The organism is Comamonas sp. AG1104 (genome assembly GCF_003350425.1).
Classification (GTDB): Bacteria; Pseudomonadota; Gammaproteobacteria; order Burkholderiales; family Burkholderiaceae_C; genus Comamonas; species Comamonas testosteroni.
The window spans coordinates 1-52,662 of the sequence record NZ_QQAS01000013.1 but is presented as its reverse complement, the minus strand read 5'-3'; the positions used below and the strand labels follow the sequence as shown (position 1 = coordinate 52,662).

Here is a 52,662-nt window from a genome sequence, read left to right as displayed (position 1 = left end):
AGGAGGTGACGACCTCGCCCTTCACCGTCACCGTCGCCAAGGACGAGGCCGCGACCAAGGCCAATATGCAGGGCTTCATCGATGCCTACAACAGCCTCGTCAAGGCCATCGACAAGCTGACGGCGGCGGGCTCCGCAGAAGGCAGTGTGGCGGCTGGGGCCCTTAATGGGGACTCCGGCGTGCGCGGTCTGCGCAACCAGCTCAACAGCCTGCTGCGCAGCACTGTGAACGGCGTCAGTCTGACGGACTTCGGCATCTCCGCACAGCGCGACGGAACGATCGCGCTGGACTCTGACCGGTTCGCCAAGAAGGTGGCAGCCAATCCCGATGCGCTGACCAGCCTGTTGGGCAAGACCGACACTCTGGAGTACAAGCGCACCGGCGTGCTGGGCAGCCTGCAGACCTATGTGGGCAGCTGGACCAATAGCTCCACCGGTTATCTGAAAACTCGTCAGGACGGCTTGCAAAAGCAGTTGACGCAGTACACCAAAGACCAGTCGACCATCGAGCGGCTGTATGCACAGGCATATCAGCGCTATCTGACGCAATTTACGACCCTGGCGAATCTGGAAGCCACGATGAGCAATACCTCGAACTATCTGAGCTCGATGTTCGCGCCGTCGTCCAAGAGCTAGCCGGGCGCAGGACCCATAACCCAAGACCCATGAACGACAACCTTTGGAACGACGGATACGGCGACTATCGCGCCGCCAATACGGTGGCACAGACCGCCCAGGCATCTCCGGTGGAGCTGGTGCTGATGCTGGTGGACGGCCTGCTCGAAGAGATGGCGCGCCTGCGCATGCATATCGCCCAGCAGCGCTTTGAGGAAAAGGCGCGCTCGATTGCCAAGTGCGCCGACATCCTGACCGGGCTGGGCAGCGCGCTGGAGGCCGAAGCCGGCAATGAAGTCGTGGAGAACCTCTCGCGCCTGTACGACTTCTGCGCCCAGCGCCTGAATCAGGCGGGTTTCGACATGGATGTCGCCAAGGTGGATGAGGTCCATGGCATCGTGCAGACGCTGCGCTCCGGCTGGCAAGGGATGGCGGATGCCCGTCTCTGATCGAGAGCGTTTGCTGGCGCTGGCCCGGCAACTGCAGGTGGTGAGTGCGGCTAAGGACTGGGAGTGCCTGGCGCAACTGGACCGGTTGGCGGCCGACTGGGCGAGCCGGTCGCCGGCCCTGTTGCCAGCAGATGAGGACATGCGCGTGGCATGGCAGGAGCTTGCCGCAGCTCACGCTGCCGCCCATGAGGCCTGCAAGCAGGCATTGCACGAAGCCGGGGCGCGCCTGCGCGATCTACAGCATCACAACGAAGCCCATAAAGCCTATGCCTGGCAGGAGCAATTTTCATGAACGCCATGCCGACGACCTCCGTGCCTGCATCCTCTGCGGCCCTTGCCGCCGCAGGCAGTGTGACTGGCACACCCGCCATCGCCAGCAATGGGCTGGAGCAGTCCAGTGCATTGCCGGCCGTACCACCGCCCGTCATGTTCGCCGAGCTGGCCGGTTTTTTGGGGGCGGCCGCGCTGTCGGCTCAGATCGGCGCCCCGCCGGAGGCCGCCGATGGCGAGCAGACCGATCCCTCCGCCCAGGAGTCGACAGATCTTGCAGCGGCAGATGCTCTGCCTCTGCTGGCTAGCTTTGCGCCGACCTGGCAGTCCGAGGTGCAGGCCCATATCGGCTCGGTGTCTACCGGGTCCAGCGCAGCGCAGAAGCCATCCTTCAGCGTGGCTGTCGCCGCGCTCAGTCCGGCAGCGGTCCAGGCACAACGTGATGGCAAAGAGTCTGTGGTGGCGACCAAGCTCGCTGAGCAGGCGCCGACGCATGCTGCCGCTGCGGCGCGTCTGGTGACCGCGCTGGCCGCAGAGGGCGGGACCTTGCCCGCTGCTGCACCCCAAGGTGCAGAAGCGGTGGCGCTGCAGTCGCCAGCGTTGTCAGCTGCAGAGCCTGTGGCTTCGGTGACCTCTGCTGCACGCACGGCAGCGGCAGCCACGCCCAGTACCGCGCGGGCCGCGCAGCCGCTGATGCAGGCCTTGTCGCAGCGCATTCAGCTGCAACAGGCTCAAGGTGTGGATGTGGCCACGGTGCGGCTGGATCCGCCGCAATGGGGCAGCGTGGAGCTGCGCATCCAGCACGATGCAGGCGGGGTGCAGGTGTTCATTCAGGCCTCTCACGCCGAGGTGGGCCGCCAGCTGGCAGGTCTGGCCGAAGGCTTGCGCCAGGAGCTGCAGGCGCGCAGCAGCGGCGAAGCCAGCGTGGTCGTGGCCCAGGGGCGGCACAGCGGCGGTGCCGCAGGTCAGGGCGGAGGCGCCCGTGACGAGGCCCTGCCCTGGCTGGCGGCCGCGGAAGACGATGTGATCGGCCAGGCCCTGCAGGTCTGGCAGCAGCAGGCATAAAGGCCTGGGTGCAGATAAAGGCTGAAGGACTATGAAAAAAGTAGTGATAGGAGTCGTGGTTGCCGTCTTGCTGTGCCTGGGCGCTGCAGGCGGCGTCTGGTGGTGGGGGCAGAAGCAGGCGGCGGCGGTTGCGGAGCCGGCAGAGGTCAGCGGCCCGAGTCTGGACCCGCGCCATGCCAGCTATGTGTCCTTGGACAAGATCGTGGTCATGCTCAAGACCGACCTGGGCGAGCGCATGGGCAACAGCTATATGTCGCTGGACCTGGTGCTGCGCACCGACAAGTCACACGAAAAAGCCCTGAAGGCGGAGCTGCCCATGCTCAAGGGAGTTGCCGTGCGCACGCTGTCCCAGGTGGAGCTGATGCAGGCCAGGGGCATGAGCATTGATCAGTGGACCGAGCTGCTGAGTGCCGATCTGGTTGCGGCCTATGCCAGTCATCCTGACCTGCGCTTGTTCGACAAGGTCATGGTCTCGCGCCTGATCATCGAGTAAGTCGGGACGCCCATCCTATGCTGCAGCACGAATGCGCAAGCTATGGCGATGCCTCCGCTTTGGCCGGGTATGCGTGGACGCAGGCCGGCGCTGCCTATGGCACGGTGCAGGTGACGCCGCAGCAGGAGCAGGATGTGCTGCAGGCCTACCTGCCCATGGTCAAGCGCGTGGTGCGCCAGCTGGCCTCCCAGGCCATGGATGTCATGGACCAGAGCGACATGACTCAGGTGGGGCTGATGGGGCTGCTCGAAGCCCTGCGCCGCTACGGCCCGGTGGACGAGGCGTTTGCAGGCTATGCCCGCCAGCGCGTGCGCGGCGCCATTCTCGATGAACTGCGCCGCCAGGATTGGCGTCCACGAACCGTTCGTCAGAGCGCGCACAAGGCGCGCGATGCCGTGCGGGTGTTGCGTCGCCAGCTCGGCGCTGAGCCTACGCCGCTGCAGATTCAGCAGGCTCTGGGCATGGATGATGAGGCCTATCTGGCCTACGAGCAGGCTGAATCGGCCGAAGCCATGGCCAGCCTGGACGAGCTGGTGGGCCAGGGCATGGACATGGCCAGCTCGGCTGCCGATCCGCAGCACGCCGTGCTGCAGCGCCACCTGCTGGAACAGGTGCTGGCGCAACTGAACGAGCGCGAGCAGCGCGTCATTCAGCTGTACTACGAATACGACCTCAATCTCAAGGAAATTGCAGCGGTGCTGGAGTTGTCCGAGGCCCGGGTCTGTCAGATCAACAAGGAAGCGCTGCGCAAGATGCGCGCCGCGCTCGAGGTGGCCTGAGCCACCTGCCGCTACCAAGGGAAATACAGAGCATGTTGCAACTACTGGGCATCTTCATTGTGCTGGCCACCATCTTTGGCGGATTCCTGCTCAGCGGCGGCAAGCTGGCAGTGATCTGGGAGCCTATGGAGCTGATGATCATTGCCGGAGCCGGCCTCGGAGCCCTGGTGCTGGGCAACCCCAAGCATATTCTGGCCGAGCTTTGGCTGCAGCTGCGCCAGGTGCTGTCGCGCACCAAGCAGACCGTGGAGTTCCAGCGCCAGTTGCTGCTGCTGATGTATGAGCTGCTGCTCACGGCGGCCAATGGCCTCAAGGCACTCGATGCCCATGTGGAAAAGCCGGCCGAAAGTACCCTCTTTCAGCGCTATCCCCTGGTGCTGGAAGACACCAAACTGCTGCATTTCATCGTGGACAACTTCCGTCTGATGGCCATGGGCAAGATCAGCAGCCATGAGCTCGAAGGCGTGCTGGACCAGGAGCTGGAGGCCATTCACGAAGAGCTGCTGCAACCGGCCAAGTCGCTGGGCAAGATCGCCGAAGCCATGCCTGGCTTCGGCATTCTGGCGGCGGTGCTGGGCATTGTGATGGCCATGAGCTATGTGGCCGACGGCGCCACGGCCGGTGAGATCGCCGTCAAGGTGGGCGCGGCCATGGTCGGCACCTTTATCGGCATTTTCCTCTGCTATGGCGTGCTGGATCCGCTGTGCAACTTCATGAAGCAGCGCGTGATGGAGCATCTGTCGGCCATGGAGTGCGTCAAGGTGGTGCTGGTTGCCCATGTGGCGGGCAAGCCGCCTTTGCTGGCCATCGACGCGGGCCGCCGCCTGGTGCCCTTGAATAGCAAGCCCGGCTTTGCGCTGCTGGAGACCTGGATCAACGACATGAACAGTCGCGACAGCGGAGCGGCTCGTGGCTAAGCGGCCCGGACAGGAGCATGGCGAGGTCGTCGTCAAAAAAGGCGGCGGCAAGCACCAGCACGACGAACATGGCGGCGCCTGGAAAGTCGCGTTCGCAGATTTCTGTCTGGCGCTGATGTGCCTGTTTCTGGTGATGTGGGTACTTGCGGCGCGCGACAAGGAAGAGCTGCAGATGGCCATGGCCGGTGGTGGCGCGCAGAAGATGAGCTACGAGGGTCAGGGCGAACGCATGATCGGCGAGTACCAGCCCGGCGAGCTGATCCCGCGCCAGCCCGTGACCGAAAGAGTCCAGGAGCGCTCGGGTGGTCAGGTGGAGGTGAAGAAGCTGCTGGAGTCGCCCGCAGAACTCGCTGCGCTTTCGAAGCGTGTACGCGAAGTGGGCTCGCTGGTGGGATTGGGCGAGAACCTGGCCATGCTGGTCACGGCCGAAGGCCTGCGCATCATGGTGCACGACACCGAAAAATCCGGCATGTTCAAGCTTGGCAGTGCCGAGCCCACGCCACAATTCATCAGCCTGCTGCGCCGCATCGGTCCCATGTTCCGCGAGATCGACAACCAGCTGGTGATCGCCGGGCACACCGATGCCCTGCAGTTCAGCAGCCACAACGCGTTTGCGGCCTCCAACTGGACGCTGTCCATGCAGCGTGCCCTGGCCGCGCGCGCCCATATGCTGGTGGGCGGGATGCCCGAGCGCAGCGTGCTGCAAGTCATAGGGATGGCCGAAGTGGCGCCGCTGGACGCAGAGCACCCCCAAGCTCCGGTGAACCGCCGCGTGGAGCTGCTCGTCACCACCCGGGCCCATGCTCGCAGCATCTATCAGACCTTTGGCAAGCTGCCGGCGAGCGAGCCGCTGACGCGTGAGCTCGAGAGCACACCGGCCGATACCCCCATGCTGGAGACGCTGCGTAATCTACTGCTGCAGCCCGTGAAGGCTAACGCGCAGAGCGCGCCATAAAACTGTCATCATGCAAAGCAGCAAACTCAGAGGCTCGAGAATGAAACTCTCCCCCATGACACCGGCGGCCGGTGCAGTGGCCGTGCAGGGCGATACGGTGCAGGGCGCGGCCGCCCCTTTGCCCGCGGCGGCTGCCGTGGCTGCTCCCGAAGTGCAGCTGGGCGGCCAGGCCGCGCGCATGCAGCGCGCACAGGCCGCATTGGCCGCCATGCCTGAGGTGGATGCAGCCAGAGTGGCCGAAATCAAGGATGCACTGGCACGCGGCGACATCAGCTTCAATCCCGGAAAGCTGGCGCAGCTGATTGCGCGCCACCACGGAGGCCAGGCATGAGCATGCAGTCCGAAGCGGGCTCCGGTTTGACGGAGCGCCAGCGCTGGGCCGACATCGCCCGAGGTATGCAGCAGGACCTGGCCGCCTATGCTGGATTGCGTGACCTGCTGCAGACCCAGTTCCACGCAGCGTTGCGGCATGACGCGGCTGCCATGGAAGAAGTGGCACGGCAGATTGCGGCCCAGGTGCAGCAGCTGGACGGTACGCGCCAGCAGCGTAGCTTGCATGCCCGGGCTCTGTTGCCCGCCGGCGCGGCGCTGTCGATGACGGCGCTGTTTTCCCTGCTGCAACCGCCTTTGCAGCAGCAGCTGCAGGCGCTATGGGCGCAGTTGCAGGTGCGGGTGCAGGAGTGCAAGGCCTGCAATCTGCGTAATTGCCAACTCATCATGGAGCAGGCCGAGGTGATGCGCAGCGTGATTGCGGGCAGCAGCCAGCCGGATATCTATGTTCCATTCTGAGCGCATGACGCAGCCGGGTCTGCCGGCGCTGCCCGCTTTCCCGCAGTCGCCAGCCGTGGCTGCTGCGTCCATGGGCGGCGTGCCAGGAATGCCTCAGGCTCCGGGCGCTGCGGTTTACACCCCGCTGGGCCAGGATGTGCTGCGTGAGGTGCAGCAGTTCATCAACCAGGGCGGTGGCGCTGCCAGTGCCCTGGCCTCTCCCCAGGCCAGCTGGCTGGCGCTACAGGCCGCGCGCCAGGCTGCACGCAAGGATGGCCCCGAGCGCTCGAGCGCCGTAGGAGGCGCGCAGGACGCGCAGCCCGGCCCGCCTCTGCGCGCGGAGCAGTTGGCATTTCTGGAGCGCATTGGCCCCTGGGCTCGCCAGGCGGCGCAACGTCTGGGAGTGTCGCCGCGTTCGGTGATGGCGCATGCCGCGCTGGAGAGTGGCTGGGGCCAGCGCCCGGTGCGCGATGCGCAGGGGCGGGACAGCCTGAACCTGTTCGGCATCAAGGCCCTGAGCGGCTGGCAGGGCGAGCGCGTTCAGGCGCAGACCACCGAATACGAAAACGGCCAGGCTGTGTCGCAGTCCCAACCGTTTCGGCAGTACGCCGATCTCGACGCCACCTTTTCCGACTATGTGCGCCTGCTGGCCCACAGCCCGCGCTATGAGGCGGCGCTGCGCTCGGGTGACGATGTGCAGGCCTTTGCCGGTGCGCTGGCCCAGGGCGGCTACGCCACCGACCCGCAGTATGCGCAAAAGCTGGTGCGCATCAGTCGCCAGATTCCGCAGTGACCTGAACGCCGCCGTTGGGAGCCTGGCTGCCCGCCAGCAGCACCCCGGGGGCAATCAGCGTACCTTTGACGGGGCGGCCGCTATGGGCGTTGCGCACCACCGCCGTCTCGCCGAGCTTGCCGCTGGCGGTGGCAATGCCGGCCACGCTGACCTGCACGCCATCGTCCTGGGCGCGAATTTCCACTTTGTCGCCTCTCCGCACCACCACCGGTCGCGCTATGTCGCGTGGCTCAAGCATCTGGCCGCTCCGGCCGTCGGCGCGCAGCTGCACGCCCAGCAGGGCGGACTCGGGCAGCAGCGCCTCCAGCTGGGTCAGCTCGCGTAGCTGCAGCTGCAAATCCTCGGCGCGCAGGGCCCGTCCGGCGGGCACATCGGTGCGCAGCGTCCACACCGGTGCGCGGGCCTGTACCTGCGCCACCACGCTGCCGCGCTGGCTTTCGCAGCGCAGCGGCACGGTCACCCGGGCCAGATACCGAAGGTTGAGTGGGCCCATTTCCCAGCCGCCGGGGCAGGGCTGGTGTGCCGCGCCGCGTGCTGCGCCGAACCCTATCTGCACCTGGGCGCCCTCGCGCTGTGCTGCGGGCAGGGCCTGCAACAAGGCCGCATGCACCTGCCGATAGACCGCGCTGCGCACGGCCTCGGGCAGCTCTGGCGGTGGCGTGGCGGGCGCCGCAGCCAGGGCCGGGGTGCCGGCCAGCAGAAAGGCGGCGCAGGCCGTGATCATGGTTTTTTCAATTGCAAACAAGATATTTAATTTGCTATTTTTATAAAAGCTGCAAACCTATTTACTGAAAGTGTGTGAGTGCAAACATCTCGATTATTTACGCTGAAAATCATACGATTGGCACACATTTTGCTGAAACAAGAGCATCTTTCATATGCTTATCAATGTTTTAAAGATATTTTTATATTGAAATCAATCTATAGAAGGAGGATGTTGCTATGAAAAAAATCAAATTCGACAGTTATGTATCAGATTGCATTGAAAAGTAGCACTCTGAAACATTCGCATAGTATGATTTAAAGGGCGCAAGAAATATCTCTTGCGCAAATATCGTAACCACTGGGTCGCGTCGCCTGCAGGGGCGCGGCTTCGCGAAATGGCACTGAATTTCGACTCCGCGCTTTCCGTGCATGCGCAGGCGCTGCGCGTGCGCTCGGAGCGCACGCAATGGCTGGCCTCCAATCTGGCCAACGCCAGCACGCCGGGCTACCAGGCCCGTGACATTGACTTTGCGGCCACCATGGCCCGTACCGCCGACACGGCCGGCCAAGCCGGGCTGGGTTGGGGCGGCGATGGGGAAGCGCTCTTTCGCATACCCAACCACCCCGCGCAGGACGGCAACACCGTGGAAGTGGGCGTGGAGCAGGCGCTGTTCTCGCAGAACACCTCCGACTTTCAGACCAGCCTGACGTTCTTGAACATGAAGCTGCGCGGGCTGCATTCCGCCATCAAAGGGGAATAGGCATGGGATTTCGTGAAATTGCTCAGATCGCAGGCTCGGCCATGACGGCCCAGAGCACGCGCCTGAACACCGTGGCCAGCAATCTGGCCAATGCCGGGGCGGCGGCCTCGTCGGACACAGAGGCCTACAAGGCACGCAAGCCGGTGTTCGCCGCCGTGATGGGCCAGAGCACGCTGGACAGCTACGCCGCGCGCGTCCAGGTGCTTGATGTGCTGGAGAGCACCGAGCCCGTGCGCAAGGTGCACGAGCCCGAGAACCCGGTGGCCGATGAAGCGGGCTTTGTCTATTACTCGAACGTGAACACGGTGGCCGAGATGACGGACATGATGTCCGCGTCGCGCGCCTTTGAAAGCAATGTGGAAGTGCTGGGCCGTGTGCGCTCCATGCAGGAGTCCTTGTTGCGCCTGGGAGAGCAAGCATGAGTCTGATCAACGCAACCACTGACACCGGCACCAAGGCCGGCAATGCGCCGGATGCCATCACCCAGGCCCTGGGCGGCACGGAACTTGGCCAGATGTTCACCAAGCTGCTGGTGGCGCAGGTGCAATACCAGGACCCTCTGGAGCCCGCAGATTCGAGCACCTTCATCACCCAGCTCACGCAGCTGAGCCAGACCGAATCGCTGCAGTCGCTGCAGTCGCAACTGAGCATGCAGTCCTCGATTCTGGACAGCCTGCAGACCTTGCAACTGGGCAGCCAGGTGGGCTCTACCGTGATGGTCTCGGCCAAGAGCCTGCAACTGGGTGAAGCCCCCGTGAAGGCGGCGGTGAACCTGCCGGCCACGGCCGATTTGAGGCTGGAGCTGACCGGCGCCAACGGCAAGGTGACCACGGTGAGCCTCGGCTCGCGCGCCGTGGGCGATGCCGATTTTTCCATCGACCCCGCAGCGCTGGGTCTGCCGCCTGGGCGCTACGACATCGCTGTCAAGGATGCAGGCGGCACCAGCTACCCCGTGGAGGTGGCCGGCATCCTGCAGGCCGTGCGCCTGACGGCGGCCGGCGCTGTGGCCTTGCAGGTTGAGGGGCTGGGCGATGTCTCGCCAGCCAGCATCACGCGTTTTGTGGGTCAGCAGGCCTGAGTGCCCTGACGTTCTCTTTCTTCATTCACCAGGCCTGAATTCATGAGCTACCAGATTGCCCTGTCGGCGCTGCAAGCGATCAACTCCCAGCTCGACACGATTTCCCAGAACATTGCCAACACCGGCACCACGGGCTACAAGTCGAGCCGAACCAATTTCTCGGCCATGTACTCGAGCTCGGCGCCCAACGGCGTGCGCGCATCGTCCACGACCCAGACCCTGGACATGTCCGGCGGCCTGCTGAGCACGGGCCGCAACCTGGACGTGGCCATCGCCGGCAAGGGCTACTTCATGGTCAAGGACAGCACCGGGGTGACGAACTACACCCGCGTGGGCGTGTTCGATGTGGACAAGCAAGGCTATGTGGTGGATCACATGGGCCGCCAGGTGCAGGGTTATGCCCAGCAGCTCGGCAGCACCACGCTGGGCGCTTTGGGCGAGCTCAAGGTGCCTACGGGTCAGATTCCGGCCAAGGCCAGCAGCTCGGTGGACTTTGTCGGCAATCTGTCGGCGGACTGGGTCGCCCCCGCCGTGGCTTTTGATCCCAAGGACTCAAGCAGCTACAACAGCTCCACCGTCTCGGTGGTCTATGACTCGCTGGGCCGCCAGCACACGGTCACCCAGTATTTCGTCAAGACGGCGAACAACGAGGTGAAGGTGCACTATCAGAATGAAAACAATGCCGTGGGCACCAGCACGCTACGCTTCACCAGCGCAGGCCAGCTGGATATGACGGCTCCGCCAGCGGGGTCGGTAATCAACCCCGTGGCTCTGGCCCCGGCCGGTGCCAATCCCCTGTCGGTGGCCTTCAACTACGCCGGCACCACCCAGTTTGCCGGCGATACCGCCACCACCACCAATGCCTCGGACGGTTACGCCTCGGGCACGATGGTAAATGTGCTGGTCGCGGCCGATGGCTCGGTCAACGCGCAGTACAGCAACGGCATGGTGCAAAGTGTGGGCAAGATCGCGCTGGCCACGTTTGCCAGCGAAAGCGGTCTGGCCAATGTGGATGGCACCAGCTGGCAGGCCACGGCCAAATCCGGCACGGCCTTGATCGGTACGCCGGGTACGGGCCAGCTGGGCGAGCTGGCCAGCCAGCAGCTGGAGCAGTCGAATGTGGAAGTGGCCAACGAGCTGGTGGGTCTGATGGGCGCCCAGCGCAACTATCAGGCCAACACCAAGGTGATCAGCACGCAGAACGAAATCATGCAGTCGCTGATGCAGGTGCTATAAGGCGAGTGAGGTCATGGACAAGTTGATCTTTACTGTCATGACGGGCGCGGAGCGGGCGTTTCACGCCCAGCAGGTGCACGCCAACAATCTGGCCAATGCCGATACTGCGGGCTTTCGTGCCGACTACGAGGTCGCAGGCAGCCAGGTCGTGCCCGGCTATGGCTTTGACAGCCGTCACCAGAGCAAGGCTGCCACTGATGTGGTGGCGTTGCGCGAGGGCACGGTGCGTGAGACAGGGCGCGATCTGGATATCGCCGTGTTGGGCCAGGGTCTGATTGCCGTGGCCGACGGTGAGGGCGAGGCCTACACCCGCGCCGGTGCCATGCTGGTGGATGCTGAAGGCAATCTCTCCATCAACGGCCGCCCAGTGCTGGGCGACGGCGGCCCGGTTGTGCTGCCGCCGTTTCGCGCGGTGTCGGTGACGGCCGACGGCACGCTGTCGGTGTTGCCGGAAAACGGCACCGAGATGCAGGACGTCAACCGCCTGAAACTGGTGGATGGCACCCAGCCCATGATCAAGAACATCTCTGGCTTGCTGGTGGCGCGCGACGGCCAGGCCTTGCCGGCCAGCGAGACCGTGCGCGTGCGCGGCGGAGCGCTCGAATCGTCGAACGTGCGAGCGGTGGAGGAAATGGTGGCCGTGATGGATATCAGCCGCCAGTTCGAAATCCAGATGAAGCTCTACCAGGCCGCAGACGGCATGGCCGAGGCCGGCAACCGCCTGCTGCGCGGTTAAGACAATGCACGCCACCCCGGCGGGTGGCACCGAACTCCAGGAAAAGACCAAACCATGAATCCCGCTTTGCTCGTCAGCAAGACCGGCCTGCAGGCCCAGGAGGCCAAGCTGCAGGTGATCGCGCACAACCTGGCCAACGTGAATACCGTGGGCTTCAAGCGCAACAGTGCTGCTTTTGAGGATCAGTTCTACGAAGTCGCGCGCCGCCCCGGCAGCAACAGTCAGGGCGACAACCGCGTGCCTGCCGGCGTGCAGCTGGGGACCGGCGTGCGCCTGGTGTCCACGCACAAGCAGTTCACCGACGGCAGCATGCAAAACACCAGCCAGCAGCTGGATGTGGCCATCGTGGGCAACGGATTTCTGCAGGTGCTGTTGTCGAATGGCGAAACCGCCTATACCCGAGCCGGTCAGCTGCAGGTGGACAATGAAGGTCGCCTCGTCAATGCCAACGGCCTGGTGGTGCAGCCGGAGATCACTTTCCCGGCAGAGACCAAATCCGTGAGCATCAGCGCCACGGGCCGGGTTTCTGCCATGGTTGGTGCCGAATCTACGCCTCAGGAGCTGGGCGCGCTGCAGCTGGCGTCGTTCGTGAATCCGGCCGGTCTGGTGGCCCAGGGCGAGAACCTGTATCTGGTCTCGCAGGCCAGCGGTGATGCCGTGCTGGGCGAACCCGGTGAAGCCGGCTTTGGAACGCTGCGCCAGTTCGCGCTGGAGAGCTCCAATGTTCAGGCCGTGGAGGAAATGGTGGACATGATCTCGGCCCAGCGCAGCTATGAGATGAACACCAAGGTGCTGTCCGCGGCCGACGACATGATGCGCAATCTGGCCCAGGCCTCATGAGGGCCATGGCTGCATGGCGCGCCGCCGCCGCGCTGCTGGCCGGCCTGGTGCTGGCCGGCTGCGCGACACGTCCGCCCGAGGTTTCGCAGTCGCCCGAGCCTGCTCCCGATTTCCTGTCCGTCCCCCAGGCCAGGCCCCAGGGGGGCGGCTTGTTCGTGCCCCATGCATCCACGGGGCTGCTGGCCGATCAGCGCGCCCACCGTGCCGGCGATGTGCTGACCGTGATGCTCGAAGAAGTGACTCAGGCCAGCAAAAAGGCTGACACCCAGACCAACAAGGGCAGCAGTGCCAGCATCGCGCCGCCCGTCTTTGGAGGCAAGAGCATCAAGGCCGATATCGGGCTGGAGGGCAGCAGCAAGTTCAAAGGTGGTGGCAGCAGCACACAGCAAAACGCGTTGACCGGCTCCATGACCGTGATCGTGCAGCAAGTCATGCCCAACGGTCTGCTCTACATCAAGGGGGACCGGGCGCTGTCGCTGAACCAGGGCGATGAGGTGCTGCGCCTGAGCGGCTATGTGCGCGCTACCGATGTCGACCTGTACAACCGCGTGTCTTCGCTGCGGGTGGCCAATGCGCGCATCAGCTATTCGGGCCACGGCGCCCTGTCCGATGCCAGCCAGGCCGGTTGGCTCACCCGTGTTTTCCAAAGCCCGCTTTTTCCTTTCTGATTCACGATGTTGTCTGCCTTCCTGATTCGCGGCCCTGGCCGCAGCGCGCTGGCCTTGCTGCTGGCCGGCATGGCCTTGCACGCAGCGGCGCAGCCCGCCCCCCGTTTCGCGCGGGCCGGGGTGGACAGCTCTGCCAAAGCCAGCATGCGTGCGTTGCGCCATCTCGTGCATGTCGAGGGCGTGCGTGAGAACCAGTTGATCGGCTACGGCCTGGTGGTGGGCCTGAATGGTTCTGGTGACAGCACCCAGGTGAAGTTTGCCGGGCAGTCGGTGAACAATATGCTCACGCAGTTTGGCGTCAAGCTGCCCGAAAAAAGCAGTACCAAGCTCAAGAACGTGGCCACGGTGATGGTGAGTGCGGTATTTCCGCCTGGCTACCGCAAAGGCCAGACCATCGACGTTACCGTGTCCTCGCTGGGCGACGCCAAGAACCTGCGTGGTGGCATGTTGCTGATGGCTCCGCTGCGCGGTGTGGACAACGAGGTCTATGCCATCGCTCAGGGCCAGCTGGTCGTGGGCGGCCTGAGTGCGGCTGGCGCCAGCGGCTCCAGCGTGACGGTGAACACCCCGACCTCGGGGCGCATTCCCAATGGCGCGACGGTGGAGCGCGAGATCCCCACGGATTTTGAAAACGGCGACACTGTGCTGCTGTCGCTGCGCCACCCCAGCTTTCGCACGGCGCGCAACATCGTGCAGACCATCAATGCGCGCTACGGCGACATCGCCACCACGCGCGACGGCACCAGCATCGAGGTGCGTGCGCCGAGCGTGCCCACACAGCGCGTGGGCTTTGTCGCCGATCTGCAGGACCTGCAGGTGGCCATGGGCCAGGAGCTGCCGCGCGTGGTCTTCAACTCGCGCACCGGTACGGTGGTGATTGCAGAGGGCGTGACGGTCAAGGCCGCAGCGGTCTCGCACGGCGCGCTGCGCGTGGTGATCCGCGAGCAGTCCAATGTCAGCCAGCCCGCACCGTTCAGCCAGGGGCGCACGGCGGTGACGCCCGAATCCGATGTGCTGGTCAAGGAAGGCAACGGCCAGATGTTTGAATGGCCGGCCGGCGCCAAGCTGCAGACCATCATCGACACCATCAACCGCACCGGTGCCTCGCCGGACGACATCATGTCCATCCTGCAGGCCCTGGACCAGGCTGGCGCCCTGCAGGGCGAGCTGATCGTGATCTGAGGTCTGACCACATGGATATTGCACGCACTTTGGTCCAGAAGGCCGCAGGAACCAACCAAGCCCAGGAAGCCATCGCCCCTGCCGCCACGGCTCCGGACGCAGATACCGTGCAGCGCCTGACGGCGGCTGCAGTGAAGTTCGAGAGCTTTTTTGTCGCCCAGATGATGAAGCAGATGCGCCAGGCCACGGCGGCTCTTGCCGATCCCGGCAGCGCCATCAACCAACGCGTCAACGACAGCACGCTGGCGCTGGCCGAACAGGCCGTGGCCGACGGACTGGCCGGACAGCGGGCGTTTGGCATTGCCGATGTGCTGGTGCGCCAGATGCTGCCCGCAGCACCGGCATCGACGGGCTCTGCCGCAACCAGGAAACTTTCATGAGCATGCTTTTCAACGGTCTCACGGGCGTGCAGGCCTCTCAGGTCGCCCTCAACACCGTCAGCCAGAATCTGGCCAATGCCCTGACGCCCAATTACACACGCCAGGGCGTGATGTTGACGGCCAAGGCCTCGGCCAACAGTGCGCTGGCAGCTGGCGATGGCGTGGCCGTGACCTCGCTGATCCGCTATGCCGACACGTACAAGACACAGCAGATGTGGCGCGCGGCCAGCACCCAGGGCCAGTACGAGGCGGCACAAACTTATCTGCTGCAGCTCGAGCAGGTGATGGGCGATGCCGATGGCGGCATCAATATGGCGCTGGACGGATTCTTCAGCGCCCTGAGCGCCGCCAGCGTGGAGCCCACATCCACTCCGTTGCGCCAGCAGATCATCGAGTCGGCCAAGGCTCTGGGGCAGACCGTCAACAACATCAGCCAGATCGTGGCCAATCAGGCGCTGGCCGTGCGCCAGCAGCGCAGCGTGGCTGTTGACCAGGTCAATTCGTATATCAACGAGATTGCCGCGCTCAACGACAAGATTGCACAAAGCTCGGGGGCGGGCCTGAATACCTCGTCCCTGCAGGATCAGCGTGATGCCAAGATCGACCAGCTGTCCAAGCTGGTGGGCGTGCAGAGCACGCTGCAGCCCGATGGCTCGGTCAACCTCTCGCTCAAGGGCGGCCAGCCGCTGGTAGTGGGCAATCGCGCAGCCACAGTGCAACTGGATCCCGGCTCGCAGTCGCTGAGCGTGGTTTTCGGCACCGAGACCTTCCAGCTGGGTGCCGACAACTGGGGCGGCACGCTGGGCGGCCTGGCAGCGCTGGAGCGCGATGTGCTCGCCCCCATGGATGCCTCGGTGCGCGGCCTGGCAGGGGTCGTTGCGCAGGAAGTCAATCAGGTGCTACAGGCCGGATACGGTCTTGACGGTCAGGCCGGTGGCCCGCTGTTTGTGTTTGATGCCACCTCCAGCTCGGCCCTGCTGACGGTTGACGGCGGCCTGACGCCGGAGCGCCTGGGTCTGTCGGGTGATCCTGCCAAGGTGGGCGACAGCGCCCAGCTGCAGGCGCTGATCGCCCTGCAAAGCAAGGCCGTGAACATTTATGGCGCGGGCAACACCGGCATGGTGGGCTCTTCGGTGCTGCTCGGTGACGTCTACACCCAACTGGTGGGCAAGCTGGGCATGTACAGCCAGCAAAACAACGCCTCCTACGAGACGGCCCAGACCGTGCGCAACCAGTCTGAGGCCAACTGGCGCTCCACCAGCGCGGTCAACACGGATGAAGAGGCCGTCAACCTGATGCAGTACCAGCAGATGTACCAGGCCAATATGAAGGTCATCACCGTGGCCAACGAGCTGTTCGACAGCCTGCTGCAGATGCGCTGAGGCGCGTTGCGTTCACATTCACGAATCGGGAAATCACGCCATGCGAGTCTCCAGCAACCAGTACCACATCACCGTCAACGCCTCGTTGCAGAACTCCAATGCCCAGTTGGAAAAGCTCATCGGGCAGATGGCCTCGGGCAACCGCCTGACCCGTCCCAGCGACGACCCCATCGCCCATGTGCGCATTGCGCGGCTGCAACGCGAGGAAGCCAGCATTGCGCAGTACAAGGACAATATTGGTGCCTTGTCCAGCCGAATGACGCAAAGCGAGACCGTGCTCAGCAGCATCAACAGCGATATGCTGAGTGCACGCGACCTGTTGGTCTGGGCGCTGGACGGAGGCAATACCGCAGAAGATCTGAGCGCCATGGCCACAAGCCTGGAAGCCCTGCGTGACGGGTTGTATGCGAGTACCCTGACCAAGGACCAGGAAGGCACCTACCTGTTTTCCGGCACGCTGAGCAGGACGCCGACGCTGGGCCTGGATCAGACCGCTGCCGCCGGCAGCCGCTACAGCGCCGACGGCAACGCCGAGCAGCAGATGGTGGTGGTCGGAAACGGCATCACCCAGCCCGCAAACGTGACCCTGGGTGATGAAATGGCCGGCGTGCTCAATGCGCTGGACGCCGCCATCGGTGTCATCCGCGGTGGCAACACCACGGCCAATGATCCGGCGACGCGAGCCACGCTGCAGGCTGCCCTCGAAGGCGTGGACCAATCCATGGACCAGGTCTCCACCAAGATTTCAAAGCTCGGTGGTGCCCAGAACATCATTGCGACGCTCAACACCAATTGGAGCAATCTCAGCACGGCCAACCAGACCTCGGTGCTCGAGTATTCGCAACTCAATTACTCAACTGCGGCGGTGCAGCTCAAAAGCCTGATTTCAGCCGTGGAGGCTACCCAGGCCGCCTATGGCAAGGTCAGCCAACTGAGCCTGTTTGACGCCCTGTGAGCAGCACGCGGATTGCCGGCGGGGCGCCGGCGCGTGCGGGCAGCGTGGGAGGGTCGCAGCCTGGTATAGCCGCGGCGCCGGTTGCTGCTGTCGCGGCGCAACTGCTGCCCCAGGTTCGTTACCAGAGTACCTGGCCCAAGGGCTGGATGGCTGCGGCGGTTCCGCAGCATGTGCGCGAGTTTCAGGTGCAGGTCAGCAAGGCGCAGATGACGCTGGATTTTCTGATCGCGCTGGGGCAGGCGCTGGGTCTGCTGGGGCAGGCCGCTCGTCACCAGCGTAAACTGCCCTCGGAAGCCGCTCTGGCACGCATGCGCATTGCGCTGCAGCAGGTGCAGGAGCTATGGGCGCAGCGCCCCTCGCGCACGCTCGACAGTCTTGATGAATGTCTGCAGTGGTCGCCGGTGCGCGCTGCGCGCAAGCAATTCCTGCTGGCAGGCTGGAGCTGGGAGAGCCTGCAGGCCCTGAGCGCTCAGGACAAGGAGCTGGTGAGCTTTTGCCTGCTGGGGCAGGATGGAACCCATGGTGCCTGGCAGGTTAGCCAGGCGCGCTCGGCCGGTGCCAGCCGCCATGCGCTCGCTGCAGCCCTGGCACCACTGGGCATGCAACTTGGCTCCCTGGAGCAGCCGCTGCAGCTTTCGGTCGATGAGCGCTGCTGGCCCCTGGTGCAGCAGCGCTTCATGGTCAAGGGCAATGGTCAGCGTTTTCCTGCGGGCCAATGGGTGGCGCCCAAGCTGCAGTCGGTGGCTGAGGCTCTGTCAGTCGGGGGCTGGAGTGTGACGGACACTGAGCGTGCCCAAGAGCTGCAGCTCACACTGCCGGTGGTGCGCGAGAGAGTGAGTCAGGCGCTGGCTACCGTGCAGGCCTTCCAGGCCAGCGCGGGCCTCAGCCTGCAAGACCAGGCTGCACAGACTGCGGCCATGCAGAAATTTGCCATCGCGTTCGCCAGTGCTGCTCAGGTGCCTGCCTATGATTGGGTGCTGGCCGTGGTGCCTGCGGTGCGAGCCATCTCCCGTCGGCGCGTGGCGCGTTTGCTGCAAAGCCGTGGAGTGCTGGGGTAAAGACCGCTACCGGTCTTTGTCCATCGACAATATGGTGTCTACCAAGCTGCCACAAGCTTATGCCGTACCTGCCATGATTGATTCGTCGTACTACCGCCTGGACAGCCCGGGTGCTTTGCTGCAGGTGTTCGAGACCCTGCAGCGCCAGCAAAGCGTGATGACCTTGCGGGCTGAGGTGCACGATGCCTCCTGCCTGGACGATACCGGCGGCCGTCCCTGCGGCATGGGGCTGTTGAGCCGTATTGATGCGGACCGGCAGCAGCTGGCACTCGATGTCTCCGGCGCGCTGCAACCCCTGCCGACGCAGGTGCTGGCCGTGGCGCATTTGCCGGGGGGCATGCTTACCCAGTGGGTGATGCAGGCGCAGTGGACGCAGCAGGCTGGCGGGGGCTGGCTGCTGGAGGCGCCCTGGCCGGCACAGGTGCTGCAGCACCAGCGTCGGCGCTATCCGCGTGTGCCGCTGCCGCTGGGGCAGGACGGAGAAGCCCGCTTTATGTTTGGTCAGCGCCCTTGCGTGCTGCATGTGGAAGATCTAAGCGCTGGGGGGGTGGCCTTGCGCGGCTCGCGCAGCGAAACCGCCATGTTGTTCATGGGCCGAAAAATTCCCAAGGTGGTGCTCAATCTCGGCGATGGTGTGCAGATCCAGGTGGACCTTACGGTGCGCTCGCGCCGCAGCTACCGCTCGTTTCTGCTTGGCGAAGTAGTCGTTGTGGGCTGCAGCCTGGAAGGCCTGACTCAGGAGCTGCAGGCCACGCTGGCACGCATCATGGCCGAGCGCCTGAACTAGCCGCAACAGCCTTGAAAAAAGCAGATGCAAAAGCAAAAAAGCCAACCGGGAGGTTGGCTTTTTTGTGGGCCAAAGAGGCTTGCGCCTCCCGCACGGCTGTGCAATTACTGCAGCAACGAAGCCACCATCTGGCTCATGCTCGAGGACTGCTTGAGCATGGAAGTCGACGCTTGCATCAGCATCTGCTTGTTGGTCATGTTGGCAGTTTCGCTCGCGTAGTCCACGTCCAGGATGCGGCCCTTGGCGGCTTCGGTGTTCTGGATCATGTTGCCCAGATTGTTGTAGACATGTTCCAGGCGGTTGGAAGCTGCGCCCAGATCCGAGCGATAGGTGCCGATGGAGTCAATGGCAGTGCTTAGTTTTGTGAGCAGTGCGTTGGCGCTTGTTGCGCTAGAGATCTCTGTGCCTGCAGTGCCAGGAGTCGCGTAATTGGAAGAGATGGCAGCAAGAGCGGTTGCCAGCTTGCCCAAGTCAGTTTTTGTATCGGCCGTGACTGTGTCGCTGCCGGTAGAGCCGGTTTGGAAAGTCAGTGTGGCGCTATCGAGAGTGCCGCCAGTACCATCGGTTTTTGTGCCGTCACTGAACAGCTTGGCGCCGCCAAAAGAGGTGTTCTTGACAATGCTGCCAATTTCTGTGGCCAGCGCATCGAACTCGGCCTGAAGCGCTGCCCGGTCGTCTGCAGATGTGGACGCAGTAGCCGATTCCGTGGCCAGGTCCTTCATGCGCAGCACCATGTTGCTGACCTCCGACAAAGCGCCTTCGGCTGTTTGCAGCATGGAGATGCCGTTTTGCGTGTTCTTCTGTGCCACGGACATGCCACGTGCCTGGGCATTCAGGCGGGTGGCGATCTGCAGGCCGGCTGCATCGTCCATGGCGGAGTTGACACGGTAGCCCGTGCCCAGCTTGGTCATGGAAGAAGACAGGGCCTTGTTGGTCGAGGCCAAGGAGTTTTGTGTGCTCAGGGAAGCGGCGTTGGTGTGCAGGCTCAGCATGGAGTGCTCCTAAAAACAGAGTCGTTATGACAGACCGAACGCCACTGCGGCGCTCTTGTTCTTGCAAGGCGACTGCCAGGGAAAGTTTCTTAAATGAAAAAACCGCCCGAAGGCGGTTTTGAGCAAGAGGGACGGTGCTTATTGCAGCAACGAAGCCACCATCTGGCTCATGCTCGAGGACTGCTTGAGCATGGAGGTGGAGGCTTGCATCAGCATCTGCTTGTTGGTCATGTTGGCGGTTTCGCTGGCGTAGTCCACGTCCAGGATACGGCCCTTGGCAGCTTCGGTGTTCTGGATCATATTGCCCAGATTGTTGTAGACATGCTCCAGACGGTTGGCACCCGCGCCAATGGACGAACGCAGCGTTCCCACCGCATTGATGGCTGTATTGAGGTCATCAATGCTCGTGGCCTTGGTTGGCACTGTGATAGCGGCCAGTTGGGTATTGACATCAACGGTAACCTTGTCCGCTCCTGTCGCTCCGGTCTGGAAGTCCATGGCAGCGGCCAGCTTGCCACCGGTCAGCAGCTTTTCTCCGCCGAAAGTGGTGTTGCCCATGATGCTGGTGATTTCGGTGCTCAGCGCCGTCATTTCCTCTTCGAGTGCGGTCTTGTCTGAGGCGCTGGTTGTGGCATTGGTCATTTCGGTGGCCAGATCCTTCATGCGCAGCATCATGTTGCTGACCTCCGACAAAGCGCCTTCGGCGGTTTGCAGCATGGAGATGCCGTTCTGGGTGTTCTTCTGTGCCACGGACATGCCGCGTGCCTGGGCATTCAGGCGGGTGGCGATCTGCAGGCCGGCTGCATCGTCCATGGCGGAGTTGACACGGTAGCCCGTGCCCAGCTTGGTCATGGAGGAAGACAAGGCCTTGTTGGTCGAGGCCAGGGAATTTTGCGTGCTCAGGGAAGCGGCGTTGGTGTGCAGGCTCAGCATGGAGTGCTCCTAAAAACAGAGTCGTTATGACAGACCGAACGCCACCGTGGCGCTCTTACTCTGTACTAAGCGGCTCTGTCACGCAGCAACTTAAATCGAGGTGCAGAAAAAATTACCGTGTTCTCGAGGCGCTAAAGGCGCGCGATGCACGGCCTCAGCAGATATCGGCCTTGAGGTAGTGCGCCCCTGGCAGCGGGTTGTGATAGTAGGGGGCGATGGATTCAAAGCCCAGCTCGACATAGAGTGCGCGGGCGGCTTCCATGTCGTCGAGCGTGTCCAGCAGCACATGGTCGTAGCCGGCCTGGCGTGCCTTGTCGAGCATGGCCTCTGCCAGTTGGCGCCCCAGGCCAAAGCCACGAAACGCCTTGCGCACGAACAGGCGCTTCATCTCGGCGGCATTGGGATAGTCGGAGTCATCCAGGGGGCGCAGTGCACAGCAGCCTGCAATGCTGCCGTCTACACGAGCGAGCAGAATATGCCCGCGGGGTTCGGCATAGTCGCCGGGAAGCTCGGCGAGTTCGGTTTCGAATCCTTGAAATTCCAGGTCGATGTTCAGGCTGTCCGCATACTCCTGGAAGATCTGACGCACAGCGTCCATCTCCTCGAGTGTGGGCGTCAGCAAGTCCACGGCAGGCTTGTCCACGGCAGCTAGGCAATGATGAAAGAAGGGTCAGTGTAGCGGCAAGCGCGCTGCATGGTTAAAGCAGCTGCTTGCAGCGTCAGAACTCAGAAAGCAGCACTCTGCCCCAGTTGATGGACCCACCAGGAAAGAGAGCTTGCCACCACGGCCAGCAGTGCGGCCAGAGCCCGGGTACTGGCGGTGTCGCGGCTCGCAGCAACGGGTTCCTTCAGCAATTTGTCGCCCGTGACCATCGCTGGGATCAGTTTGTCGCCCTTGATGCTGTAGCCGATGAGGGCCAGAAGATGCAGTGCGACCAGTGCGTAAATCAGGTACTGGCCCCAGTGGGCGTGGTAGTCGGTGGCCTTGGAGATCAGCTCGCCGGACACAAAACGCGTCAACGGTCCGCTGAAGGCAATTTCGTCATCGCTCATCAGCCCGGTTGCGATCTGCGCTATCAGAACGATCAGCATCGCAATGACCGACAGCGAGCCCAGCGGGTTGTGGCCTGCGCGATCCTGCGTGGTCGACGCGCCACTGAGATAGCGTCTCATGGCCGCCGCGGAAGGGATGAAGCTGCCAAAGCGCGACCAGTACCCACCCACCAGGCCCCAGAGAATGCGAAAGATCAGCAAGGCCAGCACCACCTGTCCCAGCAGCAGATGCCAGTTCATGGCATTGCCGCCCATCTTGGCGGTGACCACCAGGGCCACGATGCAGATCGCCAGCAGCCAGTGAAACAGGCGGGTGGGCAGGTCCCAGATCCGAGTTCTGTGGATTTCCGTGGCGGCTTGTGTGGCGGACTCTGTCATGGCTTTTTCATGGCTGATGGACCCGGACATTGTGCCCTGGCAAGGCTGCAAGCCCAAATCGTTGCCTTTGGGTGACTCTGCCATACTGGTCAGGCAGCCGCCTGCGGCAGGCTGCGGAACCAAGAAAGGATACCCCGATGAAAGCTTTTTCCACTCTGGCATTCGCTGCTGTGGTTGCCACCGTGGCCCTGCCTGCCTCGGCCCAGTTCGCCAAGGCTGAAGATGCCATCAAATATCGCCAGAGCGCGCTGAGTGTGCTGGGCACGCATTTCAGCCGTCTGGGCGCCATGGCCAACGGCAAGATGCCCTTCGATGCCAAGAGCGCGCAGGAAAGCGCCGAGGTCGTGGCCTTCATGTCCAAGCTGCCCTGGGCCGGTTTCGGCGCCGGCACCGAAGGCGGCAAGGCCAAGCCTGAAGTGTGGAAGGAGCAGGCCAAGTTCCATGACCTGTCGGGCAAGATGGAAGCCGAAGTCGTCAAGCTCAACGCTGCCGCCAAGACCGGCAATCTGGACAATCTCAAGACGGCTTTCGGCCCGGCCGCCAATAGCTGCAAGAGCTGTCACGACAGCTTCCGCAATAAGTAAGCCAAGACTGTCCTGCATCAAGCAGACGCAAAAAAACCGGCATTGCCGGTTTTTTTATGAGCGCCTTGCGCTTGTCTGTAGCTGATTTCAGCTTTATTTCATCTTGAAATCGAACAACAGCGTGCGCTAGCAGCTATGTTTTTGAATGAGCTCAGGCGTTTGCCGGCTCGGCCAGCAGCTTCTCGATCAGCTTGTGCAGCTGCTCAAAGTCGGGGGCGCCGATATAGCTCTTCACGATCTCGCCGCGCTTGTTGACGATGAAGGTGGTGGGGGTGAGTTGTACATCGCCCCAGGCCTTGGCCACGTTGCCGGTGTTGTCCAGCGCGACCTGGAAGGGCAGCTTGCGCGATTCGACAAAGTTCACGACATAGCTGGGCGGGTCGTAGCTCATGGCCACGGCCAGGGTGTCAAAGCCCTTGCCCTGGTACTTCTGGTAGGTGCTGATGATCTGGGGCATCTCTGCCACACAGGTGGTGCAGCTGGTGGCCCAGAAGTTCACCAGCGTCACCTTGCCCTTGAGGTCAGCGGTGGTTTTCTGGCTGCCGTCCAGCAGCACAAAGGTGGATTGCGGCGCCGCAGTCTGTCCTGCGCCCGAATACACCCAGGCTCCGACGCCGATGACGGCCGCCGCCACAATGCCTGCGATCCAATGTTTGCTTGCCATAGTGATTGATTGTGCACAAATCTTCAGCACCTTGCTGATCTGTGGTTTGGTGTACCAAACACGCCGAAAGTTCAGTTCTTACTGCTTGACCCACGGGTCAACCCTAGGCTTGCGTGACAGGCCGGGCCCATGCCGCTGCCGATAATGGGCCATGAAGAAAACCGGACTCTGGGCTGCGACGCTGCTGGTCAGCTGCGCACTGCTGGCCGCCTGCAGCCCGGCGCTCAATTGGCGCACCATCCAGCTCAAGGATGCGCCGCTGCAAGCGCTGCTGCCCTGTGATGCGCAGGCGGCCAGCCGCCCTGTCGAGCTGGGCCTGGGCCAGGTGCCGCTGTCGGTGGTGGGCTGCGAGGCCCAGGGCGCGACCTATGCGGTGTCGCATTTCGCCGTGGCCGAACCTGCTCGTGCTGCCGAGGCACTGACGTTGTGGCAGCAGGCAGTGCTGGCGCAACTGAAGTCGGCAGACGGTGCCGCCGCGAGGCTTGATGCCAGGGGCGATGGCCCGTGGGTGCCCAAGGGGGCGCTGAATCTGCCGCAGTCCCTGCGCATCACATTCGAGGGCCTGGGCCCCAGGGGGCAGAAGGTGGTGGGGCATGGCCTGTGGTTTGCTCGCCTGGAGGGCAGTGGCGCCAGGGTCTATCACGCCGTGATCTACGCCGACAAGCCCAGGTCTGCCGAGGCCGAGATGTTTTTTTCGGGCCTGCAGTTGCAATAAGCCCGCATCCAGATCATGACCCTTGCGCTTCATCCACCTCGTTGCCCTTGTTGACGGCTGCAACAGGCCATAATTTGCTATCAAGAACTGTGACTACATGACCACGCGCATTCTTTTGCTCACTCACGCTCCTCTGGCCGCTGCATTGCGCGAATGCGCGCTGCATGTGTTTGCCGATAGCGCTGACGACTTGCTGGCCCTGGACGTGCCTTCCGATGAGGCGCCCGAGGCCACGCTGGAGCGTGCCCTGGCCATGCTGGTGGCGCATGGCGGGCTGGATGCGCCGACACTGGTGCTGACCGATCTGTTTGGCGCCACCCCATGCAATGTGGCCCAGCGTCTCACGGGCCTGTTGCAGGCCAGGCTGGTGGCGGGGGTGAACCTGCCCATGCTTTTGCGCTCCATCGGCTATCGGCATGAGTCGCTGGACGCCCTGGTTTCGCGGGCCATGGTGGGCGGCAGCCAGGGGGTGATGCAGGTGGCCGGCAGTTCCCGACAAAATCAAAGCGCACGACCTTCCAATGATCAAGACCAATATCACCATCAGCAATAAACTGGGCCTGCATGCCCGTGCATCGGCCAAGCTCACCAAGCTCGCGGGCAGCTTCCCCTGCGAGGTCTGGCTGACCAAGGGGGAGCGCCGCGTCAATGCCAAGAGCATCATGGGCGTGATGATGCTGGCGGCGGGCATAGGCTCCGAGCTGGAGATGGAAACCGATGGCGCGCAGGAGCAGGAAGCCATGGATGCGCTGGTGGCCCTGATCAACGACAAGTTTGGTGAAGGCCAGTAACAGCGGCGCAGCCTGCGTCGTCGCTTGACTGTGTGCAGGCGGCTGGGGCGCTGGCTCCTTTGATAGCAAGGAGCGCCTTGCTGGCAATGAGATAAAGCGTTTTTTCGTGCTGCGGCGCAGAGATGAACTGCGCTGACTGCTGCAAAAACAAGAGCAAGAAGCAAGCAAAAAGCAATCGCGAAATTCGCGAAAGGGCATTCGCTATGACATTTGCCATCCACGGCCTGGCCGTCTCCCGAGGGATTGCCATTGGGCGCGCGGTCGTTGTGGCCTCCAGTCGCATGGAGGTGGTGCATTACTTCATTCGTCCCGATCAGGTGGAGTCGGAGATCCAGCGTGCCCGCACGGCACGCAATGCGGTGATTGACGAGCTGCGCCGGCTTCAGGAAGAAATGCCCAAGGATGCGCCTGGCGAGCTGGATGCGCTGCTCGATGTGCATCTGATGCTGCTGCAGGACCAGGCACTGGCCGAGGCCATCCGCAACTGGATCTCCGAGCGTCTGTACAACGCCGAATGGGCGCTGACCACTCAGCTGGAGATCGTCTCGCGTCAGTTCGACGAGATGGACGACGAGTACCTGCGCGAGCGCAAGGCCGACCTGGAGCAGGTGGTGGAACGCATTCTGCGCCACATGAAGGGCGCGGCCAGCCCGATTGCGCAGGCCGCACCGCCGCTGGCACCGACAGGTGCCACACCGGGGGCCAGCGGCCAGCAGCTGCAGCTCGAAGGCGCCACGGAAACCCCGCTGGTGCTGGTGGCGCAGGATCTGTCGCCGGCGGACATGCTGCAGTTCAAGAGCAAGGTCTTTGCCGGCTTCATCACCGCCGTGGGCGGCAAGACCAGCCACACCGCCATCGTCGCGCGCAGCATGGACATTCCGGCCGTGGTCGGTGCGCGGGCCGCAAGCCAGCTGATCCGCCAGGACGACTGGGTCATCATCGACGGCAACGAGGGCGTGGTCATCGTGGACCCCACGCCCATCATCCTGGCGGAGTACGGCTTTCGCCAGCGCCAGACCGAGCTGGAGCGAGAGCGCCTGACCCGTCTGCGCTACACGCCTTCGCTGACCATGGATGGGCAGAAGGTGGAGCTGTTGGCCAATATCGAGCAACCCAGCGACGGGGCGGCGGCCGTGCGGGCTGGCGCTGTCGGCGTGGGGTTGTTTCGTACCGAGTTCCTGTTCATGGGCCGCAGCGGTAATCTACCCGGGGAAGAAGAGCAGTACCGCGCCTATCGCGAGGCCATCGACGGCATGCAGGGCATGCCGGTCACCATCCGCACACTGGACGTGGGGGCCGACAAGCCGCTGGACAAGGCCCAGCCCAAGGACTACTACCTCAACCCCGCACTGGGCCTGCGCGCCATCCGCTGGAGTCTGGCCGACCCCGTCATGTTCCGCACCCAGCTGCGCGCCATCTTGCGCGCGGCGGCGCACGGGCAGATCAAGCTGCTGTTTCCCATGCTGGCACATCGCAGCGAGATCGAGCAGACCCTGGCCCAGTTGCGCCAGGCGCAGCATGAGCTTGATGTGCGCGGCGTCGCCTACGGGCCGGTCAAGCTGGGCGCCATGATTGAGATCCCGGCGGCCGCCCTGACGGTGCGCAGCTTTTTGCAGTATTTCGACTTCCTGTCCATCGGCACCAACGACCTGATCCAGTACACGCTGGCCATCGACCGGGCCGACGAAACCGTGGCCCATCTCTACGACCCCATGCATCCTGCTGTGCTGCGTCTGGTGGCCGAGGTGATCGCAGCGGCCAATGCTGCAGGCAAGGAAGTCTGCGTCTGCGGCGAAATGGCGGGCGATCTGAGCATGACCCGGCTGCTGCTGGGCCTGGGCCTGCGCAGCTTTTCCATGCACCCCGCGCAGATTCTGGCCGTCAAGCAGGAGGTGCTGCGTTCGGACTGCAGCAAGCTTGCACCCTGGGCCGGGGAGGTGCTGATGAGCGAATGCCCGGCGCAGATGCTGGCCCCCTGAAGAACCCAGAGAACGGCCTCGAGGCAGGCAGAAAAGGGATGGATGAATTACGCAAATTCGCAGGAAATCGCCCGTGCGCTTGAGCCGGTGCTGGGCGATGCAGCGCTTGCGCAGCAACTGGCTGCGCAAGCCAGGGCGGCTGTGTGGCTGCAGACCACTGCGGTGGAGGATGAAGCGGAGATTGCGTCCGGCAGCACCAAATTGGGCGGCTGCCCCGACCTGCCTGCCGGTGTGGCCTGGCCCGAGCGAGGACGCTATCCGGACCATGAGCAGCGGGTGAAGCCTCATCGCGAAGACAGCGTTGCTCCCGACAGCCGCTGGCGATGGGCCAAGCCAGAACAGGCACAGAAAATTCGCGAAGAAGCGCTGCTGCATATCGAGCGTCTGGAGAACCCTTTTCCGCTGAACTTTCTCGCGCAGGTCAACTTTGCTGATGTGCATGCAACTGGTGCGGCGGATGAAGACTTTCCGCGCAGCGGAGTTCTCTCGGTCTTTTATGACGCGGTGGAATGCCCTTGGGGCTATGACCCGGCAGATAGCTGTGCGCTGACGGTGTTGTTTCATGAAGATGCAGCTGCTTTGCAGCGTCGAGCGTTACCGCAAAAACTGCGAATGCTGGGCGCGGACTGGCAGTTCAGTCCTGTGGCTTGCGAATTGCACGCTTGCAGCACGCCGTTGCCCATGGAGACCGCGCAATGGGACAGTCTGAACATTGAGCTCACTGATGCGCAGTCAGACACATTTGCGGATTGGTGGCTGGATGATCCGGGCAACGCCGCCAGCAACGATGGAGAAGATGCCTGCTGCCATCGCGTGGGTGGCTGGCCCACACCAGTGCAGGGCAATATGCAGGTGGAGTGCGCGTTAGTGGCGGCAGGGCATTACTGTGGCAGCGGCAACGCTTACTCAAACCCCCAACTGCAGTCTGTGCGAGACACGGCCACTGACTGGGTGTTGCTGCTGCAAATGGGCAGCGACGATAAAGCGGGCATGAGCTGGGGTGACAGTGGCCAGCTTTACCTGTGGATTCGCCGGGATGATCTTCGCGCGCGCCGCTTTGATAACGCATGGATGGTTTTGCAGTGCTATTGATGGCTGCGGCGCTGCTGTACAAGCTGGTTGGCCTGTCATTCATGCGGGAAGTGAAGATGCTTGAAATTTTCTACTAACATTAATTGATATTGATTCTCATTTAATGTTAATATCCATCCCAGCTTGCAGCACAGGACTCTGGTGGGGTATCAAGTGCTGCATGGCTCAGTTTCATCGTGGGGCGACTCGTCGGGCCTGTTCAGCCTGCAGTCGTTTTTGCCAGCCAGCGGTTTGCCGGTTAGCCAGGCGTTTTTTCGATGCAAACGGTGGGTTATTCAAATTTCATAGCTTGCATCTCATGATTTGCAACGATCCTGATATGAATTGGCTATGTAAGCTTTACCAGAAAAGCGCACCAAGCTCCTTATTCAGGAGCTTTATTTTTTGGCAGATCCTGGGGCAGTGCAACACTGCCCGTTGCGTGCGGCCATGAAAAAAGCAGCCCTTGGGCTGCTTGTGGGTGAGCACCTTCTTCGGTGATCAGACGCCGGCGGCATGTGCCTGCTGGTCAGCGTGGTAGCTGGAGCGCACCATTGCGCCCACGGCAGCGTGGGTGAAGCCCATCTTGTAGGCCTCCTGCTCGAACATCTTGAAGGTGTCGGGGTGCACGTAGCGGCGCACGGGCAGGTGGCTGTTGGTGGGCGCCAGATACTGGCCGATGGTCAGCATGTCGATGTTGTGGGCGCGCATATCGCGCATCACCTGCAGGATTTCCTCGTCCGTCTCGCCCAGGCCCACCATGATGCCGCTCTTGGTCGGCACATCGGGGTGCAGTTCCTTGAACTTCTTGAGCAGGTTCAGGCTGAACTGATAGTCGGAGCCGGGGCGCGCTTCCTTGTACAAGCGTGGCGCGGTTTCCAGATTGTGGTTCATCACATCGGGCGGAGCCGACTTGAGGATTTCCAGTGCGCGGTCGTCACGGCCGCGGAAGTCGGGAACCAGGATCTCGATCTGCGTCTCGGGCGAGAGCTCGCGGATGTTCTTGATGCATTCCACAAAGTGGCCAGAGCCGCCGTCGCGCAGGTCGTCGCGGTCCACGCTGGTGATCACCACGTACTTCAGGCGCAGCGCGGCAATGGTGCGCGCCAGATTCAGCGGCTCGTTCACATCCAGCGGATCGGGGCGGCCATGGCCCACGTCGCAGAAAGGGCAGCGGCGCGTGCACTTGTCGCCCATGATCATGAAGGTGGCCGTGCCCTTGCCAAAGCATTCGCCGATATTCGGGCAGCTGGCTTCTTCGCAGACCGTGTGCAGATTGTTCTTGCGCAGAATGTCCTTGATCTCGTAAAAGCGCGTGCTGGGGCTGCCGGCCTTGACGCGAATCCACTCGGGCTTCTTGAGGACTTCGGCCTGCTCCACCTTCACGGGGATGCGTGCCAGCTTGGCGGCAGCCTTCTGCTTGGCCAGCGGGTTGTAGTTTGCGGCGGACTGCGCTTCGCGCACGACTTCATTGGTGCTCATGATCTTGCCTTCAGGGAGAGAGACGCGCCTTCAGCTGGCGGCCCAGCACGGCTGCGGCCTCGTCCCAGGTTGTCTGTACGCCGATTGTAGAAAGGTCCACCGTCCTCAGCCCTGCGTATCCGCAAGGGTTGATTCGCAAATAAGGTTCCAAATCCATATCGACATTGAGGGCCACTCCGTGGTAGGTGCTGTGGCGGCTGACCTTGATGCCCAGGGCGGCAATCTTGCCCAGACCCTCGAAATGCGGCTCGGGCGCCGGGCTGCCCGCTTCGCGGTGCTGCGGGCGCTGCTCCAGCATGGCGTGGCTGCGCGGGTCGTCCAGGCGCACATAGATACCGGGGGCGCCTGCCACGCGGTGGCCGGTAACGCCGAAATGATCCAGCGTGCGGATCACCGCATCTTCCAGCCGATACACATACTCTTTGACGAAGTAGCCCATGCGTTGCAGATCCAGCAGCGGATAAGCCACCACCTGGCCGGGGCCGTGATAGGTCACCTGGCCACCGCGATTGGTAGCCACCACGGGAATATCGCCGGGGTTCAGCACATTGTCGGCTTTGCCGGCCAGTCCCTGGGTGAAATGAGGTGAGTGCTCGCACACCCAGACTTCGTCCCGTGTGGCCGAGTTGCGTGTGCGCGTGAACTCCTGCATCGCGACCACCGTTGCTTCATAGCCGGTGCGCCCCAGAAAGCGCAGGTCCATGGCTTCGGGGGGCTGCAAGGCGGAAGCAATCGGGTTGTGGCTCACAGCACGACCTTCACCAGGGGGTGAGAGGTCAGTGCGCGGTAGGTATCGTCCAGCTGCTCGCGGCTGGTGGCCGTGATGGTGATGGTCACGCCCAGGTAGTTGCCGCCAGAGCTGGGGCGCAGCTCGACCGTGCTGGCATCGAAGCTGGGGTCGAATTGTTCAGCGATCTTGGTGATCTCGTGCACCAGATGCTCATTCTTGACGCCCATTACCTTGATGGGGAACTGGCTCGGATACTCGATCAGCGAATCCTTGCGCGGGTCTTCTTGCTGGCCGTTCTCGTTGGCGGCAGATGGGTTGGGCGTGTCGCTCATGAAGAGTCCTTGGCTGGAATGAAAAATTGCCGTTGGTGAAACAGCCTGTCAATGAGTAAGAAAGATTGTGCGCCACGCAGGGCAGTCCTGCGCGCGTGGGCCTAATCCAGGGTTTGGCGAGGCTTGCAAACCGGCAAAGCCCCTGGCAGGTGGCAGACAATTCAGGGTAATCAGGTATTTCAACTAGGGCACACTCGCGCCGCACCAAAGCTGAGGGAGGCAGATGTTGTCACTCGGCGACAACCCTCAGGTCTTGTCAAAGACGTTTTGCGCATGACAGTATCAACCCCTATCTAACGACGGGGGTTTTTACTTATAATCAGAGGCTTTGTAAAAAGTCTTGTCCGGCTCTTGCTTGGTCAGCGGTGTGAAAGAAAACATGACAAACATGCCCGCTGATTTTCAGGATGAGGACGAAGTCGAAGACTTCAAGCCCCTGACTGCACAAGAAGCCTCTGCATGGCGTTCGCGCTTTCCGCAGGTTTCGGTCTGGCGCATCGTCATCGTTCAGACGCTGGTCGGCGTTATCGTGGCTTTGCTGTCGTGGTTGATTACGGGGCGTGCAGCCGCAGGCTGGTCGGCAGCGTATGGAGCGCTGGCGGTCGTGTTGCCTGCAGCGCTGTTTGCAAGAGGTGTGGTTCGTCAGCGGGCGGGAGGTGCCGGGGCGGCCATGGCGGGAATTTTCGGTTGGGAGCTGGTGAAGCTGGTGCTGTGCATCGCCATGTTGGCGGCTGCACCCAAGCTGGTACCTGACCTGAGCTGGCTGGCGCTGCTGGTCGGCTTGATTGTTGTGATGAAAACGTATTGGGTTGCGCTTCTGGTGCGATCCAGTGTCCAAAAACCGATTGATATTTGAGAGAAGTTGACCGATGGCCGCAGAAGCGCACGCACCAACTGCAAGTGAATACATCGTTCACCACTTGCAACACCTCCAGAACATCAAGCAGAAGTCCATCATCGACTTCTCCGTGTTCAATCTGGATTCGATTGCCGTGAGTGTGACTCTGGGCGCTTTGTGCCTGTTCGTCCTCTGGCTGGCTGCCCGCAAGGCGACTTCCGGCGTTCCCGGTCGTTTCCAGGCTGCGGTGGAAATGCTGGTCGAGATGGTGGACAACCAGGCCAAGGCCAATATTCACAACGCTGAATCTCGCAAGTTCATCGCTCCTCTGGCACTGACCGTGTTCGTCTGGATCTTCGCGATGAACGCAATGGACATGCTGCCTGTGGATCTGCTGCCCGTGCTGTGGCAGACCGCCCAGGGCGACTCCCATGCCTACCTGCGTGTCGTGCCTACCGCCGACCTGTCCACCACTCTGGGCCTGTCGACCGGCGTGCTGGTGCTGTGCCTGATCTACTCGGTGAAGATCAAGGGCATGGGCGGCTGGGCTCACGAACTGGTGACCGCTCCGTTCGGTACCTCTAAGAATCCCGTGTTTGCTGTGATCCTGGGTGTTGTGAACCTGGCCATGCAAATCATTGAATACATTGCCAAGACGGTTTCGCACGGTATGCGACTGTTCGGCAATATGTACGCTGGTGAGTTGGTGTTCTGTCTGATCGCCTTGATGGGCGGTGCGGCTGCCATGTCGCTTTCCGGTGTGTTGCTCCCCGTGGGGCACATCATTGCAGGTTCGATCTGGGCGATCTTCCACATCCTGATCATTACCCTGCAAGCCTTCATTTTCATGATGCTGACGCTGATTTACCTCGGCCAGGCACATGAAGCTCACTGAAATCCTTTCTTTCACTCAACCTTTCTTTAATCCCTAGGAGTCATCATGGAAAACGTTCTCGGTCTCGTCGCTCTGGCTTGTGGTCTGATTGTTGGTCTGGGCGCTATCGGCGCTTCGATCGGTATCGCTCTGATGGGTGGCAAGTTCCTGGAATCCTCGGCACGTCAGCCTGAGCTGATCAACGAACTGCAAACCAAGATGTTCATCTTGGCTGGTCTGATCGACGCCGCCTTCCTGATCGGTGTGGCTATCGCTCTGCTGTTCGCCTTCGCCAACCCCTTCCAACTGGTTGCCTAAGCTCCGTTCAACGCCCTAAATAGAAAGGTGTTGCCGTGAGTATTAACGCGACCCTGTTCGTTCAGCTTGGTGTTTTCCTGGTTCTGGCGCTGTTCACGATGAAGTTCGTGTGGCCCCCGATCGCGAAGGCACTGGATGAGCGAGCCCAGAAAATCGCCGATGGCCTCGCTGCTGCCGACAAGGCCAAGACCGAACTGACCGCTGTTAACAAGCGCGTCGAGCAGGAATTGGCCCAGACGCGCAACGAAACAGCTTCGCGGCTTGCGGACGCCGAACGCCGCGCCCAGGCCATCATCGAAGAAGCCAAGGCCCGCGCGACAGAAGAAGGCAACAAGATTGTTGCTGCGGCCCGCGCTGAAGCTGACCAGCAAGCCATTGCTGCCCGTGAAGCCCTGCGTGAGCAAGTGGCAGCGCTGGCCGTCAAGGGTGCCGAGCAGATCCTGAAGAAGGAAGTCAATGCCGGTATCCACGCTGATCTGCTGAACCGCCTGAAGACAGAGCTGTAAGGAAAGCAAAAAATGGCAGAACTCGCCACCATTGCCCGCCCTTACGCCGAAGCATTGTTCAAAGCCTGCGCCGACAAGGCTGCAGATTTGAACAGCACTGTCGCTTGGGTGGAGGAATTGGCGGCGATTGCCGCCAATCCGCAATTGCGCCAACTGGCCGACAACCCGAACGTGAGCGACGCGCAAGTGTTCGATCTCATCACGGGTGTGGCCAAGTCGGCATTGCCCGAGTCCGCACGCAACTTCCTGCGTGTGGTCCTCGAAAACGGCCGTCTGGACGTGCTGCCTGAAGTGGCAGCCCAGTTCCGCAGCCTCGTGAACAGCAAGAGCGGCTCTTCGGATGCCGTGGTGTACAGCGCTTTCCCGATTGAGGATGCAGCGCTGGCCGAGCTTGGCGCCACGCTGGAAAAGCGCTTTGGCCGCAAGCTGAATCTCACCGTGAAGCTCGATGAATCGCTGATCGGTGGCGTTCGCGTCGTGGTGGGCGACGAGGTGCTGGACACCTCCGTCAAGGCCCGTCTGGAACAAATGAAAGCGGCCCTCACCGCGTAATGCGCTTGAGGTCTCGGCTAACACACAAGAAAGAAGGAAAGAGTCATGCAACTCAATCCCGCAGAAATTTCTGAACTGATCAAGAGCCGCATCGAAGGGCTGGCTGCTAGCACTGACGTCCGTAACCAAGGCACCGTGGTGTCGGTGACTGACGGTATCGTGCGCGTGCACGGCCTGTCGGACGTGATGGCTGGCGAAATGCTGGAATTCCCCGCAGGCGCCGACGGTCAACCCACTTACGGTCTGGCTCTGAACCTGGAGCGCGACTCCGTGGGCGCCGTGATTCTGGGTGCTTACGAGCACATCGCAGAAGGCAACACCGTCAAGTGCACCGGCCGTATTCTGGAAGTGCCCGTGGGCCCCGAGCTGGTCGGCCGCGTGGTGAACGCCCTGGGTCAGCCGATCGACGGCAAGGGCCCCATCAACGCCAAGATGACGGACGTGATCGAGAAGGTCGCTCCTGGCGTGATCGCACGTCAATCCGTGGATCAGCCCCTGCAAACCGGTATCAAGTCCATCGACTCCATGGTTCCCGTGGGCCGTGGTCAGCGTGAACTGATCATTGGTGACCGTCAGACTGGTAAGACGGCTGTCGCTATCGACGCCATCATCAACCAGAAGGGCCAGGGCGTTATCTGCGTGTACGTTGCCATTGGTCAGAAGGCTTCTTCGATCAAGAACGTGGTGCGCGCGCTGGAACAAGCTGGCGCGATGGAATACACCATCGTCGTGGCTGCTACCGCCTCCGAATCCGCTGCCATGCAGTACGTGTCGGCCTACTCCGGCTGCACGATGGGCGAATACTTCCGCGACCGCGGCGAAGACGCTCTGATCGTTTATGACGATCTGTCCAAGCAAGCTGTGGCCTACCGTCAGGTTTCGCTGCTGCTGCGTCGTCCTCCCGGACGTGAAGCCTTCCCCGGCGACGTGTTTTATCTCCACAGCCGTCTGCTGGAGCGTGCCGCTCGCGTGAATGCCGACTACGTCGAAGCATTCACCAAGGGTGAAGTCAAGGGCAAGACCGGTTCTCTGACCGCTCTGCCTATCATCGAGACACAGGCTGGCGACGTGTCCGCTTTCGTTCCCACGAACGTGATTTCGATTACTGACGGCCAGATCTTCCTGGAAACCAGCCTGTTCAACGCTGGCGTGCGCCCCGCTATCAACGCCGGTATTTCGGTGTCCCGCGTGGGTGGTGCTGCTCAGACCAAGGTTGTGAAGGGCCTGTCCGGCGGTATCCGTACCGACCTGGCTCAGTACCGTGAACTGGCTGCCTTCGCGCAGTTCGCTTCCGATCTGGACGATGCAACCCGCAAGCAGCTGGACCGCGGTGCCCGCGTGACCGAACTGCTCAAGCAGGCTCAGTACTCGCCCCTGTCGACCGCTCTGATGGCTTCTTCGCTGTTCGCAGTGAACAAGGGCTTCATGGACGACATCGAAGTCAAGCAAGTGCTGCCCTTCGAATCTGGTCTGCACCAGTTCCTGAAGACCAGCCACGGCGCTTTGCTCGACCGTCTGAACGAAAAGCGTGCTTTCGACAAGGAAGGCAAGGACGAAGCTGAACTGACTGCAGCCATTACTGCATTCAAGAAGTCCTTCGCTTAATACCGGCGAGGAGTCATCATGGCAGCAGGTAAGGAAATACGCGGCAAGATCAAATCGGTGGAAAACACCAAGAAGATCACCAAAGCCATGGAGATGGTGGCTGCATCCAAAATGCGCAAGGCGCAGGACCGGATGCTGGCTGCCCGTCCATATAGCGAAAAAATCCGCAACATTGCAGCCCATCTTGGCGAAGCTAACCCTGAATATGTGCATCCGTTCATGCAAGTGAACGATGCCAAGAAGGTCGGCGTCATCGTGGTGACGACCGACAAGGGTTTGTGCGGCGGCATGAACACCAACGTGTTGCGTGTCGTCACCAACAAGTTGCGCGAACTGCAGGATGCGGGTGTTGCGACAGATGCAGTGGCCATTGGCGGCAAGGGACTGGGTTTCCTGAACCGTGTCGGTGCCAAGGTGGTCTCTCACGCTACAGGCTTGGGCGACACGCCTCACCTCGACAAGCTCATCGGGCCTGTCAAGGTGTTGCTGGACCAATATGCTGAAGGCAAGCTGAGCGCGGTGTACCTGGCGTACACCAAGTTCATCAACACCATGAAGCAGGAGTCGGTGGTGGAGCAACTGCTCCCCCTGTCGTCCGAAAAATTGCAAGCCGAGAAGACGGGTGCATCCTGGGAATACATCTACGAACCTGACGCTCAGAGCGTCATCGACGAACTGCTGGTTCGTTACGTGGAGTCCCTCGTGTATCAGGCAGTTGCGGAAAACATGGCGTCCGAGCAATCGGCGCGCATGGTGGCCATGAAGGCCGCTACCGACAACGCCGGCAACGTCATCAGCGAGTTGAAGCTGGTCTACAACAAGACGCGTCAGGCAGCGATTACGACTGAGCTGTCGGAAATCGTGGCAGGCGCAGCCGCTGTGTAAACGGCTTTAACGAACAAACAGATTGGAGCAAAAAATGGCTCAAGTACAAGGCAAGATTGTTCAATGTATCGGCGCCGTGGTGGACGTGGAGTTTGCCCACGGCCAGGTGCCCAAGGTGTATGACGCCTTGAAGCTGGAAGGCTCGGCCCTGACCCTGGAAGTTCAGCAGCAGCTGGGCGACGGCGTGGTGCGTACCATTGCCCTGGGTTCTTCGGACGGTCTGAAGCGTGGCCTGATGGTCACCAACACCGGCAACCCCATCACCGTTCCCGTGGGTAAGGCTACCCTGGGCCGCATCATGGACGTGCTGGGCAACCCCATCGACGAACGTGGTCCCGTGGACCAGACCCTGACCGCAGCCATCCACCGCAAGGCTCCTGCATACGACGAACTGTCGCCTTCGCAGGAACTGCTGGAAACCGGTATCAAGGTGATCGACTTGGTCTGCCCCTTCGCCAAGGGCGGCAAGGTGGGCCTGTTCGGTGGTGCCGGTGTGGGCAAGACCGTGAACATGATGGAACTCATCAACAACATCGCCAAGGCCCACAGCGGTCTGTCGGTGTTCGCTGGTGTGGGTGAGCGTACCCGTGAAGGTAACGACTTCTATCACGAAATGTCCGACGCTGGCGTTGTGAACCAAGAGAACCTGGGCGAGTCCAAGGTTGCCATGGTTTACGGTCAGATGAACGAGCCCCCAGGAAACCGTCTGCGCGTGGCGCTGACCGGCCTGACCATGGCTGAGTCGTTCCGTGACGAAGGCAAGGACGTGCTGTTCTTCGTGGACAACATCTACCGCTACACACTGGCCGGTACCGAAGTGTCCGCTCTGCTGGGCCGTATGCCTTCCGCCGTGGGCTACCAGCCTACCCTGGCTGAAGAAATGGGTAAGCTGCAAGAGCGTATTACCTCCACCAAGGTCGGCTCGATCACTTCCATCCAGGCCGTTTACGTGCCAGCGGATGACTTGACCGACCCCTCGCCCGCCACGACTTTTGCTCACTTGGACTCCACCGTGGTGCTGTCCCGTGACATCGCTTCGCTGGGTATCTACCCCGCTGTGGATCCTCTGGACTCCACCAGCCGTCAGCTGGACCCCCAAGTGGTTGGCGAAGAGCACTACAAGGTGGCTCGCCAAGTGCAGGGCACACTGCAGCGCTACAAGGAACTGCGCGACATCATCGCGATTCTGGGCATGGACGAACTGGCTCCCGAAGACAAGCTGACCGTGGCTCGTGCTCGTAAGATCCAGCGTTTCCTGTCGCAGCCTTTCCACGTGGCTGAAGTGTTCACCGGCGCTCCCGGCAAGTACGTTCCCCTGTCTGAAACCATCCGTGGCTTCAAGATGATCGTGAACGGCGAAGCCGACCACCTGCCCGAACAGGCTTTCTACATGGTTGGTACCATCGACGAAGCCTTCGAGAAGGCCAAGAAGCTGGCAGCCTAAATAAACGGCAACCCCCTAGCGGCTGCGCCGCCTCCCCCTCACGAGGGGGACGACGTTATCGCTGCGGGGTGGCCCTTGCTCAGCGTCCCTGAGCTAGGCCATGCTGTTTTTAGGAACTAGCCTCAACCTTTTCTAGGAGCAAAGATGAACACTATTCACGTTGATGTGGTCAGTGCCGAAGAGTCCATCTTCTCCGGTGAAGCGCGCTTTGTCGCCTTGCCCGGCGAAGCGGGCGAGCTGGGCATTTATCCCCGCCACACACCGCTGATCACCCGCATCAAGCCGGGTTCGGTGCGCATCGAAATGCCTGATGGCAGCGAAGAGTTCGTCTTCGTGGCCGGTGGCATTTTGGAAGTGCAACCCAACTGCGTGACCGTGCTGTCCGACACCGCCATCCGCGGCAAGGATCTGGACGATGAAAAGGCGCAAAAGGCCAAGGCTGCCGCTGAGGAAGCCCTGAAGAACGCCAAGGGCGAACTGGACATTGCCCGTGCACAGTCCGAGCTGGCTGTCATGGCAGCTCAGATTGCCGCTCTGCGCAAGTACCGCCAAAAGCGTTGATGTGCTGTGCCCCGAGCACATGCATCAGCAGCAAAAAAGCCACCGCATGCGGTGGCTTTTTTACGGGCAGCTGCTGCAAAAATCGAAGCGCATTGCGCTTGTCCCAAAAGGGATTAATCGCGAAATCAGCAGGATTCAGGGCCGCAGCAGCGCGCAAGCGGCTTAGCCGTTGCAGGCGGCCTGATAGCCGTAGACCACGGAGTTGTCCTTGGGGTCCACATGGCGCGACTTGCGAACCACGGCCTTGCTGGGGTCCTCGCAAAGGGCGCGAATCTGGGCTTCGCACTTCTTGGGATCATCTTCCTTGAGCTTGCAGCTCAGTGCGTAGTCGTATTCGGCCGGCGTCTCGGCGCCTCTGGGGCTGATGGAGGAGCAGGCGCTCAGTGCCAAGGCAGAGCTGATGATGGCCAGAGAGAACAAAGATTTCTGCATGCTTGAGTGCTTTCTTAAGAAAATACGGCTGCCCCAAAACTAACACAGCCATGCGGGGGAAAAGGTTTTTTCTGGATGGGGCCCGCCTGCTTTTTGCATCACCGGGCCTGTTTGCGGTGCCAAAAACAACAAAGGACGGAGATGCGCTATAGCGGTACCTTGACGCAATGGAATGACGAGCGTGGCTTTGGCTGGATAGAAGCCGATGGCGGTGGTGAACGCCTGTTTGTCCATATCAGTGCTTTTGAGCCGCGCCCGCCAGCAGATCAGCGTCCTCAGCCTGGCCTGCGCCTGGAGTTTGCCGTCGGCATGGAGCAAGGCAAGAAGCGCGCGCTTCAGGTTGCGTGGCTAGCTGGCGGTTCACTGCCTCAGGCTCGCCCCTCTTCGGTGCGGCGCAACAACTCGTCAGCCGGGCGTTTGCAGTCCTCGCGTACAGCTCCTCAGGGCTGGCATGCCTCCAGTGGCTTCAGTTATGGCGTGTTGCTGGTCTGGCTGCTGATGATGTTGGCCGCCGCCGTGATCTGGGGCGTACCGCGCATCTTCTGGATTGTCTATGCGGGCCTCAGCGTGCTGACCTTCATGGCCTACTGGCAGGACAAATGGGCCGCTCAGAAGGGGCAGTGGCGCACGCCGGAAAAAACGCTGCAGACCATGGCGCTGGCCGGAGGCTGGCCCGGTGCCCTGCTGGCCCAGCAGTGGCTGCGCCACAAAAGCAGCAAGACCAGCTTTCAGCTGCAGTTCTGGCTCATGGTCCTGATCAATGTGGCGGCCGTGCTCTGGCTGTGTTCGCCGTATGGGCGACATGTGCTGGCCTGAGGCTTCTGAGGGCTGCAGTCGGTGGATGCGGCTGCAGAACCGGATCAGCGGCTGAGGCCCGGCAGATGCCTTTGGACCACGGGCGCATCGGGCAGGTTTCGCTGCGTGTTGGCCGCCGATCTGCGCGGGAAATGCGCCTGCAGTTGCCGGTTGACGCGCTCCAATGCCGATACCAGGCCCACGCTGAAATGCCCACCCTGGAAGGCAGACTGCATATCGCTGATCAACGTTTGCCATTGCTCGGCGCTCATGGTGCGGTCCAGGGCGCGGTCGGCCACGATTTCTATGGCGTGGTCGGCCAGCAGCAGGTAGATGAGTGCGCCGTTGTTGTGCTCCGTGTCCCAGACATGGAGTTTGGCGAACTGCGAGAGCGCACGCTGGCGGGCCGTGGCATCACGCCAGATATAGCTCCAGGGCAGGCCGGCCTCGACGCAGATGCGGACTTGGCCGGTGTGGCCCAGCTCGCTTTTGGCAATCAGCAGTTCCAGCTCCTTGAGCGTGGCAGGCGGCAAGGCCTTGCGCAGATGCTGTTCGGCCCAGCGGTGTCGCACCAGGCGTGCCAGGCGTTGGAAGATATTGCTCATTTCACCAATCCCCCGAGGCGCCACCGCCACCAAAGCTGCCGCCGCCACCGGAGCTGAAACCGCCCCCCGAGCTGAAGCCGCCTCCACTGCCGCTGCTCCAGCCGCCACCCCCGCCGGTGCTGATATACGGTCCGCCCCCGCCGCGCGAGAGATTGGAGAGCAGGGTGAAGATCAGGCCCAGAAATCCTGCCACGCCTGCAATCAACAGGCTGGTGGTGACCACATAGGCGGCCACCCCGGCAATGCCGCCAATGAGCAGCGAACCCAACACGCGGCCAAAGATGGCGCGGGCGATGGCAATCCCAATCGGAAAGCCGAAGAACAGCAGAGGTAGCAGAAAGTCCAGCTGGTCGGCCCAGGACTTGCTGGACTTGCGCGGCTGGGATTGCGGGGCGGGCAGTTTCTCGCCATGAATCAGCAGGCTCATCTGCTCGATGGCGGCAGACAGTCCACCTGCATAGTCATTGGCGCGAAAGCGCGGCTTCATGGCGCCATCGATGATGCGTGCGGCCTGGATGTCGGGGATGGCGCCTTCGAGCTTTCGCGCCACCTCGATGCGCATGCGCCTGTCGTTCTTGGCCACGACGATGAGAGAGCCGTCGCCTATGTCCTTGCGTCCCAGCTTCCAGCTGCTGGCCACACGCCAGGCATAGGCGGCGATGTCTTCCGGGGCCGTGGTGGCAACCATGAGCACGGCGACCTGGGCGCCGGTCTCATCCTCGAGCTTCTTGAGCTGCTCGCTCAGCGATTGCAGATCGCCCGGGCTCAGCGTGCCGGTCTGGTCGATGATGCGCGCAGTGAGCTCGGGCACAGGCTGCAGTTGCGTGCCTGCAGCACCTTGCGCCCAGACTGGCAGTGCCGCAAGCATTGTCAGCCATACAAAAACAATAGCTGCAAGCGCTTTATTTATAAGAGCTTGAGGTATGCGGTGCATGGTTTTTGAAGCGCAAGCCTTCAATTACTTGTTGCCAGCAGGTGCTGCGGGCGTTGAGAAGTCGACGGCCGGTGGCTGGGATATCTGGGCTTCGTTTTGCACCGTGAAGTTGGGCTTGACCTTGTAGCTGAATACCTTGGCGGTGATATTGGTGGGGAAGCTGCGCGCCAGCACGTTGTAGGCCTGTACGGTGCCTATGTATTCGTTGCGCGCCACGGTGATGCGATTTTCCGTACCCTCTAGCGTTACGCGCAGATCGCGGAACGCCTGATTGGCCTTGAGTTCGGGATATCTTTCCGCAACCACCATCAAACGCGAGAGCGCGCTGGAAATCTCCCCCTGCGCCTGCTGAAACTTGTTGAAGGCTTCGGGATTGTTGATCAACTCGGGAGTGGCCTGAATCGACGTGGCCTTGGCGCGTGCTTCGATCACCTTGGTCAACGTCTCCTGCTCGAAGTTGGCCTCGCCCTTGACTGTGGCGACTATGTTCGGAATCAGGTCCGACCGGCGCTGGTACTGATTCAGCACCTCGCTCCAGGCGGCCTTGGATTTTTCATCCAGGCGCTGAAAGTCGTTATAGCCGCAGCCCGTGAGGGAGAGCATGGAGGCGGCAGTTGCGATTGCCAGAAGCCAGCGTTTCATGGGTGTTTCCATTCACGAAATTGAGACGGAAACCATAGCATAAGGGCTTGGCCAGGAAGTGTGCATGCGGGGCTTGTCGTCCTGTCAGCTGCCGAGCGGCGCTAGCATTGCAATCATGTCCACTGTTTCTCCACTCGATGCCCTGCGTGGCGCACAGCGTCCCGGCCCGAAAACTGTGGTCTTGCCGCGCCTGTTGCTGGCCGGGGCCACGGGGCCGCTGGGCAACGAGGTGCTCAGCCGCGTGGTGGGTGCACAGAACTATGGGCTGGTCCAGGTGCTGGCGCGCGAGCCCTATGTCCAGGGTCTACGTGGCATGGCGTTGCTGACGCAGCAGGATGGCGATGTGCAGCAATGGCTTGTTCAGAGCGCCGATGTGGGCATCATCATGTTTGAGCCTCCGCGTCCCTATTACCAGCGCGAGCGAGCCTTGTGGACGCCTCAGCCGGATCAGCTGCAAGCGGTGGCACAGTGGATGCGGCGCTGTGGAGTGCACACGCTCGCCGTGGTGCTGCCCCACGATATGGGAAGCCTGCCCCAGGCGCTGAAGCAGGGGCTGGCCAATCTCAATGAGCAAGGCGTAGCCGCACTGGGCTTCGAACGGCTGATTTTTGTGCGCTCGGCCAGAGAAGCCCGGAAAATCAATGACGGTCATTGGCTGCAGCGCACGGCAAATACCATGCTTTCGGCGCTCAGCTATATGCTGCCGCAGACGGAGCGTCCTGTGCGCGCCATGCATGTGGCCCGTTTGGTGGAGGCAGCCTTGCTCAAGGCGCCGCCGGGAATTCATGTGGCTCCGCCTGAACTGGTCTGGCGTGCGGCGCAGAAAGACGCTCTGGGGCCAGAGCTGCAGAGCTGGCTGGGGTCCTCATGAATTTCGAACAATTTCGTGCACCTTGGTGGCAACCTGGAGGTCATGTCCAGACCATCTGGGCTGCGCTCTATGCGAAGGCAGGGGCGTCTCCTGCGTGGCAGCGCGAGCGCTGGGATACGCCTGATGACGACTTCATTGATATTGATTTTTCAAGTCATCCTGCAGGTGCAAACGCTCCCACTCTGGTGCTGTTTCACGGCCTGGAAGGCTCGTCCTCGAGTCACTACGCCAAAGCCCTGGCACAGGTCTGTGCGCAGCGCGGCTGGCATCTGGCCGTGCCGCATTTTCGCGGCTGCAGCGGTGAACCAAATCGCCTGCTGCGCGCCTACCACTCCGGCGATGCGGACGAAGTGGACTGGATTTTGCGCCGGCTGCAGCAACGCGCGAGCGGCGGATTGCTGGCAATGGGGGTATCGTTGGGTGGCAATGCCCTTGCACGCTGGGCCGGGCTGCAGCAGCAGGCGGCTGCAGAGCTCGTCAAGGGTGCGGCAGTGATTTGTGCGCCGCTGGATCTGGTGGCTGGAGGCGTCAATCTGGGCCAGGGGCTCAATCGCTGGATCTACACCCCCGTCTTCATGCGTACCCTGGTGCCCAAGGCACTGGCCAAATGGCAGCAGGCGCCTGGGCTGTTTGACAGGCAACGGCTGCAGCGCGCGCGTACCCTGCATGATTTTGACGATGTGTTCACGGCCCCGGTCCATGGCTTCAGGGATGCCGATGATTACTGGAGCCGGGCATCGGCCAAGCCCCTGCTCAAGCAAGTGGCCGTGCCCTTGTTGCTGCTCAATGCGCGCAACGATCCGTTTGTGCCGGTGCACAGTCTGCCCACGCCCGATGAGGTGAGCGCAGCCGTGCAGCTATGGCAGCCGCCGCATGGCGGGCATGTCGGCTTTGCCAGCGGTGCATGGCCTGCCCATGTGCAGGCCATGCCGCTGGCCGTGACCGAATGGCTGGAGCAGTGGCTTTGAGCGACCACGCAATGATCAGGAGATAAGTGATGGATGACATCGTGAAGCAGGCCATGGCGAAATGGCCCAATGTGCCGGCCTGCAGCGGCTGGCTGGGTCTGGATGCGCGCGGCCAGTGGTGGCTCAGGGACGAACAGGCCCAGGCCTGCGGGACGTTTGTGAGCGGCCAGCCCGGTGCCAGGGGCAGTCTGCTGCGCCATGAAAAGCTGGCCGAATTCATCGGTCGCAACTATCTGACCGAGTCCGACGGCCGCTGGTATTTTCAGAACGGCCCGCAGCGCGTGTATGTGGAGCTGGAGAGCGCGCCATGGATATGGCGTCTGCGATGCACGGAGCATGGCCTGCAGCTGAGCAGCCACACGGGCCAGGAGCTGGCGGCCGAACAGGTGCAGCATGTGCTGCTCGATGAGCAGGGGCGGCTTTTCCTGGCTTTGCCGCAGGGCCTGGGCATGGTGCACAGCCTAGACATGCTGGATGCCGCAAATGCGCTGGAGAGTGGCGTGCTGCCCGAGGTGCAGGAGGTCGACAGCGCCTTGCTGCCATTGAGGTTTGGTTTTGTGCCTAGCCCGCAGGCTCATCAAGTCTGATAGCTGCCTGTAGTGGTGTACAGAAGGCTTCTGGTCAAAAATAACAAAACCGGCCAAAGGCCGGTTTTTTGCGGGACAGAGAGCAGGGTTTACTTGGCAGCATCGACCATGTACTGAATGGCGGCCTTGAAGTCCGCGTCCGAAGCAGTGGAGCCGCCCTTGGGAGGCATGGCCCCAACACCTTGGGTGGCCTTCTGCACCATATCGTCCATGCCCTTGGCAATGAAAGGCGCCCAGGCAGCCTTGTCGCCAAACTTGGGAGCCCCGGCTACGCCACTGGCGTGGCAAGCCATGCAGGTGGTGTTGTAGATGTTCTTGCCCACATCGGAGGCTGCGGCAGCTGCGGGAGCCGGGGCGGCCGCAGGAGCGGGTTCGGCCGCTGCTGCAGGTGCAGCGGCGGGGGCTGCAGTTGCCGCTGCGGGAGTCTCACCGGCGGCTGCGCCGGCAGCAGGTTGGGGTTCGGGGAAGTTGGCGCCGGCAGCATTGGCCATATAGACCACACCACGGGCAATTTCCGTGTCATTGAACTCGCCGCCGCCCTGGGCAGCCATCGCGCCCTTGCCGGCCAGGGCGGAGTGCACCAGCGTTTCCAGACCCTGCTTGATACGCGGGCCCCAGGCTGCCGCATCCTGGAACTTGGGTGCGCCGGCGATGCCGGTCTCATGGCAGGCCGCGCATTGCGACTTGAAGACTTCGGCTCCGCCGCGCAGAGGACGGTTGGCATCACGAATTTCCACCGTTCCCACTTTTTGCAGGCGCATGGCCTTGGCCATTTCGGCATTGGCCGTGCCCGCGCCCGAGGTGTCGGACGAGGTCACGAACTTGACCAGACCGATGATGACGAAGATGGGAACCACAAACGAGAAGAAGACGGCAAGCAACAACTGCTTGGGTTTTTTAATGGGGCCTGTATGGGCTTCTTCGTGGTGTTGCTCGCTCATGAAGTCCTCTGAGATCGTGGGATGGGAATTAACAAACCATTATAGAAGTGAGGGTTAAGAACACCAGTGCACGACGATCCGGGTTGACGGCTGCTGCATAAAGGAGTTGAGTTGGATCAACTTTGTGCAGCCAATTTGTGGCGGGCATGAAAAAAGGCGTCCGAAGACGCCTTGTGTGAGAGTGCAAAAATGGCCCGATTACTGGACTGCAGTTGCTGGCGCAGGGGTTTTGCCGGCGCCTGTCTCCGTCCAGCCGCCGCCCAGCACCTTGTAGAGATTGACCTGGTTTTGCAGCTGCGCCAGGCGCACCTGAACCACGGACTGCTCCAGTGCAAACAGTGAACGCTGCGCATCCAGCAGATCCAGGTAGCTGGCCACACCGTTGGTGTAGCGCAGGTCCGACAGCTTGTAGCGAACCTGCTCAGCCTCCAGCTGACGTGACTGGGCATCGAGCTGCTCCTTGAGTGCTCGGCGATTCACCAAGGTGTCGGACACCTCGCGGAAGGCCGACTGGATGGAGCCTTCGTATTGAGCCACGGCAATCTTCTGGCTGGCTTCTGCAACCTGGAGATTGGCGCGATTGCGGCCTGCATTGAAGATGGGCAGATACAGCGAAGGCGCAATCGTGAACGCCGCAGAGTCCGACTTGAGCAGATCGGAGATGTCGGAGCTTGCGAAACCTGCCGAGGCGGTCAGGGAGATGTTCGGGAAGAACAGCGCACGTGCCGCACCAATGCTGGCATTGGCGGCGATCATGCTTTGCTCGGCCTGACGGATGTCGGGGCGGCGCAGCAGCAGGTCAGAAGGCAGGCCCGAAGGCACATCGGCCAGGGCAGGCAGATCGCGCAGTTGCTTGCCTTGCATGCTGGTCTGCAGATCTGTCGGGAGAGCCTGGCCCACGAGCAGCGTCAGGGCGTTGACGTCGCGCTCGCGCTGACCGGCTTGCTGGGCCAGCGTGGCGCGTGCGCTTTCAGTCAGCGACTGAGCCTGGCGGTAGTCCAGCTCGGAAGCCACGCCAGAGTCCAGGCGCAGCTTGGTCAGCTTGATGGACTGCTCGCGTGTGCCCAGGGTACGACGGGAAATGGCCAGCAGCTCCTCGTCAGCCTGAAGGTTCAGCCAGGTGTTGGCGACCGTTGCAATCAGACTGATCTGGGCCGCCTTGCGGCCTTCCTCGGTCGCCAGATACTGGGCCAGAGCTTGCTGCTTGAGGCTGCCGATGCGGCCCCAGAAGTCAATCTCCCAGCTGGGCATGGAAAGGCCCGCCATGTACGAGTTGGCATAGCGGCCCGTGGTGGCGCTGGGCTGGCGGCTGGCGCTGCCTGCCACACCGAACTCAGGGAACTGGGCGGCACGCTGGATCTGGTATTGGGCCTGCGCCTTTTCGATGTTGAGCACGGCCACACGCAGGTCGCGGTTGTTGTCCAGCGCGAGCTGGATCACCTGCTGCAGACGTGGGTCCGTGTAGAACTGCTGCCAGGGGATGTCGGCGGCCGCGGTGGTGCCTGCCTGCTCGTCGGCGGCAGAGTAATGCTCGGCCACCGGGGCGGCAGGGCGCTCCAGCGTGGGGATGAAGGAGCAGCCGCTGGCTAGCAGCGCGCCGGCCAGTGCTACGGGGAGCAAGGTTTTATTCATGTTGCGAGCCTCCCTGTGCTGCAGAAGTTGCTGCCGGGGGAGTGGCGTTGGAGTCTTGCTTGGACTTCTTGCCAAACAGATTGAACACGGCCACAAAGAACACAGGCACCAGGAACACAGAGATCGGCGTGCCGATCACCATGCCCCAGAACACGCCCGTGCCGATTTCCTTCTGGCTGGCAGCGCTGGCGCCGGAGGCGATGTACAGCGGCACCACACCCAGAATAAAGGCCAGCGAGGTCATCAGAATAGGGCGGAAACGCAGATGCCCGGCTTCCAGCGCGGCTTCCAGGGCGCTCTTGCCTTCCGCATGCAGGTCCTTGGCGAACTCCACGATCAGAATGGCGTTCTTGGCCGACAGACCGATCACCGTGATCAGCGCCACCTGGAAGTAGATGTCGTTGGGCATGCTGCGCATCAGCATGCCGGCCACGGCGCCGAACACGCCCAAAGGCACGACCAGCAGCACGGACAGCGGGATGCTCCAGCTTTCATACAGTGCGGCCAGGCATAGGAACACGGCCAGGATGGAGAACGCGTACAGCAGCATGGCCGAGGAGCCAGCCTTTTTCTCGTCCAGAGACTGACCGGTCCACTCGTAGCCGAAACCATCGGGCAGTTCCTGGGCCAGCTTCTCCATTTCCTTCATGGCGTCACCGCTGGTAAAGCCGGGTTTGGCCTGACCGGTGATGCTCATGGAGGGGTAGCCGTTGTAGCGAGTCAGCTGCATGGGGCCGCTGATCCACTTGGCGCTGACCATGGTGGAAAGCTCCACCAACTGGCCTTGCGCGTTGGGGACCGTCAGGCGCATCACGTCCTCGGGTTGCATGCGGCGGGCGGCATCGGCCTGGATGGTGACGCGCTGCATAAAGCCGTTGTTGGGGAAGTCCGTGGAGTTGGACGAGCCCAGGGCCGTTGCCAGCGTCGAGGCAAGGTCGCCCATGCTCACGCGCTGGGCATAGACTGCATCGCGATTGATGTCCACCTGCCATTGGGGGGCGTCATCCACGCCATCAAAGCGCACGCCGGTCAGCACAGAGCTCTGGTTGGCCTTGGCAACCAACTGATTGCGGGCCGCCAGCAAGGCTGCATGTCCCTTGCTGCCGCGGTCTTGCAGACGGAAGGTGAAACCGTCGCTATTGCCCAGCTCTGAAATGGAGGGGGGGACCAGCGTGAAGATGAAACCATCGCGCAGTGCTGACATGGCGCCCTTGGCTCGCTCAGCGAAGGATTTGGCATCCGAGCCAGCACCTGTGCGCTCGGACCAGTCCTTGAGCGTGGTGAACGCCAGGCCCACGTTCTGGCCCTGACCCATGAAGCTGAAGCCCAGAATGCTCACGATGTGATCGGTCTCAGGCTGGCTCATGGCGAATTTCTCAAGCTCAGCCATGGTCTTGCTGGTTCGTTCCAAGCTCGCGCCGGGAGGTAACTGAGCCAGCGAGATGACATAGCCCTGGTCTTCGGTGGGAAGAAAGGCCGTGGGCAGTCGCATGAACATGAAGACCACACCGGCGATCACCAGCAGATAGACGATGAAGGCCTGCACGGAGCGCTTGACCACACCGGACAGAGCGGCTGAATAGCGCCTTGTACCGGCTTCAAACTTGCGGTTGAACCAGTTGTAGAACGGGCCGAGCAGGCCGGTCTTCTTGTCGTGCGCGTGACCCTTGGGAATGGGCTTGAGCATGGTGGCGCAAAGCGCAGGCGTCAGCGTCAGCGCAAAGAAGCCAGAGAAGAAGATCGAGATGGCCATCACCAGCGAGAACTGGCGATAGATATTGCCGGTTGCGCCGGAGAACATGGCCAGAGGCAGGAATACCGTCACCAGAATCACGGTGATGCCGACCACGGCGCCTTGAATCTGTCCCATGGCCTTGATGGTGGCTTCCTTGGGGGGAAGACCTTCCTCGGCCATGATGCGCTCGACGTTTTCCACCACCACGATGGCATCGTCCACCACGATACCGATCACCAGCACCATGGCGAACATGGCCAGAATGTTGATGGTCAGACCGGCCACCAGCATCACGGCAAAGGTGCCGAGCAATGCAATGGGCACCACGATGGTAGGAATCAGGGTGTAGCGGATGTTCTGCAGGAAGATCAGCATCACGATGAACACCAGCACGATGGCTTCAAGCAGCGTGTGCACCACCTTTTCGATGGAAATCTTCACGAACTTGGAGGTGTCGTAGGGCGAGGACCATTTCACGCCGGCAGGCAGGAAGGGCTCCATCTCTGCCATCTTGGCCTTGACCAGCTTGGCAGTCGCCATGGCGTTGGCAGTAGAAGTCAGCTGCACGGCCATTGCCACGGCGGGCTTGCCGTCCAGGCGGGACTCGAACGCGTAGCTTTCAATGCCCAGCTCGATGCGAGCCACATCCTTGAGGCGCACGGTGGAGCCATCGGAGTTGGAGCGCAGAACCACTTCACCGAATTCCTCGGGCGTCGTCAGCTGGCCGGGCACCACGATCGTGGCGGTGGTGGTAGTGCCAGGGGTGCTGGGCAGGTTGCCCAGGGCACCACCGGAGATCTGCTGGTTCTGCGCGGCAATCGCTGCGTTGACCGATGCAATCGACAGACCGAAGCCCTGGAGCTTGGCCGGATCCACCCAGACGCGCATGGCACGGCCCGAGGCAAACAGCTGTGCCTTGCCCACGCCATCCAGACGCTGGATTTCAGGCACCACATTGCGGTTCACATAGTCGGCAATGTCGTCACGAGAGGTCTCTCCTGACTCGGCCTGAAAGGCCAGAATCATCAGGAAGTTGCTCATGGACTTGTCCACGCGCACGCCCAGGGCCTGAACGACCTGAGGCAGGCGGGGCAGCACGCGCGAGAGGCGGTTTTGCACGTCCACCTGCGCCAGATCGGGGTTGGTGCCGGGAGCAAAGGTGACGGTCAGCGTGCCTTGACCTCCCGCAGGGGCGGAGGCTTCCATGTACATCAGACCTTGCGCGCCGTTGATTTCGCGCTCGATCAGTTGCAGAACGGAGTCCGTCATGGTCTGTGACGTGGCGCCCGGGTAGGTCGCTGTCACGTTGATGGTGGGAGGTGCAACCGATGGGAACTGTGCCACCGGTAGCTTGGTGATGGAGATCACGCCCGCAATGATCACGAAAATCGCGATCACCCAGGCAAAGATCGGTCTGTGGATGAAAAACTTTGACATGGATCGTGCCTGTTACTTGGCCGCCTGGCCTTGGCCAGCACCTTCGGCTGGTGTGGCGGCTTTCTCTTGCGCAGGTGCGGCGGGGGCCGCAGCAGAGGGTTGTGCTGGTGCGCCGGCAGCCGCATTGTTGATCTCGACGGGCTTGACTTTCTTGGCCCCCATGCCCACCTTGATCAGGCCGTCCACCATGACTTTTTCTCCAGCTTTCAGGCCGGATGTGACAACCCAGTTATTGCCACTGGACTGACTGATCTGAACGGGGCGCGGTGCCACGGTGCCATCCTCGGCCACGATCATGACGAAGTTGCCCTTTTCGTTGCGGGTCACGGCTTGTTGCGGAATCAGCGCGGCGTTCTCGACCTGTGCCTGCTCCAGGTGCACGCGTACATAAGTGCCGGGCAACAGCAGTCCGTCGGGATTGGGCAGCTCTGCGCGCACGCTGACCTGGCCGGTAGTCGGGTCCACGGTCAGGTCGGTGAACAGCAGCTTGCCGGTGTGTGCGTACTCCTTGCCATCGTCCAAATAGACGTGGACGCGCGCCGCGTTGTCACCTACCTTTGCTAACTTGCCGGAACTGAGCGCTTCGCGCATGCGCATGATGTCGGAAGAGGACTGGGTCAGGTTCACGTACAGCGGGTTGACTTGCTGAATGGTCGCCAGTTGTGTGGCTTCGCCTTGGCCGACCAGAGCGCCTTCCGTCACCAGAGCGCGGCCGATGCGCCCGGAGATGGGGGCTGTCACGCTGGCATAGCCCAGATTGACGTTGGCATTGGTGACTGCCGCCTTGCCTGCAGCAACTTGTGCCAGTGCCGCCTTTTCGTTGGCAATGGCCGTGTCGTACTCCTGCTTGCTGATGGCATTGGCTTCCACCAGCGGCTTGTAGCGGCGGGCGGTTGCAGATGCCTGAGCAAGGTTGGCTTCGGCCTGTGCCAGGGTCGCCTGAGCGCTCTGCAGGTTGGCCTTGTACGGGGTGTTGTCAATCTGGAACAGGGCCTGGCCGGCCTTGACATCCGAGCCCTCCTGGAAAAGGCGCTTTTGCACGATGCCGGCTGCGCGGGCGCGAACCTGAGCAATGCGCGATGGCTCCAGACGGCCGGGCAGATCGGAGACCAGAGGCACGTTCTGCATGGATACCGTCACTACACCTACTTCGGGTGGCTGTGCCTGAGCGGCTGCTTGTGCTTTTTGAGCTTCCGCGTTTTTGTCACTGCATGCGACTAGGCCCAATGCAGCAGCCAAGCTCAGGCCTATGACCATGGAGCGGGTGCCGGATGCGGCTGAATTGGACTGATTGTCGGGAGCCTGGTTTGCTTCATACATCGGGTGCATGAACGTCCTTCCGGTTGACATTGTGAAAACGAGAAAAGAGCGCTGTCCGCAGTGGAGCGCTCATTCGGGTGGAAACCCTAGATGGTTTCCTGCATATCGGTGCTAGGGAAATTATACATACATGCATAAATGTATAATTGAAAACGCTGCGTAAAGCAGTTGAGAAATGGTTTTTCTCGCGGCGAGCTATCGCTGGCGAGTGATGAGGGAGGTGAGTGATGGCTCGAAGAACCAAGGCTGAAGCGGATGAGACGCGCACCAAGCTGCTGGATGCGGCTGAAGAGGTGTTTTTCGAGAAAGGTGTATCTCGAACCTCTCTGGGCGATATCGCGCAGCGTGCAGGGGCTACACGCGGGGCGGTGTACTGGCATTTCAAGGACAAGATGGATGTCTTTGTTTCCATGCTTGGGCGCATATGCCTGCCTTTCGAAGAAATCTGTGACGACAGGTATGGTGACCTGTTGCCGCTAGAGCGCATTCGTCACTCCATCCTTTGTGTGTTCGAGAGCTTGGACGAGGATGAGCGCAGACGCAAGGTGTTTGAGACGGCGCTATTCAAAATGGAATACGTGGGCGAACTGGCTGATGTGCGTTTGCAGCATATAGAAAGTTCAGGCTTCGCTCGGGAAAAATTTGCGCACGACCTGGCGGCTGCAGCTCAGGGGCAGTCCGTGCAGTTGTCGGTATCCCCAGAGGAGGCTGCCCTTGGCTTGCACTCTCTTTTTGTGGGTCTTATACATGGTTGGGTCTTGACGGAAGGGAGTTTCTCATTGGTCAAGGTCGGTTCGATGTCGGTGGATGTCTACTTGTCTGGTTTGGGATTTCGGGTGAATTTGTGATTTGGGTGCCCAAACCCGTGCAATAATTGCGGCTGTTGAATTGTTGTTGGCCGTGCAAGCGGCCTGACGGATTCGCGGCTGTAGCTCAGTGGATAGAGTATTGGCCTCCGAAGCCAAGGGTCGTGGGTTCGATCCCCGCCAGCCGCGCCAGCATCGATCTTCGGCAAGAAAAAAGAAATTTCAAAATTTCTTTTTAAGCTGGAAATAGATGCTACAATTCAAGTCTCTTCGGAGGGGTGGCCGAGTGGTTAAAGGCAGCAGACTGTAAATCTGCCCGCTAACGCGTACACAGGTTCGAATCCTGTCCCCTCCACCAGCAATGGTTGAGAAGAGCGATTGCTAGAAATAGCAGTCACGTGCAGTAGTAAATCTGTGCGGGAGTAGTTCAATGGTAGAACCCTAGCCTTCCAAGCTAATGACGCGGGTTCGATTCCCGTCTCCCGCTCCAGTTTGCGAGCAAAGATTTTAGAGGTTGTTTTTGCAGCTTCTTTGCCCATGTGGCTCAGTGGTAGAGCACTCCCTTGGTAAGGGAGAGGTCGCGGGTCCGATTCCCGCCATGGGCACCATTTTCTGGTGCGCTCGCTTGATAGGGTTGCGCCGAAATCCTCTTGCAGTGAATTAGTTTTTTCGGAGTCGGAAAAATGGCAAAAGAAAAATTCGAGCGCACCAAGCCCCACGTGAACGTGGGCACCATCGGTCACGTTGACCACGGCAAGACCACCCTGACTGCTGCTATCGCTACCGTGCTGTCCAAGCA

Annotated in this window: 62 protein-coding genes and 4 tRNA genes (1 of these 66 only partly in view); 49 read left to right on the top strand and 17 right to left on the bottom strand. The window is 61.7% G+C overall.

All coding sequences use genetic code 11. The features are described 5' to 3' along the window. The 11 genes in view from fliD to flgJ are tightly spaced (at most 40 nt apart) and all read left to right on the top strand, a layout consistent with a single transcriptional unit that may run on beyond the window. Positions 1 to 635, top strand: the end of a protein-coding gene (gene fliD, locus DFO48_RS23935; RefSeq protein ID WP_114864997.1) for a flagellar filament capping protein FliD. 739 nt of this gene lie to the left of the window's left edge; only the last 635 of its 1,374 coding nucleotides appear in the window; the start codon falls outside the window, past its left edge; its stop codon occupies positions 633 to 635. A gap of 29 nt (positions 636 to 664) precedes the next feature. Continuing rightward, on the top strand, positions 665 to 1,063 hold the full coding sequence (gene fliS, locus DFO48_RS23930; protein ID WP_003081794.1) for a flagellar export chaperone FliS: 399 nt from the start codon (positions 665 to 667) through the stop codon (positions 1,061 to 1,063). Next, positions 1,050 to 1,355, top strand: coding sequence for a hypothetical protein (locus DFO48_RS23925; protein ID WP_114864996.1), 306 nt, complete (start codon positions 1,050 to 1,052; stop codon positions 1,353 to 1,355). Before fliS ends, DFO48_RS23925 begins: the two co-directional genes overlap by 14 nt. Then, entirely contained in the window at positions 1,352 to 2,398 is a 1,047-nt protein-coding gene (locus DFO48_RS23920; protein ID WP_114864995.1) for a flagellar hook-length control protein FliK, read from the top strand. Before DFO48_RS23925 ends, DFO48_RS23920 begins: the two co-directional genes overlap by 4 nt. Before the next feature lie 31 nt (positions 2,399 to 2,429). After that, complete coding sequence (locus DFO48_RS23915) at positions 2,430 to 2,891, top strand: hypothetical protein (protein ID WP_003081782.1); 462 nt, start codon at positions 2,430 to 2,432, stop codon at positions 2,889 to 2,891. A gap of 17 nt (positions 2,892 to 2,908) precedes the next feature. Continuing rightward, positions 2,909 to 3,670, top strand: a complete 762-nt coding sequence (locus DFO48_RS23910) for a FliA/WhiG family RNA polymerase sigma factor (protein ID WP_114864994.1) — start codon at positions 2,909 to 2,911, stop codon at positions 3,668 to 3,670. Positions 3,671 to 3,702: 32 nt separating this feature from the next. Beyond that, positions 3,703 to 4,587: a flagellar motor stator protein MotA gene (motA, locus tag DFO48_RS23905; protein WP_003081778.1), complete on the top strand. Its 885-nt coding sequence runs from the start codon at positions 3,703 to 3,705 to the stop codon at positions 4,585 to 4,587. Further along, entirely contained in the window at positions 4,580 to 5,542 is a 963-nt protein-coding gene (locus DFO48_RS23900) for a flagellar motor protein MotB (RefSeq protein ID WP_114864993.1), read from the top strand. The genes motA and DFO48_RS23900 overlap by 8 nt, the downstream gene beginning before the upstream one ends. 40 nt (positions 5,543 to 5,582) lie before the next feature. Then, a complete protein-coding gene (flgM, locus tag DFO48_RS23895; protein WP_233506514.1) occupies positions 5,583 to 5,873 on the top strand; it encodes a flagellar biosynthesis anti-sigma factor FlgM in 291 nt (96 codons plus the stop codon). Beyond that, the gene (gene flgN, locus DFO48_RS23890; protein ID WP_114864991.1) at positions 5,870 to 6,331 is read left to right on the top strand and encodes a flagellar export chaperone FlgN; all 462 of its coding nucleotides are present in this window, start codon (positions 5,870 to 5,872) and stop codon (positions 6,329 to 6,331) included. Before flgM ends, flgN begins: the two co-directional genes overlap by 4 nt. After that, positions 6,318 to 7,103 (top strand): flagellar assembly peptidoglycan hydrolase FlgJ, encoded by a 786-nt coding sequence (flgJ, locus tag DFO48_RS23885; RefSeq protein WP_114864990.1) that lies wholly within the window; start codon positions 6,318 to 6,320, stop codon positions 7,101 to 7,103. Before flgN ends, flgJ begins: the two co-directional genes overlap by 14 nt. On the opposite strand, the gene flgA is transcribed toward flgJ, so the two are convergent. Next, the gene (gene flgA, locus DFO48_RS23880; protein ID WP_114864989.1) at positions 7,081 to 7,827 is read right to left on the bottom strand and encodes a flagellar basal body P-ring formation chaperone FlgA; all 747 of its coding nucleotides are present in this window, start codon (positions 7,825 to 7,827) and stop codon (positions 7,081 to 7,083) included. The two genes, flgJ and flgA, sit on opposite strands and share 23 nt — an antisense overlap. A gap of 376 nt (positions 7,828 to 8,203) precedes the next feature. Here flgA and flgB point away from each other — a divergent pair, with 376 nt between their 5' ends. From flgB to DFO48_RS23815, 13 genes are all read left to right on the top strand, one after another. Next, on the top strand, positions 8,204 to 8,569 hold the full coding sequence (flgB, locus tag DFO48_RS23875; protein WP_114864988.1) for a flagellar basal body rod protein FlgB: 366 nt from the start codon (positions 8,204 to 8,206) through the stop codon (positions 8,567 to 8,569). A gap of 2 nt (positions 8,570 to 8,571) precedes the next feature. After that, positions 8,572 to 8,991, top strand: a complete 420-nt coding sequence (flgC, locus tag DFO48_RS23870) for a flagellar basal body rod protein FlgC (RefSeq protein ID WP_003081762.1) — start codon at positions 8,572 to 8,574, stop codon at positions 8,989 to 8,991. Continuing rightward, positions 8,988 to 9,647 (top strand): flagellar hook capping FlgD N-terminal domain-containing protein, encoded by a 660-nt coding sequence (locus DFO48_RS23865; protein WP_003081760.1) that lies wholly within the window; start codon positions 8,988 to 8,990, stop codon positions 9,645 to 9,647. The genes flgC and DFO48_RS23865 overlap by 4 nt, the downstream gene beginning before the upstream one ends. 42 nt (positions 9,648 to 9,689) lie before the next feature. Further along, on the top strand, positions 9,690 to 10,883 hold the full coding sequence (locus DFO48_RS23860; RefSeq protein ID WP_003081758.1) for a flagellar hook protein FlgE: 1,194 nt from the start codon (positions 9,690 to 9,692) through the stop codon (positions 10,881 to 10,883). Between the two features lie 13 nt (positions 10,884 to 10,896). Beyond that, a complete protein-coding gene (locus DFO48_RS23855) occupies positions 10,897 to 11,619 on the top strand; it encodes a flagellar basal body rod protein FlgF (protein WP_114864987.1) in 723 nt (240 codons plus the stop codon). Between the two features lie 54 nt (positions 11,620 to 11,673). Beyond that, positions 11,674 to 12,459, top strand: coding sequence for a flagellar basal-body rod protein FlgG (gene flgG, locus DFO48_RS23850; protein WP_003081756.1), 786 nt, complete (start codon positions 11,674 to 11,676; stop codon positions 12,457 to 12,459). A 5-nt stretch (positions 12,460 to 12,464) separates the two neighbouring features. After that, a complete protein-coding gene (gene flgH, locus DFO48_RS23845; RefSeq protein WP_003081755.1) occupies positions 12,465 to 13,127 on the top strand; it encodes a flagellar basal body L-ring protein FlgH in 663 nt (220 codons plus the stop codon). Between the two features lie 6 nt (positions 13,128 to 13,133). After that, positions 13,134 to 14,309 carry a flagellar basal body P-ring protein FlgI gene (locus tag DFO48_RS23840; RefSeq protein WP_114864986.1) on the top strand — a complete coding sequence of 392 codons (1,176 nt, stop codon included), beginning with the start codon at positions 13,134 to 13,136 and terminating at the stop codon, positions 14,307 to 14,309. Positions 14,310 to 14,320: 11 nt separating this feature from the next. Then, positions 14,321 to 14,689, top strand: coding sequence for a hypothetical protein (locus tag DFO48_RS23835; RefSeq protein ID WP_114864985.1), 369 nt, complete (start codon positions 14,321 to 14,323; stop codon positions 14,687 to 14,689). Beyond that, complete coding sequence (flgK, locus tag DFO48_RS23830; protein ID WP_003081748.1) at positions 14,686 to 16,071, top strand: flagellar hook-associated protein FlgK; 1,386 nt, start codon at positions 14,686 to 14,688, stop codon at positions 16,069 to 16,071. The genes DFO48_RS23835 and flgK overlap by 4 nt, the downstream gene beginning before the upstream one ends. 40 nt (positions 16,072 to 16,111) lie before the next feature. After that, a complete protein-coding gene (flgL, locus tag DFO48_RS23825; protein ID WP_003081744.1) occupies positions 16,112 to 17,026 on the top strand; it encodes a flagellar hook-associated protein FlgL in 915 nt (304 codons plus the stop codon). Beyond that, complete coding sequence (locus DFO48_RS23820) at positions 17,023 to 18,084, top strand: hypothetical protein (RefSeq protein ID WP_114864984.1); 1,062 nt, start codon at positions 17,023 to 17,025, stop codon at positions 18,082 to 18,084. Before flgL ends, DFO48_RS23820 begins: the two co-directional genes overlap by 4 nt. 73 nt (positions 18,085 to 18,157) lie before the next feature. Continuing rightward, positions 18,158 to 18,871: a PilZ domain-containing protein gene (locus DFO48_RS23815; protein ID WP_158545690.1), complete on the top strand. Its 714-nt coding sequence runs from the start codon at positions 18,158 to 18,160 to the stop codon at positions 18,869 to 18,871. 104 nt (positions 18,872 to 18,975) lie between these two features. Here DFO48_RS23815 and DFO48_RS23810 read toward each other — a convergent pair whose 3' ends face one another. The 4 genes from DFO48_RS23810 to DFO48_RS23795 all read right to left on the bottom strand — a co-directional run bounded on the left by DFO48_RS23810 (position 18,976) and on the right by DFO48_RS23795 (position 22,227). Then, positions 18,976 to 19,863, bottom strand: a complete 888-nt coding sequence (locus DFO48_RS23810) for a flagellin (RefSeq protein ID WP_114864982.1) — start codon at positions 19,861 to 19,863, stop codon at positions 18,976 to 18,978. Between the two features lie 138 nt (positions 19,864 to 20,001). Next, on the bottom strand, positions 20,002 to 20,796 hold the full coding sequence (locus DFO48_RS23805; RefSeq protein WP_114864981.1) for a flagellin: 795 nt from the start codon (positions 20,794 to 20,796) through the stop codon (positions 20,002 to 20,004). A gap of 154 nt (positions 20,797 to 20,950) precedes the next feature. After that, on the bottom strand, positions 20,951 to 21,439 hold the full coding sequence (locus DFO48_RS23800; RefSeq protein WP_003081734.1) for a GNAT family N-acetyltransferase: 489 nt from the start codon (positions 21,437 to 21,439) through the stop codon (positions 20,951 to 20,953). 83 nt (positions 21,440 to 21,522) lie between these two features. Continuing rightward, on the bottom strand, positions 21,523 to 22,227 hold the full coding sequence (locus DFO48_RS23795) for a DUF4017 family protein (RefSeq protein ID WP_233506513.1): 705 nt from the start codon (positions 22,225 to 22,227) through the stop codon (positions 21,523 to 21,525). A 137-nt stretch (positions 22,228 to 22,364) separates the two neighbouring features. Between DFO48_RS23795 and DFO48_RS23790 the strand changes: the two genes are divergently transcribed. Further along, positions 22,365 to 22,811: a cytochrome c gene (locus tag DFO48_RS23790; protein ID WP_003081732.1), complete on the top strand. Its 447-nt coding sequence runs from the start codon at positions 22,365 to 22,367 to the stop codon at positions 22,809 to 22,811. Positions 22,812 to 22,962: 151 nt separating this feature from the next. Here the strand turns inward: DFO48_RS23790 and DFO48_RS23785 are convergent, their stop codons facing one another. Continuing rightward, entirely contained in the window at positions 22,963 to 23,475 is a 513-nt protein-coding gene (locus tag DFO48_RS23785) for a TlpA disulfide reductase family protein (RefSeq protein WP_114864980.1), read from the bottom strand. A gap of 151 nt (positions 23,476 to 23,626) precedes the next feature. On the opposite strand from DFO48_RS23785, the gene DFO48_RS23780 reads away from it, so the two are divergent. From DFO48_RS23780 to DFO48_RS23760, 5 genes are all read left to right on the top strand, one after another. Then, positions 23,627 to 24,190, top strand: a complete 564-nt coding sequence (locus DFO48_RS23780) for a hypothetical protein (RefSeq protein WP_003081727.1) — start codon at positions 23,627 to 23,629, stop codon at positions 24,188 to 24,190. Positions 24,191 to 24,287: 97 nt separating this feature from the next. Continuing rightward, positions 24,288 to 24,743, top strand: coding sequence for a PTS sugar transporter subunit IIA (locus DFO48_RS23775; RefSeq protein WP_003081724.1), 456 nt, complete (start codon positions 24,288 to 24,290; stop codon positions 24,741 to 24,743). Then, positions 24,712 to 24,981 carry an HPr family phosphocarrier protein gene (locus DFO48_RS23770; protein ID WP_003059390.1) on the top strand — a complete coding sequence of 90 codons (270 nt, stop codon included), beginning with the start codon at positions 24,712 to 24,714 and terminating at the stop codon, positions 24,979 to 24,981. Before DFO48_RS23775 ends, DFO48_RS23770 begins: the two co-directional genes overlap by 32 nt. Before the next feature lie 203 nt (positions 24,982 to 25,184). After that, on the top strand, positions 25,185 to 26,960 hold the full coding sequence (gene ptsP / locus DFO48_RS23765; protein WP_114865003.1) for a phosphoenolpyruvate--protein phosphotransferase: 1,776 nt from the start codon (positions 25,185 to 25,187) through the stop codon (positions 26,958 to 26,960). Between the two features lie 141 nt (positions 26,961 to 27,101). After that, positions 27,102 to 28,052, top strand: coding sequence for a YwqG family protein (locus DFO48_RS23760; RefSeq protein WP_233506512.1), 951 nt, complete (start codon positions 27,102 to 27,104; stop codon positions 28,050 to 28,052). A gap of 480 nt (positions 28,053 to 28,532) precedes the next feature. Here DFO48_RS23760 and lipA read toward each other — a convergent pair whose 3' ends face one another. From lipA to DFO48_RS23745, 3 genes are read right to left on the bottom strand one after another with little or no spacing between them, the layout of a single operon-like run. Beyond that, on the bottom strand, positions 28,533 to 29,513 hold the full coding sequence (lipA, locus tag DFO48_RS23755) for a lipoyl synthase (protein ID WP_003081713.1): 981 nt from the start codon (positions 29,511 to 29,513) through the stop codon (positions 28,533 to 28,535). Between the two features lie 10 nt (positions 29,514 to 29,523). After that, positions 29,524 to 30,216, bottom strand: a complete 693-nt coding sequence (gene lipB, locus DFO48_RS23750) for a lipoyl(octanoyl) transferase LipB (protein WP_034350348.1) — start codon at positions 30,214 to 30,216, stop codon at positions 29,524 to 29,526. Between the two features lie 41 nt (positions 30,217 to 30,257). After that, complete coding sequence (locus DFO48_RS23745) at positions 30,258 to 30,575, bottom strand: YbeD family protein (protein ID WP_003081700.1); 318 nt, start codon at positions 30,573 to 30,575, stop codon at positions 30,258 to 30,260. 388 nt (positions 30,576 to 30,963) lie between these two features. Here DFO48_RS23745 and DFO48_RS23740 point away from each other — a divergent pair, with 388 nt between their 5' ends. The 9 genes from DFO48_RS23740 (at position 30,964) to DFO48_RS23700 (ending at position 38,158) form a co-directional block, all read left to right on the top strand. Then, positions 30,964 to 31,431, top strand: a complete 468-nt coding sequence (locus DFO48_RS23740) for an ATP synthase subunit I (protein ID WP_003081699.1) — start codon at positions 30,964 to 30,966, stop codon at positions 31,429 to 31,431. Positions 31,432 to 31,444: 13 nt separating this feature from the next. Then, complete coding sequence (gene atpB, locus DFO48_RS23735) at positions 31,445 to 32,308, top strand: F0F1 ATP synthase subunit A (protein ID WP_003059377.1); 864 nt, start codon at positions 31,445 to 31,447, stop codon at positions 32,306 to 32,308. Positions 32,309 to 32,353: 45 nt separating this feature from the next. Then, positions 32,354 to 32,605, top strand: a complete 252-nt coding sequence (gene atpE / locus DFO48_RS23730; protein WP_003059376.1) for a F0F1 ATP synthase subunit C — start codon at positions 32,354 to 32,356, stop codon at positions 32,603 to 32,605. A gap of 35 nt (positions 32,606 to 32,640) precedes the next feature. After that, the gene (locus DFO48_RS23725) at positions 32,641 to 33,111 is read left to right on the top strand and encodes a F0F1 ATP synthase subunit B (RefSeq protein ID WP_003059375.1); all 471 of its coding nucleotides are present in this window, start codon (positions 32,641 to 32,643) and stop codon (positions 33,109 to 33,111) included. A gap of 12 nt (positions 33,112 to 33,123) precedes the next feature. After that, complete coding sequence (locus DFO48_RS23720) at positions 33,124 to 33,663, top strand: F0F1 ATP synthase subunit delta (RefSeq protein ID WP_003065404.1); 540 nt, start codon at positions 33,124 to 33,126, stop codon at positions 33,661 to 33,663. A 45-nt stretch (positions 33,664 to 33,708) separates the two neighbouring features. Beyond that, entirely contained in the window at positions 33,709 to 35,268 is a 1,560-nt protein-coding gene (gene atpA / locus DFO48_RS23715) for a F0F1 ATP synthase subunit alpha (RefSeq protein WP_003081692.1), read from the top strand. 18 nt (positions 35,269 to 35,286) lie between these two features. After that, a complete protein-coding gene (gene atpG / locus DFO48_RS23710) occupies positions 35,287 to 36,153 on the top strand; it encodes a F0F1 ATP synthase subunit gamma (protein ID WP_003065400.1) in 867 nt (288 codons plus the stop codon). 34 nt (positions 36,154 to 36,187) lie between these two features. Continuing rightward, the gene (atpD, locus tag DFO48_RS23705) at positions 36,188 to 37,597 is read left to right on the top strand and encodes a F0F1 ATP synthase subunit beta (RefSeq protein WP_003065399.1); all 1,410 of its coding nucleotides are present in this window, start codon (positions 36,188 to 36,190) and stop codon (positions 37,595 to 37,597) included. 144 nt (positions 37,598 to 37,741) lie between these two features. Continuing rightward, positions 37,742 to 38,158, top strand: a complete 417-nt coding sequence (locus DFO48_RS23700) for a F0F1 ATP synthase subunit epsilon (RefSeq protein ID WP_003059364.1) — start codon at positions 37,742 to 37,744, stop codon at positions 38,156 to 38,158. A 162-nt stretch (positions 38,159 to 38,320) separates the two neighbouring features. Here DFO48_RS23700 and DFO48_RS23695 read toward each other — a convergent pair whose 3' ends face one another. Continuing rightward, complete coding sequence (locus tag DFO48_RS23695; protein ID WP_003081677.1) at positions 38,321 to 38,590, bottom strand: hypothetical protein; 270 nt, start codon at positions 38,588 to 38,590, stop codon at positions 38,321 to 38,323. Between the two features lie 141 nt (positions 38,591 to 38,731). On the opposite strand from DFO48_RS23695, the gene DFO48_RS23690 reads away from it, so the two are divergent. After that, positions 38,732 to 39,406, top strand: a complete 675-nt coding sequence (locus DFO48_RS23690) for a cold shock and DUF1294 domain-containing protein (RefSeq protein WP_114864978.1) — start codon at positions 38,732 to 38,734, stop codon at positions 39,404 to 39,406. Between the two features lie 44 nt (positions 39,407 to 39,450). Here the strand turns inward: DFO48_RS23690 and DFO48_RS23685 are convergent, their stop codons facing one another. The 3 genes from DFO48_RS23685 to DFO48_RS23675 all read right to left on the bottom strand — a co-directional run bounded on the left by DFO48_RS23685 (position 39,451) and on the right by DFO48_RS23675 (position 41,566). Beyond that, a complete protein-coding gene (locus tag DFO48_RS23685; RefSeq protein WP_114864977.1) occupies positions 39,451 to 39,990 on the bottom strand; it encodes a TPM domain-containing protein in 540 nt (179 codons plus the stop codon). A 1-nt stretch (position 39,991) separates the two neighbouring features. Next, positions 39,992 to 40,858: a YgcG family protein gene (locus tag DFO48_RS23680; RefSeq protein ID WP_114864976.1), complete on the bottom strand. Its 867-nt coding sequence runs from the start codon at positions 40,856 to 40,858 to the stop codon at positions 39,992 to 39,994. 90 nt (positions 40,859 to 40,948) lie between these two features. Beyond that, complete coding sequence (locus DFO48_RS23675; protein ID WP_003081653.1) at positions 40,949 to 41,566, bottom strand: LemA family protein; 618 nt, start codon at positions 41,564 to 41,566, stop codon at positions 40,949 to 40,951. A 115-nt stretch (positions 41,567 to 41,681) separates the two neighbouring features. Between DFO48_RS23675 and DFO48_RS23670 the strand changes: the two genes are divergently transcribed. The 3 genes from DFO48_RS23670 to DFO48_RS23660 are packed head-to-tail and all read left to right on the top strand — an operon-like array spanning position 41,682 to position 43,992. After that, positions 41,682 to 42,437: a hypothetical protein gene (locus tag DFO48_RS23670; protein WP_114864975.1), complete on the top strand. Its 756-nt coding sequence runs from the start codon at positions 41,682 to 41,684 to the stop codon at positions 42,435 to 42,437. Next, positions 42,434 to 43,405 carry a YheT family hydrolase gene (locus DFO48_RS23665; protein ID WP_114864974.1) on the top strand — a complete coding sequence of 324 codons (972 nt, stop codon included), beginning with the start codon at positions 42,434 to 42,436 and terminating at the stop codon, positions 43,403 to 43,405. Before DFO48_RS23670 ends, DFO48_RS23665 begins: the two co-directional genes overlap by 4 nt. Positions 43,406 to 43,434: 29 nt before the next feature. After that, positions 43,435 to 43,992, top strand: a complete 558-nt coding sequence (locus tag DFO48_RS23660) for a DUF2946 family protein (RefSeq protein ID WP_003081647.1) — start codon at positions 43,435 to 43,437, stop codon at positions 43,990 to 43,992. Positions 43,993 to 44,081: 89 nt separating this feature from the next. Here the strand turns inward: DFO48_RS23660 and DFO48_RS23655 are convergent, their stop codons facing one another. The 4 genes from DFO48_RS23655 to DFO48_RS23640 form a co-directional block, all read right to left on the bottom strand. Beyond that, positions 44,082 to 44,933, bottom strand: coding sequence for a cytochrome c5 family protein (locus DFO48_RS23655; RefSeq protein WP_114864973.1), 852 nt, complete (start codon positions 44,931 to 44,933; stop codon positions 44,082 to 44,084). 198 nt (positions 44,934 to 45,131) lie between these two features. Next, on the bottom strand, positions 45,132 to 46,565 hold the full coding sequence (locus DFO48_RS23650) for an efflux transporter outer membrane subunit (RefSeq protein ID WP_114864972.1): 1,434 nt from the start codon (positions 46,563 to 46,565) through the stop codon (positions 45,132 to 45,134). Next, positions 46,558 to 49,737, bottom strand: coding sequence for an efflux RND transporter permease subunit (locus tag DFO48_RS23645; protein ID WP_114864971.1), 3,180 nt, complete (start codon positions 49,735 to 49,737; stop codon positions 46,558 to 46,560). Before DFO48_RS23645 ends, DFO48_RS23650 begins: the two co-directional genes overlap by 8 nt. 12 nt (positions 49,738 to 49,749) lie before the next feature. Beyond that, positions 49,750 to 51,057, bottom strand: coding sequence for an efflux RND transporter periplasmic adaptor subunit (locus DFO48_RS23640; RefSeq protein ID WP_199407051.1), 1,308 nt, complete (start codon positions 51,055 to 51,057; stop codon positions 49,750 to 49,752). A 227-nt stretch (positions 51,058 to 51,284) separates the two neighbouring features. Here DFO48_RS23640 and DFO48_RS23635 point away from each other — a divergent pair, with 227 nt between their 5' ends. From DFO48_RS23635 to DFO48_RS23610, 6 genes are all read left to right on the top strand, one after another. Next, positions 51,285 to 51,905, top strand: coding sequence for a TetR family transcriptional regulator (locus DFO48_RS23635; RefSeq protein ID WP_042438626.1), 621 nt, complete (start codon positions 51,285 to 51,287; stop codon positions 51,903 to 51,905). 74 nt (positions 51,906 to 51,979) lie between these two features. Further along, positions 51,980 to 52,055, top strand: a tRNA-Arg gene (locus DFO48_RS23630). 80 nt (positions 52,056 to 52,135) lie between these two features. Further along, positions 52,136 to 52,221: transfer RNA gene (locus DFO48_RS23625), tRNA-Tyr, on the top strand. Positions 52,222 to 52,279: 58 nt separating this feature from the next. After that, positions 52,280 to 52,353 (top strand) — tRNA-Gly (locus DFO48_RS23620). A 43-nt stretch (positions 52,354 to 52,396) separates the two neighbouring features. Then, positions 52,397 to 52,471 (top strand) — tRNA-Thr (locus DFO48_RS23615). 75 nt (positions 52,472 to 52,546) lie between these two features. Then, positions 52,547 to 52,662 (top strand): GTP-binding protein (locus tag DFO48_RS23610; protein WP_199406992.1); only part of this gene is annotated, 116 nt, incomplete at its 3' end.

What these genes read in the sequence shown, in the direction of transcription:
- fliS (WP_003081794.1), top strand. Translation starts at nt 665, where the DNA reads ATGAACGACAACCTTTGGAACGACGGATACGGCGACTATCGCGCCGCC.
- DFO48_RS23925 (WP_114864996.1), top strand. Translation starts at nt 1,050, where the DNA reads ATGCCCGTCTCTGATCGAGAGCGTTTGCTGGCGCTGGCCCGGCAACTG.
- DFO48_RS23920 (WP_114864995.1), top strand. Translation starts at nt 1,352, where the DNA reads ATGAACGCCATGCCGACGACCTCCGTGCCTGCATCCTCTGCGGCCCTT.
- DFO48_RS23915 (WP_003081782.1), top strand. Translation starts at nt 2,430, where the DNA reads ATGAAAAAAGTAGTGATAGGAGTCGTGGTTGCCGTCTTGCTGTGCCTG.
- DFO48_RS23910 (WP_114864994.1), top strand. Translation starts at nt 2,909, where the DNA reads ATGCTGCAGCACGAATGCGCAAGCTATGGCGATGCCTCCGCTTTGGCC.
- motA (WP_003081778.1), top strand. Translation starts at nt 3,703, where the DNA reads ATGTTGCAACTACTGGGCATCTTCATTGTGCTGGCCACCATCTTTGGC.
- flgM (WP_233506514.1), top strand. Translation starts at nt 5,583, where the DNA reads ATGAAACTCTCCCCCATGACACCGGCGGCCGGTGCAGTGGCCGTGCAG.
- flgN (WP_114864991.1), top strand. Translation starts at nt 5,870, where the DNA reads ATGAGCATGCAGTCCGAAGCGGGCTCCGGTTTGACGGAGCGCCAGCGC.
- flgJ (WP_114864990.1), top strand. Translation starts at nt 6,318, where the DNA reads ATGTTCCATTCTGAGCGCATGACGCAGCCGGGTCTGCCGGCGCTGCCC.
- flgA (WP_114864989.1), bottom strand. Translation starts at nt 7,827, where the DNA reads ATGATCACGGCCTGCGCCGCCTTTCTGCTGGCCGGCACCCCGGCCCTG.
- flgB (WP_114864988.1), top strand. Translation starts at nt 8,204, where the DNA reads ATGGCACTGAATTTCGACTCCGCGCTTTCCGTGCATGCGCAGGCGCTG.
- flgC (WP_003081762.1), top strand. Translation starts at nt 8,572, where the DNA reads ATGGGATTTCGTGAAATTGCTCAGATCGCAGGCTCGGCCATGACGGCC.
- DFO48_RS23865 (WP_003081760.1), top strand. Translation starts at nt 8,988, where the DNA reads ATGAGTCTGATCAACGCAACCACTGACACCGGCACCAAGGCCGGCAAT.
- DFO48_RS23860 (WP_003081758.1), top strand. Translation starts at nt 9,690, where the DNA reads ATGAGCTACCAGATTGCCCTGTCGGCGCTGCAAGCGATCAACTCCCAG.
- DFO48_RS23855 (WP_114864987.1), top strand. Translation starts at nt 10,897, where the DNA reads ATGGACAAGTTGATCTTTACTGTCATGACGGGCGCGGAGCGGGCGTTT.
- flgG (WP_003081756.1), top strand. Translation starts at nt 11,674, where the DNA reads ATGAATCCCGCTTTGCTCGTCAGCAAGACCGGCCTGCAGGCCCAGGAG.
- flgH (WP_003081755.1), top strand. Translation starts at nt 12,465, where the DNA reads ATGGCTGCATGGCGCGCCGCCGCCGCGCTGCTGGCCGGCCTGGTGCTG.
- DFO48_RS23840 (WP_114864986.1), top strand. Translation starts at nt 13,134, where the DNA reads ATGTTGTCTGCCTTCCTGATTCGCGGCCCTGGCCGCAGCGCGCTGGCC.
- DFO48_RS23835 (WP_114864985.1), top strand. Translation starts at nt 14,321, where the DNA reads ATGGATATTGCACGCACTTTGGTCCAGAAGGCCGCAGGAACCAACCAA.
- flgK (WP_003081748.1), top strand. Translation starts at nt 14,686, where the DNA reads ATGAGCATGCTTTTCAACGGTCTCACGGGCGTGCAGGCCTCTCAGGTC.
- flgL (WP_003081744.1), top strand. Translation starts at nt 16,112, where the DNA reads ATGCGAGTCTCCAGCAACCAGTACCACATCACCGTCAACGCCTCGTTG.
- DFO48_RS23815 (WP_158545690.1), top strand. Translation starts at nt 18,158, where the DNA reads ATGATTGATTCGTCGTACTACCGCCTGGACAGCCCGGGTGCTTTGCTG.
- DFO48_RS23810 (WP_114864982.1), bottom strand. Translation starts at nt 19,863, where the DNA reads ATGCTGAGCCTGCACACCAACGCCGCTTCCCTGAGCACACAAAACTCC.
- DFO48_RS23805 (WP_114864981.1), bottom strand. Translation starts at nt 20,796, where the DNA reads ATGCTGAGCCTGCACACCAACGCCGCTTCCCTGAGCACGCAAAATTCC.
- DFO48_RS23795 (WP_233506513.1), bottom strand. Translation starts at nt 22,227, where the DNA reads ATGACAGAGTCCGCCACACAAGCCGCCACGGAAATCCACAGAACTCGG.
- DFO48_RS23790 (WP_003081732.1), top strand. Translation starts at nt 22,365, where the DNA reads ATGAAAGCTTTTTCCACTCTGGCATTCGCTGCTGTGGTTGCCACCGTG.
- DFO48_RS23785 (WP_114864980.1), bottom strand. Translation starts at nt 23,475, where the DNA reads ATGGCAAGCAAACATTGGATCGCAGGCATTGTGGCGGCGGCCGTCATC.
- DFO48_RS23780 (WP_003081727.1), top strand. Translation starts at nt 23,627, where the DNA reads ATGAAGAAAACCGGACTCTGGGCTGCGACGCTGCTGGTCAGCTGCGCA.
- DFO48_RS23775 (WP_003081724.1), top strand. Translation starts at nt 24,288, where the DNA reads ATGACCACGCGCATTCTTTTGCTCACTCACGCTCCTCTGGCCGCTGCA.
- DFO48_RS23770 (WP_003059390.1), top strand. Translation starts at nt 24,712, where the DNA reads ATGATCAAGACCAATATCACCATCAGCAATAAACTGGGCCTGCATGCC.
- ptsP (WP_114865003.1), top strand. Translation starts at nt 25,185, where the DNA reads ATGACATTTGCCATCCACGGCCTGGCCGTCTCCCGAGGGATTGCCATT.
- lipA (WP_003081713.1), bottom strand. Translation starts at nt 29,513, where the DNA reads ATGAGCACCAATGAAGTCGTGCGCGAAGCGCAGTCCGCCGCAAACTAC.
- lipB (WP_034350348.1), bottom strand. Translation starts at nt 30,216, where the DNA reads ATGGACCTGCGCTTTCTGGGGCGCACCGGCTATGAAGCAACGGTGGTC.
- DFO48_RS23745 (WP_003081700.1), bottom strand. Translation starts at nt 30,575, where the DNA reads ATGAGCGACACGCCCAACCCATCTGCCGCCAACGAGAACGGCCAGCAA.
- DFO48_RS23740 (WP_003081699.1), top strand. Translation starts at nt 30,964, where the DNA reads ATGCCCGCTGATTTTCAGGATGAGGACGAAGTCGAAGACTTCAAGCCC.
- atpB (WP_003059377.1), top strand. Translation starts at nt 31,445, where the DNA reads ATGGCCGCAGAAGCGCACGCACCAACTGCAAGTGAATACATCGTTCAC.
- atpE (WP_003059376.1), top strand. Translation starts at nt 32,354, where the DNA reads ATGGAAAACGTTCTCGGTCTCGTCGCTCTGGCTTGTGGTCTGATTGTT.
- DFO48_RS23720 (WP_003065404.1), top strand. Translation starts at nt 33,124, where the DNA reads ATGGCAGAACTCGCCACCATTGCCCGCCCTTACGCCGAAGCATTGTTC.
- atpA (WP_003081692.1), top strand. Translation starts at nt 33,709, where the DNA reads ATGCAACTCAATCCCGCAGAAATTTCTGAACTGATCAAGAGCCGCATC.
- atpG (WP_003065400.1), top strand. Translation starts at nt 35,287, where the DNA reads ATGGCAGCAGGTAAGGAAATACGCGGCAAGATCAAATCGGTGGAAAAC.
- atpD (WP_003065399.1), top strand. Translation starts at nt 36,188, where the DNA reads ATGGCTCAAGTACAAGGCAAGATTGTTCAATGTATCGGCGCCGTGGTG.
- DFO48_RS23700 (WP_003059364.1), top strand. Translation starts at nt 37,742, where the DNA reads ATGAACACTATTCACGTTGATGTGGTCAGTGCCGAAGAGTCCATCTTC.
- DFO48_RS23695 (WP_003081677.1), bottom strand. Translation starts at nt 38,590, where the DNA reads ATGCAGAAATCTTTGTTCTCTCTGGCCATCATCAGCTCTGCCTTGGCA.
- DFO48_RS23690 (WP_114864978.1), top strand. Translation starts at nt 38,732, where the DNA reads ATGCGCTATAGCGGTACCTTGACGCAATGGAATGACGAGCGTGGCTTT.
- DFO48_RS23685 (WP_114864977.1), bottom strand. Translation starts at nt 39,990, where the DNA reads ATGAGCAATATCTTCCAACGCCTGGCACGCCTGGTGCGACACCGCTGG.
- DFO48_RS23680 (WP_114864976.1), bottom strand. Translation starts at nt 40,858, where the DNA reads ATGCTTGCGGCACTGCCAGTCTGGGCGCAAGGTGCTGCAGGCACGCAA.
- DFO48_RS23675 (WP_003081653.1), bottom strand. Translation starts at nt 41,566, where the DNA reads ATGAAACGCTGGCTTCTGGCAATCGCAACTGCCGCCTCCATGCTCTCC.
- DFO48_RS23670 (WP_114864975.1), top strand. Translation starts at nt 41,682, where the DNA reads ATGTCCACTGTTTCTCCACTCGATGCCCTGCGTGGCGCACAGCGTCCC.
- DFO48_RS23665 (WP_114864974.1), top strand. Translation starts at nt 42,434, where the DNA reads ATGAATTTCGAACAATTTCGTGCACCTTGGTGGCAACCTGGAGGTCAT.
- DFO48_RS23660 (WP_003081647.1), top strand. Translation starts at nt 43,435, where the DNA reads ATGGATGACATCGTGAAGCAGGCCATGGCGAAATGGCCCAATGTGCCG.
- DFO48_RS23655 (WP_114864973.1), bottom strand. Translation starts at nt 44,933, where the DNA reads ATGAGCGAGCAACACCACGAAGAAGCCCATACAGGCCCCATTAAAAAA.
- DFO48_RS23650 (WP_114864972.1), bottom strand. Translation starts at nt 46,565, where the DNA reads ATGAATAAAACCTTGCTCCCCGTAGCACTGGCCGGCGCGCTGCTAGCC.
- DFO48_RS23645 (WP_114864971.1), bottom strand. Translation starts at nt 49,737, where the DNA reads ATGTCAAAGTTTTTCATCCACAGACCGATCTTTGCCTGGGTGATCGCG.
- DFO48_RS23640 (WP_199407051.1), bottom strand. Translation starts at nt 51,057, where the DNA reads ATGTATGAAGCAAACCAGGCTCCCGACAATCAGTCCAATTCAGCCGCA.
- DFO48_RS23635 (WP_042438626.1), top strand. Translation starts at nt 51,285, where the DNA reads ATGGCTCGAAGAACCAAGGCTGAAGCGGATGAGACGCGCACCAAGCTG.